This is a genomic window from Acinetobacter sp. BIGb0102, assembly GCF_003815055.1.
GTDB classification, from domain to species: domain Bacteria; phylum Pseudomonadota; class Gammaproteobacteria; order Pseudomonadales; family Moraxellaceae; genus Acinetobacter; species Acinetobacter vivianii.
The window spans coordinates 1-57,671 of record NZ_RKQE01000002.1 but is presented as its reverse complement, the minus strand read 5'-3'; the positions used below and the strand labels follow the sequence as shown (position 1 = coordinate 57,671).

General features: G+C 42.1%; 54 protein-coding genes (1 of these 54 running past the window's edge). 33 read left to right on the top strand and 21 right to left on the bottom strand.

All coding sequences use genetic code 11. The features are described 5' to 3' along the window. A protein-coding gene (locus EC846_RS01030; RefSeq protein ID WP_123773816.1) for a crotonase/enoyl-CoA hydratase family protein crosses the window boundary here: on the bottom strand, positions 1-477 show its 5' portion. 312 nt of this gene lie to the left of the window's left edge; only the first 477 of its 789 coding nucleotides appear in the window; its start codon is at positions 475-477; its stop codon lies beyond the left edge, outside the window. A 75-nt stretch (positions 478-552) separates the two neighbouring features. Continuing rightward, positions 553-3,363 (bottom strand): ATP-binding protein, encoded by a 2,811-nt coding sequence (locus EC846_RS01025; RefSeq protein WP_123773815.1) that lies wholly within the window; start codon positions 3,361-3,363, stop codon positions 553-555. A gap of 149 nt (positions 3,364-3,512) precedes the next feature. On the opposite strand from EC846_RS01025, the gene cysM reads away from it, so the two are divergent. The 4 genes from cysM (at position 3,513) to EC846_RS01005 (ending at position 9,096) form a co-directional block, all read left to right on the top strand. Continuing rightward, positions 3,513-4,442 (top strand): cysteine synthase CysM, encoded by a 930-nt coding sequence (gene cysM / locus EC846_RS01020; protein WP_004774672.1) that lies wholly within the window; start codon positions 3,513-3,515, stop codon positions 4,440-4,442. Positions 4,443-4,520: 78 nt separating this feature from the next. After that, positions 4,521-5,342 carry a 3'-5' exonuclease gene (locus EC846_RS01015; protein ID WP_123773814.1) on the top strand — a complete coding sequence of 274 codons (822 nt, stop codon included), beginning with the start codon at positions 4,521-4,523 and terminating at the stop codon, positions 5,340-5,342. Positions 5,343-5,351: 9 nt separating this feature from the next. Then, a complete protein-coding gene (rlmD, locus tag EC846_RS01010) occupies positions 5,352-6,761 on the top strand; it encodes a 23S rRNA (uracil(1939)-C(5))-methyltransferase RlmD (RefSeq protein WP_123773813.1) in 1,410 nt (469 codons plus the stop codon). Positions 6,762-6,792: 31 nt separating this feature from the next. Continuing rightward, complete coding sequence (locus EC846_RS01005) at positions 6,793-9,096, top strand: RelA/SpoT family protein (RefSeq protein WP_004774676.1); 2,304 nt, start codon at positions 6,793-6,795, stop codon at positions 9,094-9,096. Positions 9,097-9,194: 98 nt separating this feature from the next. Here EC846_RS01005 and EC846_RS01000 read toward each other — a convergent pair whose 3' ends face one another. Both EC846_RS01000 and EC846_RS00995 read right to left on the bottom strand, forming a co-directional pair. After that, on the bottom strand, positions 9,195-9,629 hold the full coding sequence (locus EC846_RS01000; RefSeq protein WP_123773812.1) for a hypothetical protein: 435 nt from the start codon (positions 9,627-9,629) through the stop codon (positions 9,195-9,197). 247 nt (positions 9,630-9,876) lie between these two features. Next, complete coding sequence (locus tag EC846_RS00995) at positions 9,877-10,653, bottom strand: SDR family oxidoreductase (RefSeq protein ID WP_123773811.1); 777 nt, start codon at positions 10,651-10,653, stop codon at positions 9,877-9,879. 100 nt (positions 10,654-10,753) lie between these two features. Between EC846_RS00995 and mazG the strand changes: the two genes are divergently transcribed. From mazG to yjgA, 9 genes are all read left to right on the top strand, one after another. Beyond that, on the top strand, positions 10,754-11,554 hold the full coding sequence (gene mazG, locus EC846_RS00990) for a nucleoside triphosphate pyrophosphohydrolase (RefSeq protein WP_123773810.1): 801 nt from the start codon (positions 10,754-10,756) through the stop codon (positions 11,552-11,554). Then, positions 11,529-11,957, top strand: coding sequence for a helix-hairpin-helix domain-containing protein (locus tag EC846_RS00985; protein WP_123773809.1), 429 nt, complete (start codon positions 11,529-11,531; stop codon positions 11,955-11,957). Before mazG ends, EC846_RS00985 begins: the two co-directional genes overlap by 26 nt. 140 nt (positions 11,958-12,097) lie before the next feature. Next, positions 12,098-13,552 carry a polynucleotide adenylyltransferase PcnB gene (gene pcnB, locus EC846_RS00980; protein ID WP_123773808.1) on the top strand — a complete coding sequence of 485 codons (1,455 nt, stop codon included), beginning with the start codon at positions 12,098-12,100 and terminating at the stop codon, positions 13,550-13,552. After that, positions 13,549-14,037 (top strand): 2-amino-4-hydroxy-6-hydroxymethyldihydropteridine diphosphokinase, encoded by a 489-nt coding sequence (gene folK / locus EC846_RS00975; protein WP_123773807.1) that lies wholly within the window; start codon positions 13,549-13,551, stop codon positions 14,035-14,037. Before pcnB ends, folK begins: the two co-directional genes overlap by 4 nt. A 39-nt stretch (positions 14,038-14,076) precedes the next feature. Continuing rightward, positions 14,077-14,886: a 3-methyl-2-oxobutanoate hydroxymethyltransferase gene (panB, locus tag EC846_RS00970; RefSeq protein ID WP_004774685.1), complete on the top strand. Its 810-nt coding sequence runs from the start codon at positions 14,077-14,079 to the stop codon at positions 14,884-14,886. Positions 14,887-14,889: 3 nt separating this feature from the next. After that, positions 14,890-15,735: a pantoate--beta-alanine ligase gene (panC, locus tag EC846_RS00965; RefSeq protein WP_123773806.1), complete on the top strand. Its 846-nt coding sequence runs from the start codon at positions 14,890-14,892 to the stop codon at positions 15,733-15,735. Between the two features lie 20 nt (positions 15,736-15,755). Further along, positions 15,756-16,607 carry an RNase adapter RapZ gene (rapZ, locus tag EC846_RS00960; RefSeq protein ID WP_004774690.1) on the top strand — a complete coding sequence of 284 codons (852 nt, stop codon included), beginning with the start codon at positions 15,756-15,758 and terminating at the stop codon, positions 16,605-16,607. Beyond that, positions 16,604-16,873, top strand: coding sequence for an HPr family phosphocarrier protein (locus tag EC846_RS00955; protein WP_004774692.1), 270 nt, complete (start codon positions 16,604-16,606; stop codon positions 16,871-16,873). The genes rapZ and EC846_RS00955 overlap by 4 nt, the downstream gene beginning before the upstream one ends. Before the next feature lie 2 nt (positions 16,874-16,875). Further along, positions 16,876-17,409 carry a ribosome biogenesis factor YjgA gene (gene yjgA, locus EC846_RS00950; protein ID WP_004774694.1) on the top strand — a complete coding sequence of 178 codons (534 nt, stop codon included), beginning with the start codon at positions 16,876-16,878 and terminating at the stop codon, positions 17,407-17,409. 55 nt (positions 17,410-17,464) lie between these two features. Here yjgA and EC846_RS00945 read toward each other — a convergent pair whose 3' ends face one another. Then, positions 17,465-19,108, bottom strand: a complete 1,644-nt coding sequence (locus EC846_RS00945) for an acyl-CoA synthetase (protein WP_123773805.1) — start codon at positions 19,106-19,108, stop codon at positions 17,465-17,467. A 264-nt stretch (positions 19,109-19,372) separates the two neighbouring features. On the opposite strand from EC846_RS00945, the gene thrS reads away from it, so the two are divergent. The 6 genes from thrS (at position 19,373) to EC846_RS00915 (ending at position 24,569) form a co-directional block, all read left to right on the top strand. Then, entirely contained in the window at positions 19,373-21,295 is a 1,923-nt protein-coding gene (gene thrS, locus EC846_RS00940; RefSeq protein ID WP_004774698.1) for a threonine--tRNA ligase, read from the top strand. A gap of 5 nt (positions 21,296-21,300) precedes the next feature. Next, positions 21,301-21,852 carry a translation initiation factor IF-3 gene (infC, locus tag EC846_RS00935; RefSeq protein WP_079281829.1) on the top strand — a complete coding sequence of 184 codons (552 nt, stop codon included), beginning with the start codon at positions 21,301-21,303 and terminating at the stop codon, positions 21,850-21,852. 158 nt (positions 21,853-22,010) lie between these two features. Then, on the top strand, positions 22,011-22,331 hold the full coding sequence (locus tag EC846_RS00930) for a hypothetical protein (RefSeq protein ID WP_047431736.1): 321 nt from the start codon (positions 22,011-22,013) through the stop codon (positions 22,329-22,331). A 126-nt stretch (positions 22,332-22,457) separates the two neighbouring features. After that, positions 22,458-23,078, top strand: coding sequence for a glutathione S-transferase N-terminal domain-containing protein (locus EC846_RS00925; protein ID WP_123773804.1), 621 nt, complete (start codon positions 22,458-22,460; stop codon positions 23,076-23,078). A gap of 150 nt (positions 23,079-23,228) precedes the next feature. Next, the gene (locus EC846_RS00920) at positions 23,229-24,080 is read left to right on the top strand and encodes an arylamine N-acetyltransferase family protein (protein WP_123773857.1); all 852 of its coding nucleotides are present in this window, start codon (positions 23,229-23,231) and stop codon (positions 24,078-24,080) included. Positions 24,081-24,143: 63 nt separating this feature from the next. After that, positions 24,144-24,569 carry a YqaA family protein gene (locus tag EC846_RS00915; protein ID WP_004774708.1) on the top strand — a complete coding sequence of 142 codons (426 nt, stop codon included), beginning with the start codon at positions 24,144-24,146 and terminating at the stop codon, positions 24,567-24,569. A 34-nt stretch (positions 24,570-24,603) separates the two neighbouring features. On the opposite strand, the gene EC846_RS00910 is transcribed toward EC846_RS00915, so the two are convergent. Beyond that, positions 24,604-25,857 (bottom strand): MFS transporter, encoded by a 1,254-nt coding sequence (locus EC846_RS00910; protein WP_123773803.1) that lies wholly within the window; start codon positions 25,855-25,857, stop codon positions 24,604-24,606. 236 nt (positions 25,858-26,093) lie between these two features. Between EC846_RS00910 and rpmI the strand changes: the two genes are divergently transcribed. Beyond that, positions 26,094-26,288 carry a 50S ribosomal protein L35 gene (gene rpmI / locus EC846_RS00905; RefSeq protein WP_004637967.1) on the top strand — a complete coding sequence of 65 codons (195 nt, stop codon included), beginning with the start codon at positions 26,094-26,096 and terminating at the stop codon, positions 26,286-26,288. 11 nt (positions 26,289-26,299) lie between these two features. Further along, positions 26,300-26,659, top strand: a complete 360-nt coding sequence (rplT, locus tag EC846_RS00900) for a 50S ribosomal protein L20 (protein ID WP_004655655.1) — start codon at positions 26,300-26,302, stop codon at positions 26,657-26,659. Positions 26,660-26,720: 61 nt separating this feature from the next. Here the strand turns inward: rplT and EC846_RS00895 are convergent, their stop codons facing one another. Then, a complete protein-coding gene (locus EC846_RS00895; RefSeq protein WP_123773802.1) occupies positions 26,721-27,848 on the bottom strand; it encodes a hypothetical protein in 1,128 nt (375 codons plus the stop codon). A 71-nt stretch (positions 27,849-27,919) separates the two neighbouring features. On the opposite strand from EC846_RS00895, the gene EC846_RS00890 reads away from it, so the two are divergent. Next, positions 27,920-28,297 carry a hypothetical protein gene (locus EC846_RS00890; RefSeq protein ID WP_123773801.1) on the top strand — a complete coding sequence of 126 codons (378 nt, stop codon included), beginning with the start codon at positions 27,920-27,922 and terminating at the stop codon, positions 28,295-28,297. Positions 28,298-28,402: 105 nt separating this feature from the next. Next, complete coding sequence (locus EC846_RS00885) at positions 28,403-28,600, top strand: hypothetical protein (protein ID WP_004774718.1); 198 nt, start codon at positions 28,403-28,405, stop codon at positions 28,598-28,600. 53 nt (positions 28,601-28,653) lie between these two features. On the opposite strand, the gene EC846_RS00880 is transcribed toward EC846_RS00885, so the two are convergent. Continuing rightward, positions 28,654-29,658 (bottom strand): hypothetical protein, encoded by a 1,005-nt coding sequence (locus tag EC846_RS00880; protein ID WP_123773800.1) that lies wholly within the window; start codon positions 29,656-29,658, stop codon positions 28,654-28,656. Positions 29,659-30,155: 497 nt separating this feature from the next. On the opposite strand from EC846_RS00880, the gene pheS reads away from it, so the two are divergent. From pheS to EC846_RS00865, 3 genes are all read left to right on the top strand, one after another. Then, the gene (gene pheS, locus EC846_RS00875) at positions 30,156-31,136 is read left to right on the top strand and encodes a phenylalanine--tRNA ligase subunit alpha (protein ID WP_005255074.1); all 981 of its coding nucleotides are present in this window, start codon (positions 30,156-30,158) and stop codon (positions 31,134-31,136) included. A 74-nt stretch (positions 31,137-31,210) separates the two neighbouring features. Then, positions 31,211-33,592 (top strand): phenylalanine--tRNA ligase subunit beta, encoded by a 2,382-nt coding sequence (gene pheT, locus EC846_RS00870; RefSeq protein ID WP_123773799.1) that lies wholly within the window; start codon positions 31,211-31,213, stop codon positions 33,590-33,592. Continuing rightward, positions 33,589-33,885: an integration host factor subunit alpha gene (locus EC846_RS00865; protein WP_123773798.1), complete on the top strand. Its 297-nt coding sequence runs from the start codon at positions 33,589-33,591 to the stop codon at positions 33,883-33,885. The genes pheT and EC846_RS00865 overlap by 4 nt, the downstream gene beginning before the upstream one ends. Positions 33,886-33,985: 100 nt before the next feature. Here the strand turns inward: EC846_RS00865 and EC846_RS00860 are convergent, their stop codons facing one another. The 3 genes from EC846_RS00860 to trxA form a co-directional block, all read right to left on the bottom strand. Then, the gene (locus EC846_RS00860) at positions 33,986-34,225 is read right to left on the bottom strand and encodes a hypothetical protein (protein ID WP_123773797.1); all 240 of its coding nucleotides are present in this window, start codon (positions 34,223-34,225) and stop codon (positions 33,986-33,988) included. Positions 34,226-34,613: 388 nt separating this feature from the next. Continuing rightward, positions 34,614-35,882, bottom strand: a complete 1,269-nt coding sequence (gene rho / locus EC846_RS00855; RefSeq protein ID WP_004664227.1) for a transcription termination factor Rho — start codon at positions 35,880-35,882, stop codon at positions 34,614-34,616. A gap of 329 nt (positions 35,883-36,211) precedes the next feature. Then, complete coding sequence (gene trxA, locus EC846_RS00850) at positions 36,212-36,538, bottom strand: thioredoxin (protein ID WP_004774726.1); 327 nt, start codon at positions 36,536-36,538, stop codon at positions 36,212-36,214. A 273-nt stretch (positions 36,539-36,811) separates the two neighbouring features. On the opposite strand from trxA, the gene ppx reads away from it, so the two are divergent. The 5 genes from ppx to EC846_RS00825 are packed head-to-tail and all read left to right on the top strand — an operon-like array spanning position 36,812 to position 41,936. Then, positions 36,812-38,332, top strand: coding sequence for an exopolyphosphatase (ppx, locus tag EC846_RS00845; protein WP_004774727.1), 1,521 nt, complete (start codon positions 36,812-36,814; stop codon positions 38,330-38,332). A gap of 28 nt (positions 38,333-38,360) precedes the next feature. Next, a complete protein-coding gene (locus tag EC846_RS00840) occupies positions 38,361-39,185 on the top strand; it encodes an acetyl-CoA carboxylase carboxyltransferase subunit alpha (RefSeq protein WP_004774730.1) in 825 nt (274 codons plus the stop codon). Positions 39,186-39,241: 56 nt separating this feature from the next. After that, positions 39,242-40,495: a tRNA lysidine(34) synthetase TilS gene (gene tilS / locus EC846_RS00835; protein ID WP_416332305.1), complete on the top strand. Its 1,254-nt coding sequence runs from the start codon at positions 39,242-39,244 to the stop codon at positions 40,493-40,495. A 15-nt stretch (positions 40,496-40,510) separates the two neighbouring features. Continuing rightward, positions 40,511-41,350: a pyrroline-5-carboxylate reductase gene (gene proC, locus EC846_RS00830; protein ID WP_047431766.1), complete on the top strand. Its 840-nt coding sequence runs from the start codon at positions 40,511-40,513 to the stop codon at positions 41,348-41,350. Between the two features lie 16 nt (positions 41,351-41,366). Beyond that, entirely contained in the window at positions 41,367-41,936 is a 570-nt protein-coding gene (locus tag EC846_RS00825) for a YggT family protein (protein WP_004774736.1), read from the top strand. 41 nt (positions 41,937-41,977) lie between these two features. Here EC846_RS00825 and EC846_RS00820 read toward each other — a convergent pair whose 3' ends face one another. Next, on the bottom strand, positions 41,978-43,108 hold the full coding sequence (locus EC846_RS00820; RefSeq protein WP_123773795.1) for an acyltransferase family protein: 1,131 nt from the start codon (positions 43,106-43,108) through the stop codon (positions 41,978-41,980). A 128-nt stretch (positions 43,109-43,236) separates the two neighbouring features. Beyond that, a complete protein-coding gene (gene polA, locus EC846_RS00815) occupies positions 43,237-46,002 on the bottom strand; it encodes a DNA polymerase I (RefSeq protein WP_123773794.1) in 2,766 nt (921 codons plus the stop codon). A gap of 188 nt (positions 46,003-46,190) precedes the next feature. Between polA and EC846_RS00810 the strand changes: the two genes are divergently transcribed. Beyond that, the gene (locus tag EC846_RS00810) at positions 46,191-49,061 is read left to right on the top strand and encodes a DUF2339 domain-containing protein (protein WP_123773793.1); all 2,871 of its coding nucleotides are present in this window, start codon (positions 46,191-46,193) and stop codon (positions 49,059-49,061) included. On the opposite strand, the gene EC846_RS00805 is transcribed toward EC846_RS00810, so the two are convergent. Next, positions 49,062-49,979 carry a mechanosensitive ion channel family protein gene (locus EC846_RS00805; RefSeq protein ID WP_004774742.1) on the bottom strand — a complete coding sequence of 306 codons (918 nt, stop codon included), beginning with the start codon at positions 49,977-49,979 and terminating at the stop codon, positions 49,062-49,064. Positions 49,980-49,988: 9 nt separating this feature from the next. Then, complete coding sequence (locus EC846_RS00800; RefSeq protein WP_004774743.1) at positions 49,989-50,810, bottom strand: hypothetical protein; 822 nt, start codon at positions 50,808-50,810, stop codon at positions 49,989-49,991. 93 nt (positions 50,811-50,903) lie between these two features. Here EC846_RS00800 and gspE point away from each other — a divergent pair, with 93 nt between their 5' ends. Next, positions 50,904-52,394: a type II secretion system ATPase GspE gene (gene gspE / locus EC846_RS00795; protein ID WP_004774744.1), complete on the top strand. Its 1,491-nt coding sequence runs from the start codon at positions 50,904-50,906 to the stop codon at positions 52,392-52,394. A gap of 63 nt (positions 52,395-52,457) precedes the next feature. Here the strand turns inward: gspE and EC846_RS00790 are convergent, their stop codons facing one another. The 6 genes from EC846_RS00790 to EC846_RS00765 all read right to left on the bottom strand — a co-directional run bounded on the left by EC846_RS00790 (position 52,458) and on the right by EC846_RS00765 (position 57,266). Continuing rightward, on the bottom strand, positions 52,458-52,892 hold the full coding sequence (locus EC846_RS00790) for an organic hydroperoxide resistance protein (RefSeq protein WP_069578883.1): 435 nt from the start codon (positions 52,890-52,892) through the stop codon (positions 52,458-52,460). Positions 52,893-53,230: 338 nt separating this feature from the next. Then, positions 53,231-53,593, bottom strand: coding sequence for a DUF4951 domain-containing protein (locus tag EC846_RS00785; RefSeq protein WP_123773792.1), 363 nt, complete (start codon positions 53,591-53,593; stop codon positions 53,231-53,233). A 209-nt stretch (positions 53,594-53,802) separates the two neighbouring features. Continuing rightward, positions 53,803-54,627 carry a carbon-nitrogen hydrolase family protein gene (locus tag EC846_RS00780; protein ID WP_123773791.1) on the bottom strand — a complete coding sequence of 275 codons (825 nt, stop codon included), beginning with the start codon at positions 54,625-54,627 and terminating at the stop codon, positions 53,803-53,805. Between the two features lie 28 nt (positions 54,628-54,655). Beyond that, positions 54,656-55,177, bottom strand: a complete 522-nt coding sequence (gene gigB / locus EC846_RS00775; protein ID WP_004774748.1) for an anti-anti-sigma factor GigB — start codon at positions 55,175-55,177, stop codon at positions 54,656-54,658. A gap of 102 nt (positions 55,178-55,279) precedes the next feature. Continuing rightward, on the bottom strand, positions 55,280-56,248 hold the full coding sequence (gene gigA / locus EC846_RS00770) for an RsbU family protein phosphatase GigA (protein ID WP_005255048.1): 969 nt from the start codon (positions 56,246-56,248) through the stop codon (positions 55,280-55,282). Between the two features lie 130 nt (positions 56,249-56,378). Next, positions 56,379-57,266: a VacJ family lipoprotein gene (locus EC846_RS00765; RefSeq protein WP_123773790.1), complete on the bottom strand. Its 888-nt coding sequence runs from the start codon at positions 57,264-57,266 to the stop codon at positions 56,379-56,381. Positions 57,267-57,671: the final 405 nt, after the last annotated feature.

Genomic DNA, 57,671 nt, shown 5'->3' with positions numbered 1-57,671 from the left:
ATCAACGCCAATCAGACCTTTGAGCGAACGGGTCAGTCCCATATCTGGGACGAGACCCCAACGACTTTCCATAATTGACATTTTAGTAGTTGGTGTTGCAATGCGAATGTCCGCTGCAAGTGCCAGTTGCATGCCTGCGCCAAAGCAATAGCCTTCAATGGCTGCAATTACAGGGATCGGCAGGTTCTGCCAGATCAAAAATGCTTTTTGAAACAGGCTTTGTCCTGGCTTGATCAATTCCCATGCTGCAAATGCCGTATTCTTCGGATTATTTAGATCAGATAGGTCGATGCCAGCACTAAATACATTGGCTTCACCCGTTAAGATGACACAACGGATTGAACGGTCTTTTTCAATTTTTTTTGCGGTTGCAACCAGTTCTTTTAGCAAAGCAAAGCTCATTGCATTGCGTTTGTCTGGTCGGTTTAAAGAAACGGTTGCAATTCCATTGTTCTTTTCAACGCGTAAAAGTGCCATCTGTCTTACTCTTATTGTGTTCGATGAGGCAGCATAGCATGAGTGTCAGAGTTGAAACATGACACCCCAGTCACGTTAACTGTCGTGCGCATGCAAGATTAAATTTGCTGCCTGTCTGACTTGTTCAATTGCAGTATTTAGCTCACTGAAACGATGATTGGTTTCACGGATAAATTGATCATCTGCTTTACGACGCTCTTTACGTAAGGTTGAGACAAACTGTTCAAATTCACCTGAAACCTGTTGCAGGTTTGGCGTGCCGACATAACGTGTTGCGCCATATAGACGGTGCAGCACATGCTCGAGTTGTGGAAAGTCTTCCATTTCAATCAACTGCTGCATTTCAGCAAGTTCAGTATCAAAACTATCGACCAGCATGCCTAACAGGTCTTGCGCCAGATCTTCTTTATTGGCAGCCAGCTGAATACTTTGTTGCCAGTTGAGGATGTTTGGATCAATCGATTCGATTGGGCGTTTTTGTTCAATATTGACTGGTTGGACACTAAAGTTATTTTTGGTCCAATGTGTCAGGATTTGAATGATCTGCTCCATCTGAATCGGTTTGGTTACGTAATCGTTCATACCGACTTTGAGTAACTTCTGCTTCTCATCTGCCAGTGCATGTGCGGTGAGGGCAATGATTGGCAGTTGCATGCCATTATCCAGTGTTGATTCTAAAGAGCGAATCGCACGGGTCGTATCAATACCTGACATCACAGGCATTTGAATATCCATAAACACCAGATCGAATGGTGGTGATTTTTGTTCAATACGTTCCTGAATAATGTCGATGGCTTTCTGTCCGCTTAAAGCCTTGGTGGTGGTGACATTGAGTTCACCCAGTAAAGCTTCAAGCACAATCAGGTTGGGTAGATGATCATCAACCGCTAGTACGTGTAGACCTTGACCATTAAAGTCTTCAGGTTCCTGTTCAAAAATAGGCTGGTTGCCGAGCAACTGAACCAATTCGCGACGACTGAGCGGTTGATAGAGCGGACGTGCGCGATATTCATTAAGCATATTCGGATCAAGGCTCATCTGGTAGCCATAAACCGCAAGATTGCCATGATAACGCTGACGAATTTCTTTTAGTAATGCTTCGGTATCGCCGCTGTGATCCACAATCAGCCAAGTGCTTTCTTGCTGGTTGAGATGATTTAAACGACTGAACAAGTCCAGAATAGATTGGGTTTCAATATGTGAAACACGATAATTTTCTAGATATGAACGCAGGACGCTGGCTGTTGCAGGATGAGCCAGATAAGACACTACTTGTAAATGGTCAAAATGAGGATGTTCCACAAACTCATCTTGTTCTTCCACTTTAAAGGAGGCGGTAAACCAGAAGGTCGAGCCTTTTTCTGTTGGCGCGCGTTCCTGATTATCCTCAAAGCCAATCTGACCATGCATCAAATGTACGAGCTGCTTGGAGATTGCCAGACCAAGTCCAGTACCACCAAATTGACGGGTAACCGAGGCATCCCCTTGAGAAAAGGATTCAAATAGTTTTTTACGGTCAGTACCGCTTAAGCCAATACCGCTGTCCTGTACGCTGAAATGTAATAGACATTGTCCAATCTCATCATCTTCCATACGCACCCGCACGATAATCTCGCCGTCAGGGGTAAATTTGATCGCATTGGAAATCAGGTTGGTCAGAATCTGTTTAAAGCGTAGCGCATCACCGACCACATGCTGAGGAATGTTTTCAGCATAATAGAAGGCCATATTGATATGCTTTTGTGCCGCCAGTGGCGAGAGCATATCCATCACATCGAAGATGGCTTCTTCAAGGTCAAACGGGGCGGTTTCGAGTTCTAATTTGCCCGCATCAATTTTAGAAAAGTCCAGTACATCATTAATCAGTGCCAATAGGTGGGCAGAGGATTTTCGAATCGTTTGCAGATAGAGATTTTGTTCATTGCTCAGGTTTTGCTGACGCAGTAACAAATGAATAAAGCCATCAATACTGTTCAGTGGCGTTCTGAGCTCATGACTGATATTGGCCAAGAAAACAGACTTGGACTGATTTGATGAAATCGCTTGGTCTCGCGCCTGACGATAGGTAATGTTCTGAACTTCTAAGGTATCTAAGGTTCTGCGTAAATCTTCTTCGGTTTGTTCGGTATGTTCTTTTAATTCGAGAAAGCTAAAGTGTAGACGTTTCACCACGTTGGCAATGTCGCGCTGGAGTAAACGCAGTTCACCAGTACTGTTTACGACAATGTGCTGATCGAGTGTATCCGCGTTGAGACGTTGCATCTGCATACGAATCTCATAGATCGGTGCGAGCCAGCGGCGGGAGAATACATTCAGGCAGAACAGTAAAATCAGAATGGTCAATAAGCCTGTGACCACCAATGAAAGTAAAACTTTATAGCGAGCCAGTTCCAGTGGTTGATTATCCAGCTCAATCATCAGCCAGACAGAGTCAGGATTACCGCTGTCGAGTTTTGCACCATAAATATTGTTGTGATTATGCGAAATGGGGCCAAAAAAATTACTGTTATTGGGGAAGTTAGGCCAGAAGCGGTTGTTTTGATAACCGACACTTAAATAGGTCTGTCCTTTGTTATCAATCAGCACCGCACGTTGTAAATTCTTTTCATCAAACATTTTTTGCATGATATTTTGCGCGCGATCATATTGATCGGGTTGCTCTTGAACCAGCTTTAATAAATCATTCGCCGTTTGATGATAGCGTGCCAGAATGGCAGAGGCATCTGAGCGCTGTTGTTGCTTGGCTGAGTTGGTCGTTTCGGCTAAAACCCAAAGAATTCCTACACTTGTCAAAATCGCAATTGGCACAAGAATAAGTGCAATCAACTGCCCATAAGCATGATTGAGGCGTAAACGTTTCGATATGGTCTTATTGAAATTTGACATAGTTCGGTCAGATTTATCATTCTGCGCAATATCTTAGCATGCTTTCTGATAAGCGCAGACATCTGCTTGCCAATAAAAAGCAGAGTGAAATGGTGCAGTATTTCTGTTTTTTTCATACAATAGTCGCCACCTTAATATCGGTGTCGATCATGACGAATACGCAAACTGATTTTTTAGCAGATGAATTTTTACTTGATTATTATGTCGGTAAAACCCCTTTAGTACGTTTGCAGCGTTTAGCGTGTCATACCCAGGCCACGGTATTAGCCAAATTAGAAGGTAACAATCCAGCAGGTTCAGTCAAGGATCGTCCTGCTTATAACATGATTGTACAGGCAGAAAAACGCGGGCAGATTCAGCCAGGCGATACCTTGATTGAAGCCACCAGTGGCAATACAGGTATTGCTTTGGCAATGGTTGCAGCAATGCGCGGTTATAAAATGAAGCTGATCATGCCAAACAACATGAGTCAGGAACGTAAAGATGCCATGCTGGCCTATGGTGCAGAGTTGATTGAAGTGACTCAGCAGCAAGGGATGGAAGGCGCACGTGACCTCGCTATGCAAATGCAGGCAGAAGGTAAGGGCTTTGTTCTGAACCAGTTTGGTAACCCTGATAATGTTGAAGCGCATTACCTGACTACAGGGCCTGAAATCTGGAAGCAAACAGGTGGCAAAATTACCCATTTTGTCAGCTCGATGGGCACTACAGGCACCATCATGGGTGTTTCTAAATATTTGAAAGAACAAAACCCTGATATTCAAATTGTTGGTTTACAACCTTCAGATGGTTCAAGCATCGCGGGGATTCGCCGCTGGCCTGAAGAATATCTGCCAACTATTTTTGACCGTCGTCGTGTTGACCGTATTATTGATATTCCCCAGATTGAAGCTGAAAAAACCATGCGTAAGCTGGCACGTACCGAAGGTATCAGTGCTGGTACATCGTCAGGTGGTGCAGTTTGGGCATCTATTAAAATTGCCGAAGAAACACCTGACGCCGTGATCGTCTGCATTATCTGTGACCGCGGTGACCGTTATTTATCAACAGGTTTATTTTCAGTTCAAGATGAAGACTAATCTCCCGTCGGGCGCTGTTATAATGACAGCTCACCCTTGGTTCAAGGGAGCTGTTTCGCTCCGTAAGGGAATTCTGAAATGAATTTACGCTTTCCGATTTTAGTTTTTGATATTGAAACCCTGACCGATATAAAGGCAGGGGCTCATCTTTATGATCTGGACTTGCCAGAAGCGGATGTGGAACAGGCACTGACCAAGATTCGCCGTCAAGAATCGGGTGTCGATTTTCAGCGTTTACCGTTGCATGAGATTGTCTGTATTTCTGGTTTATGGATTGATGAAAAAGGTTTCCGCCTGTTTTCATTCAGTCAGGAACAGAATAGCGAAGCAGAAATGCTGGCTAAGTTCTTGTCTATTTTTGATAAGAAACAGCCGACACTGGTGAGCTGGAATGGTTCGCAATTTGACTTGCCAGTGATTTTGTTCCGCGCCATGTATCATGGGCTTTCTGCACCAAGCTTATTTGATCAGGGTGAAATTGATCAGCAGAAGCGTTACAACAATTATCAGAACCGTTATCACCATCGTCATGTTGACCTGATGGATGTGATGGCCATGTTTAATGGTCGTAATTTCCAGAAGCTCGATGATATTGCCTGTTTGCTGGGTTTTCCAGGTAAACGTGGTGAGACGGGCTATCATGTGCCAGACTATGTACGCACTGACCAATGGTTAAAATTGACCAGTTATTGTGAAGGCGATGTGCTGAATACATGGCTGGTCTATATCCGTTGGTTGCTGCTAAAAGGTCAGTTGAATCAAAAAGATCATCAACAGTTGATTCAAGCGACGATTGATTATTTACAAACTCAAACGCAACAAACAGAATTTTTACAGGTATGGCAACAAACATCGCAATATACTGTATTTACCGCACCCACTTTTGCGCCAAAAAATTAGGTTCATCTTTTGAAACACAAAGCGAAACATCGCCCAGCCCAATATCCAACATATACCTTTCAAATCGAAGCGTTTTCTCATGAAGGGCGCGGCATCGCGCATTATGGAACGCATCCTGACCATCCTAAAGAAAAGCATGGCAAGAAGGTATTTATTCGCTATGGCCTCGTTGGTGAAACGGTGCAGGCAAAGATAACCAACCAGACTTCTCGTCTTGAAGAAGCTGACATGATCAAGCTGGAAGGCGAGGCAGCTGAAGGTCGTGTTGATCCGATCTGCCCTCATTTTGGGGTATGTGGTGGCTGTAGCCTGCAACATATTCATCCTGACGAACAGATTTTGTTGAAACAGAATGTGTTGAAGTCACATTTACAACATTTTGCGGGTTTAGAGCCTGAGCAATGGCTGGCGCCGATCCGTTCGGTCAAAACAGATTATCGTCGTCGTGCCCGTATCGGTGTGCGCTACATTGCCAAGCAGAACCGTTTGGTGATGGGTTTCCGTGAGCATCATAGTAATCATCTCACCGCTATTCAGCAGTGCAATGTATTAGATCAAACTTTATCCGCAACCTTGCCTGAACTTAAGAAGTTACTCGAAAGTCTTACAGGCAAAGCTCATATTGGTCATATAGAATTGGCCATGGGCGATACTGAGGTGGCATTGCTGATTCGTCATCTGGATGAATTAAATGCGTCGGATGTCAACCAATTACGTCAGTTTACGTTACTCAAAGGATGGCAGTTGTATTTGCAGCCCAAAGGGGGCGATAGTTTACATCGCGTAGATGATTCACAGGCACCGATGCGTTTGCATTACAGTCTGGATGATTTTGCAGTCAAATTTGCATTTTCACCATTAGACTTTACCCAAGTGAATAGTGGTGTAAATGCACAGATGATTCACTTGGCATGTGAATTGCTTCAATTACAGGAAGGGGAAAGAGTGCTTGACCTATTCTGTGGATTAGGCAATTTCTCGCTCCCGATTGCACGTCGTGTGGGTGAAACAGGTCAGGTGGTCGGCGTTGAAGCGAGTGATGAGATGGTGCAACGGGCAACTGAAAATGCGAAAGCAAATCAATTGTCACAAGCGCTATTCTTTTCACAAGATTTAACAAAAGACTTTTCGCATCATTCTTGGGCGAAACAGGGATTTGATGCATTATTAATTGATCCTCCACGATCAGGTGCGTTTGAGGTTATGCAATATGTACCTAATTTTGGAGCGAAAAGAATCGTTTATGTATCATGTAACCCATCAACACTGGCAAGGGATGCAGGTGTACTGGCACAATATGGCTATCAGTTGAAAAAAGCTGCGGTGATGGACATGTTTACGCATACTGAACATGTTGAATCGATTGCCCTGTTTGAAAAGATTGAGAAGCTTGAAAAAATCGAAGAGATAAACGATTAAAAAATGAGTTACATATCCAGAGGAGAAAGGTATGGTCACAGTACGTGAACAGTTACCTGGACGACTTCAAGAGTTGTCTGAGGAAGCGACTGTAGAACATGCCGCTGAAGCGCAAAGTAGTCTAGTCTCTTGGCTAGATCGAGTGCGTGGTATTTTGGATGGGGCTGAGCTAAAACAACTTCAAAAAGTTGCCGAGCTTACCTTAGCAAAAGAGTTACAAGCGACGGATCATCGTATCAATACCTTTAGTACAGGGATTGGTATGGCAGATATTTTGGCCCATTTGCATGTCGACGAAGACACGCTTTCAGCGGCAGTGTTATATCGTAGTGTACGTGAAGGTCTCATTACTTTAGAGGACATTCAACAACAGTTTGGCGAACAGGTTCTAGCTTTGGTTCAAGGCACCCTTGCAATGGGTAAACTGTCGGAGTTGATTGAAAAGAATAAGCGTTTAGAAGACCATTTTAATAATAATCAACGCGAACATCTAAATGGCATTTATAAAATGCTGATCTCAGTAACGGAAGATGTTCGGGTTGTACTCATTAAGCTGGCAGAGCGTACTTATGCTTTGCGTGAACTGGCAACAGCAAGTAAAGAACGTCAGGAACGTGTAGCACGCGAAATTCTCACCATTTACTCGCCGCTGGCGCATCGTCTCGGTATTGCACAGCTAAAGTGGGAACTGGAAGATCTTGCCTTTCGTTATTTGGCACCAGAACGTTATAAAGAAATTGCGTCTTTATTAAATGAAAAGCGTTTGGAGCGTGAGCAGTATATTCAGTTTGTGATTGATAAACTGAAAACTGAATTGGCTGCATATGATATCCATGCGGAAATTACTGGGCGTGTGAAGCACATTTATTCGATTTATCGAAAAATGAAAAGCAAGAACCTCAGCTTTGATCAGCTTTATGACATCCGTGCAGTGCGTGTGTTAGTGAAAAATGTGCCTGATTGCTACCATGCCTTGGGCATTGTTCATCAAATCTGGCGTCATATTCCGAACCAGTTCGATGACTATGTCACCAATCCAAAAGCCAATGGCTATCGTTCATTGCATACAGCGGTGATTGCTGAGAACAAATCACTGGAAGTACAAATTCGTACTTTTGAAATGCATAACGAAGCTGAGCTTGGGGTGTGTTCGCACTTTAACTACAAAGAAGGCGCCAAGAATACCGATCATTCCTTTAATGATCGCTTGCATTCTTTACGTGCGGTACTTGAACACTATCAGGAACGTACCGAAACCACGCCACATGGCGAAGATGAAGAATCGAACGGCATTGATCAGATTCAGGATTTTGAAAATTTTGAAAAGATCTATGTATTTAGTCGTGATGGTGACATCAAAGAGTTGCCTCGCGGTTCAACCGTTCTGGATTTTGCTTACCATGTGCATACCGAGGTCGGGAACAAGTGCTATGCCGCACGTGTAAACCAGCGTTATGTGCCTTTAACCTATATGTTAAAGACGGGTGAGCAGGTTGAGATTTTAACCAAAAAAGATCGTGAACCGAACCGTGACTGGTTGGTGAATTCGCTTGGTTATATCAAGACTGCACGTGCGCGTGACAAGTTACGCCACTGGTTTAGACAGCAAGATCGTAGTAAGAATGTCGAAGTTGGACGCGAGTTACTCAATAAGGAGCTGGCGCGTTTAGCGATCCATCCAAAGAGTATCGACCTTAAAGATTATTCATCGCATTTCAATCTGAAGGCAGGCGATGATATCTTGGTTGCATTGGTGAGCGGCGATATCAGTCTGCATGCCTTGATGAATCAGGTGAATCGTCAAATGCATCTGGATCAGGATGAGCCTGAACTGGTGTTAAAACCTGCATTGAATCCGCGTGCTAGTCATACTTTATCTGCACACGGTATCTTGATTGATGGTCTGGACAACGTTGAACTGCATATTGCACAGTGTTGTCAGCCTGTACATGGTGAATCGATTGGTGGTTATATCACGTTGAATCGTGGTGTGAGTATTCATAAAGTTGCATGTCCAGACTATATCCGCATGACGACACAAGAACCTGAACGTGCTGTTGAAGCCGATTGGGAAATGCAGCCAACGCGTGGTCAGAGTGTTCAGATCGTGGTGGAAGCCTATGATCGCCGTGGTCTGCTTAAAGATCTGACACAGGTTATTTTCTCGGATCAAATTAATATTCGTCAGGTCAATACAATTTCTGAGGCAGATGGTATTGCCAATATGAAGTTGTTGATTGAAGTAAAAGGATTGGCTCAATTATCTCGTTTGCTGGCACGTTTAGAGCAGCAGCCCGGAATTATTAGCGCAAGACGTTTAGTTCAAGGAAGTTAATTGATCTAAGTTGAGAAATAAAACCTGCAATATTGCAGGTTTTATTTTTTATTATTAAAACGTATGTTGGGTTTTAATAATAATGTCTAATTTAGAAATTACATTTTGCACTTCTTACTTTTTTGATAAACAGTCATGTTATCAATATTGGTTTGTGCCTTTGTTTTAATCGCTTGTTGTAAGGTTAAATTAGTCGCATCAGAAGTATCTTCTTCACCCGCAAGATTATTGGCAATTTGACCTACTTTAGCAGCTTTCTCCGAATTTCCAGCAAAAGCACTAATAGCACCACTTGCAAGACCAGCCCATTTACTCACTGCTTTACCTGGTGCTTGTGCATTTGCATTGATGTTTGCAATGTTCTTGTCTGCTTCAGCAAGTTCGCGTTTGGCATTTGCTTGTTCAACAGAAAGATCAGCACAGTTCATGGCTTTTAATTCAGTAGTTGAAAATGGTTTATCTGTATTTTCGCTTGCAGCAAAAGCTGAAAATGAAAATGTTGCCGCTAAAGTTAAAACTAGTAATTTTTTCATTATTAAATCCCTCGAAAAGAAGGGTCGCATAATAATAAAAAAATACGATTAAGTTTTACCATTAAAAACCTTAATAATTGACAGTCTGAATTTTTTTTAAATTTTTTGGCATTTTGTTGTGATTTTTAGGTGTTTTCTTGTTTTAAATGTGTATTTAAATTTGGATTTTAATATTGGCCTATTTGTTTTTATTTTAGTGTTTTTAAAAATGCCTTTGATGTTTTTTATAATATCAAAGGCGCTAAAATCATTTTTTTCTTGATAATAATATATTGGTTATTCGATTTAAAAACTGTGGACTCAAATGAGAGAGCTGATACATGAGTTTAGTTTTCATCCCCATAGGGGTATGGGTTGCAAGTAGGGCATGATCTTTTTGTTGTGCCAGTTGTAAAACCTGTTGAGCAACATCTGAAGCTGTGAGGTTTACGCCCATATGTTGAATACTACCTGCATCCATGTCTTTCACCATATTGGTTTGCACAAAGAGTGGCATGACATCCAGAACGCGAATCTTGTATTTTTGCCACTCCACATCTAAGGCTTCAGTTAAACCTCGTACCGCAAACTTGCTAGCAGAGTAGCAAGCCAAATCAGCTTGTCCATAAATCGCAGAGGCTGACGATAAGTTAATGACACGGGCAAAACGGGCCTGTTGTAGATGTGCTAAAGCGGCATGGCAGCCATTGAGTACACCTTTGACATTAATATCCATGATGCGATGGTGTGATTGGATCTCGGTGTTTTCGAATGCGCCCGAGTAAAGAATGCCTGCATTGTTAACCAGAATATTCAGTTGGCCAGCCCAAAGCGTAAATTCCTGTAGCGCAGTTTGCCATTGCTGATAGTCGCTGACATCTAGATAACCCGCTTTGGCATTCACACCCAGTTGTTGTGCCAGATGTTGAGCCTGTTCGGTATTGATGTCGTAGATTCCAACTTTGAAACCATGTTGGTAGAAGAGACGAGCGATTTCAGCACCAATCCCTTGTGCAGCCCCGCTAATAAAAACACTATTTTGCATTGCTTTCCCTTGCTTTATATTGATATTTTGCGTGCCTGTATATTACGCATAAGCGTGTTTAAGCTGCAACAATTTGGCTGCATCTGGTTTGGAGATCATCATGGAAAAATTATTGGCAATCATGCAAGAGTTAAGAGAAAAATGTCCGTGGGATCAACAACAAACACCTGAGAGTTTAACCCGTTATGCCATTGAAGAAGCGTATGAAGTTGAGGATGCAATTCGTTCGGGTGATATCGATGAGATTCGTAATGAACTCGGTGATTTATTGCTGCAAGTGGTTTTTCAATCACAAATGTTTGATGAAAAAGGATTATTTAATTTTCAGGATGTTGTGAATGCGATCAGTGAAAAGTTAGTTCGCCGTCATCCGCATGTTTTTGAGGCAGAAAAATATCAAAATTTAACGCCTGAGCAAGTGAGTGAGTTATGGAAACAAATCAAACTGCAAGAAAAACAAGGTAAAGTACAATCGCGTCTTGATGAGGTGAAGCATGCACCTGCTTTAGTACAAGCGCATGAAATTCAAAAAAAAGCGGCACAACTGGGTTTCGATTTTGAAACGCTAGACGATGCTTATGCGAAGCTGGACGAAGAATTAGGGGAGTTGCAGCACGCAATCAAGCATGAAAGCGCGGATGAGATCGAGGAAGAGTTTGGGGATTGTCTATTTTCATTAATTAATGTGGGACGAAAGCTGGGGGTATCGAGTGAAGCATCGCTATTGGCGACCATTCATAAGTTTAGAAGCCGCTTTGCTTATATAGAACAACAGGCGCAACAACAACACAAAGACTTGCAAAAAATGAGTTTGGCAGAAATGGATGAACTCTGGGAGCAAGCCAAAATTCAATTAAAATCTGGGGAGGGGAACCATGATTTTTCGACAAGCGAGCAGTAAATATAGACTTTTTTTATTGATGATCTTGTGCGTGGGATGTATTTCACATCTCAACGCCCAACAGTTTGATCAGTCCTATCAACAATGGAAAGCTCAGCAGCAAGCACGTGACCAGCAGTTGGCGAATCAGGCCAACAATAATTATTATTTATCCCGACCCGCTTCCCAACAAAATATAAAACAGGTTTCATCTTCTCTTAATATTCAAGGCGATAAAATCAGTTTAAATCAGGCAAATTTACAGCAATTGCAGACGCTGAATGGTGTTGGCGAGAAAAAAGCCCAGACGATTATGGAATATCGTCAAAAGAATGGTGGCTTTAAAAGTGTAGATGAGCTGATGAATATCAAGGGAATCGGGCCAAAATTGTTTGAAAAAAACAAAGCAAGGCTGATGTTATAGGCTCAGAATTGTAATAATGTGATGGAATAGGCAGACTGATCTGTTGAAACTTCCAACAGAATAAATTGCCCTTTGTGTGTGTTAGAGCTATGATTAGCGACAAATTGTTATTTACGTCCTGACGTAGGAGACAGTGTCTTTTGCAAACTTTGCGTGCGTCAAAATGTGGTTTGTCCACAACTCAACTTCCTTCCTCAATTCTAGATGTGATTGATAGTCTGACTAAAGCAGGCTACGAGGCATATATTGTGGGCGGTGGTGTTCGAGATATGATGTTAGGTCTTAATCCAAAGGATTTTGACGCGGTTACTAATGCTACACCAGCTCAGGTGAAAGAAGTTTTTGGTCGACGTTGCCGAATTATCGGACGACGTTTTGAGTTAGCACATGTGTATTCTGGTCGTGAACTGATTGAAGTCGCGACATTCCGTGCCCCGCCGAAAAAAGCAGTCACCAGTGCCTCTGGTATGATTCTTCGTGATAATAACTGGGGAACGATTGAGCAAGACTTTGCTCGTCGAGATTTTTCCATCAATACCTTGTATTACCAGCCACGGAAAGGCATCGTACTTGATTTCTGCCATGCGGTAGATGACATCAAGACTCGTACTTTACGTTTTCTTGGTGAACCTGCACAGCGTTTTGAAGAAGATCCTGTACGTATGTTACGTGCATTGCGTTTTGCTGCGAAATTAAACTTCCAGATTGATCAATCCATTCTCGATGTTTTTAGTGCTGAAATGACGCAATTATTGCGTGATGTTTCGCCACATCGCTTATATGATGAATCACAAAAATTGTTCACCATGGGGCATTTGACGCGTGTCTTGCCAATGTTGATCGAGTTTGGTGTGTGGAAACAGCTTTTCGCCGAAATCCCGCCGAATATTACCGCTTTTATTGAGCGTGCTGCACGAAATACCGATCAGCGCATTCAAGTGGGTAAAACCATCAATCCAGCATTTTTCTATGCGGTATTGTTATGGAAACCCTTTTTAGAACGTTGTGACTACTATTTGAATAAAGGTGTCGTGCCTGCGGAAGCGCGTGCACAAGCTGGACTTGATGTGTTGAAACGTCAGGCCACTCGTACCATTATTCCTCGTTTTGCTGAAACCTTTATTCGTGAAGTTTGGGAAATGCAGACGCGTTTGCTGAATCCAAAATCACAACAGATTGAGGCTTTGGCAGGGCATGCCCGTTTCCGTGCAGGCTTTGACTTCTTGCTGTTACGTGAAAAATCAGGCGACAGTAGTACAGAAGGCATGGGCACTTGGTGGGAAACCTATCAGGAAATGACCACTGACCAAAAAGAAGCGGCAATTCGTCAATACAATCGTCAACGCAGCAAGACACGTCGTAAGGCGATTGAAGCAGATGAGCCGAAAACGACTGAAATTGAGCCTTTGGTCAATGTACCTGAGCCAAGAAGTCGTCGCGGTAAAAAAGAACGTGTCAGAGCTGATGAGTCAGCGAGTCGTTTTATTGAAAAAGCGGCTGGCAATTCAGGACAGGTTCATGCGGATCATCCGATTCTTAAGCGTAAACGTGTACAACGTGACTTAAGCCAAGTGGTTTTTGGGCCAACGCAATGACGATTAGAACCTATATCGGTCTTGGCAGTAATTTAGGCGATTCGCAGCAGATTCTGAGCGAAGCTGTTGCGAAGCTGGCAACGCTCGGCGCTGTACAGGTTTCTCGACTTTATCAAAGTCCACCGATGGGGCCACAAGATCAGCCCAATTATCTCAATGCAGTTGTTCAACTGGATACCGACCTTGCAGCGCTTGCTCTGTTAGATCAATTACAACAATTTGAGCAAGAAGCAGGACGTGTCCGTTTACGACGCTGGGGTGAGCGAACGCTTGATCTGGATTTGCTGATCTATGGTCAGGAACAGATCCAGAATGAACGTTTAACGGTGCCACACATTGGTATTTTAGAGCGTGATTTCGTCGTTATTCCTTTATTAGATTTAGATGCTCATTTACAATTAAATGGTCATTCTTTAAAAGATTTAGAACTGGTACAGCAAGCAAACTTGACTGTAATAGCAGACCAGTCTTGGGCAACCGCCTAAGACTGTTTCGTTCTGGAAACGCCTGTAGAGGACATCATCATGATTAGTCTAAGTGACTTAAGAAAGTTTAAAGCCGAAGGACGCAAGTTCTCATGTCTTACTTGTTACGATGCAAGTATGGCTAAAGGGATGGAGTTGGCTGAAATTGATACGATTTTAATCGGTGACTCTCTTGGAATGGCGATTCAAGGCAGAGATTCTACACTTCCTGTCACTGTGGAAGACATGGCTTACCATACTGCTGCTGTACGTCGTGGTAATGCACATGCCCTGATTATGACGGATCTGCCATTTATGAGCTATGCAACGCTTGAAGATGGTTTGAAAAATGCAAAAACTGTCATGCAAGCTGGCGCACAAATGGTCAAGATCGAAGGTGGTGCTTGGCTTAGCGAACTGGTTACTGTATTGACTCGTAATGGTATTCCTGTGTGTGTACATTTAGGCTTAACGCCACAATCTGTACATGTGTTAGGTGGCTATAAGTTGCAAGCAAAAACACGCGAAGCAGCGGATCAGTTGATTGCAGATTGTCAGGCCGTGGTTGATGCTGGTGCAGCGGTGTTATTACTTGAATGTGTTCCTGCACAATTGGGTAAAGAAATTGCAGAATTGTTCCCGAATACACCAGTGATCGGGATTGGTGCGGGTAATGAAACGGATGGTCAGGTGCTGGTCGTTCAGGACATGCTTGGCCTGACCTTTGGTCGTGTTGCGCGTTTCGTACGTAACTTCATGAAAGAGCAAGCGGGTGAAACTGCAATCGTAGATGCATTTAAATCGTATCATGCTGCCGTTCAGGATCAGTCTTTCCCAGCCAAAGAACATACTTTTCAGGTTGAGCTTTAATTCATGAAAACTGAAACAACGATACAAGGCTTAACTGCGTCACTTTCTCCTGCACGTAGTTCAAAAAAATTGATTGGTTTTGTACCGACCATGGGCAATCTGCATGAAGGTCATTTGACTTTGGTGCGTGCTGCCAAAAAAATCTGTGATGTGGTGGTGGTGAGTATTTTCGTTAATCCGATCCAATTTGGTGCTGGTGAAGATTTCGAAAGTTATCCGCGTACGCTGGAACAAGATAGTCGTTTATTGGCAGATGCGGATTGCGACATTATTTTTGCGCCTACAGTAGAGCAAATGTATGGCACTCATCCACGTCTGACCAATATCAGTGTGGGCGAGATTACCGATGATCTATGTGGAAAATCACGTCCGGGTCATTTCGACGGTGTCGCAGTTGTGGTGACCAAGCTGTTCAATATTGTACAGCCTGATTTCGCATTCTTTGGTCAAAAGGACTACCAGCAATTGGCGGTGATTCGCCAGTTAGTCCAAGACTTGAATATGCCACTTGAAGTGATTGGCGTGCCGATTGTACGGGCCGAAGATGGTTTGGCTTTAAGTTCTCGTAATGGTTATTTAACCGAAGAGCAACGGGCAATTGCACCAACCATTTATCAATCGCTCAAACAGGCTGAACAGCAGTTGCATGAAGGGCAGGCGCTTAACCAAGTGTTAGCAAATATCTCTGCTCAATTGACACAAGCTGGTTTTGTTGTGGATTATGTGGAAGCTCGTCAGACCAACCTGCAACCGATTGCGCAATTTGATCAGAATCTTGTTCTTTTTGTTGCTGCAAAACTGGGTGCAACCCGTTTGATTGATAACCTACAAGTTGATTTTAAAACATAAAAAATGAAGGGCAAAATGCCATGAAGCGTATTCTTATCGTGACAGGACAATCAGGCTCAGGCAAATCATCTGCATTACAAGTGCTTGAAGACTTGGGCTATTATTGTATAGATAACTTACCTTTGGCATTATTGCCTGAAATTGTGGCAAAACTGGATCATGAGAATAATCTTGAACAGTTGGCATTGGGCGTAGACATCCGTAGTACCCGTGCTGATATGCAAGAGTTCGATCATGTGTTTGAGCAATTACAACGCCATGGTTCGGTTGATATTATTTATCTGACCACGCAGGATCAGGATTTGATTGCACGTTTTAGTGCATCACGTCGTCCACATCCGTTGGCCAGTCGCTTCAATAGCCTGTTGCAATGTATTCAGGAAGAGAAACAATTGCTCATCCCGATCCAGTTCCGTTCCACAGTGCATATTGATACCACGGATAAAAGTGTCCATGATTTAAAACATATCCTATTGTCTAAACTGGGACAGTCGGATAACTTAATTGTAATTTTACAGTCTTTTGGCTATAAGCACGGTATTCCACTCGATGCGGATTATGTATTTGACGTACGGCATTTACCAAATCCACATTGGGACTTAGAATTACGCCGTTTTTCAGGTTTAGATGAACCTGTGCGCCGCTTTTTAGAAGGCAGTCAACAAACCAATGAAATGTTTGAAGATATTTATGGCTTTCTAAATAAGTGGTTACCTGCTTTTGCCGAAGGACATCGCCATTACATGACCATTTCTGTGGGATGTACGGGCGGGCAGCATCGTTCGGTTTATATCGTGGATAGACTCAAACAGGCCCTTGAGGCAAAATGGGCTGTCCAAATCTTACATAGAGAAATGAAGCACTGGTCATGATAGACACAACAATTGATGTAATTAATAAACTCGGCTTACACGCTCGCGCATCTGGTAAACTGATTGAAGTGACGACAAAATTTCGTTCTTCTATCCAGATTGGTAAGGGCGATAAGTTAGTTGATGCAAAAAATATTATGTCATTGTTGATGTTGGGTGCAGGTAAAGGCACTACATTAAGACTGGTGATTGATGGTGCTGATGAAGAAAAGGCACTGGAAGAAATTCAAACGCTGTTCGCAGCAAAATTTTACGAGGCAGAGTAATAGTGGCACGTGGTCCCCAACGTTATACAGATGAAGATTTTGAGTCATTAGAAGGGCGTGCGAGTCGAACTGAGCAAAAAAAAGCAGTCCAGCGCATGGCCGCTTTGGGTGAGCAGTTGGCTCAACTCAATCCAAAGCAGATTCAAAAACTTCCTGTCGATGAGCGTTTAATTGATGCTTTGCTTGAAGTGCAGAGAATTAGCTCATTTGAAGCGCGTCGTCGTCAGTTCCAACGCGTTGGTAAGTTATTGCGTAATGAAGATGAGAGCACGATTTTATCTTATCTCACGCCGCAACAAGGCGCTAAAAAACAAATGCAGTTGATGCGTTGGGTTGATCGTATGATTGATCAAGGTGACCCAATCATCAATGAGTTTAGTAAAGTATTTAACGCTTCTGAACGCCATACTTTGCGTCAGCATGTATTACGTATTCATCGTGATATGAAGCAGCAAGTGAGTGAGGAAGAGCTGGAAGCTTCGAAACGTAAGTTCGTCAATTATGTTCAGCAGGTCGCACTGTTATCTGAGCAATAAGGCTTAAAAATAAAAAAAGAAGTTTCCTCAGAAACTTCTTTTTTTATCTCTTGTATTAATTTCCGAACTCGCCATTGGCTCTTTGTTTTGCCCATTCTCTTAAAATAAATTTCTGTAATTTTCCTGTCGAGGTTTTTGGAATCTCTGCGATCACCACATCTTTCGGAACTTTAAAACGCGCCAGTTCTTGCTGACAATGCGCAATGATGTCTTCTGGTGAGGCAGTTGCTCCTTGTTTAAGTTCAATAAATGCACAAGGAACTTCTTGCCAGCGTTGATCTGGTTTCGCCACAACCGCGGCAGTCAGTACAGCAGGATGACGATACAGCACATCTTCAACTTCTAGGGATGAAATATTTTCGCCCCCTGAAATAATAATATCCTTTGAACGATCTGTAATCTTGGCATAACCGTCGGGATGGCTCACGGCCAAATCGCCTGTATGGAACCAGCCACCTTTAAATGCTTCCTGAGTTGCTTCGGGATTTTTTAAATAACCTTTCATGACAATGTTGCCACGGAACATGATCTCGCCCATGGTTTGTCCATCATTGGGTACAGGTTGCATGGTTTCTGGATCAAGTACCCGCATACTGTCCTGTAAGGGATACGGCACACCTTGGCGTGAATGCAATTGTGCTTGTTCCTGAATGGAGAGATCACTCCAGCCTGCTTGTGAAGCACATAGGGCAGAGGGGCCATAGGTTTCAGTCAGGCCATAAACATGATTTACATTGATGCCGATATGATGCATACCTTCAATAATCGCAACCGGTGGGGCAGCACCCGCAACCATCACTTCGACATGATGATCAAATGAAGTTCGCTGTTCCGTTGGGGCATTGATCAGCATGGACAGCACAATCGGTGCGCCACAGAAGTAATCAACCTTATATTCTGCAATATATTTAAAAACCAGTTTAGGGTCGACGCGACGCAAGCAAATATTGGTGCCACCACTGGCCGCAATAGACCATGCAAAACACCAGCCATTGCAATGGAATAGAGGAAGTGTCCAGAGATAAACCGCGCGTGGTTTCATTCCGCATGCCAGAATATTGCTGGCTGCATTGAGATAAGCACCACGGTGGTGGTAGACCACGCCTTTAGGATTACCAGTCGTACCAGAAGTATAGTTGAGACTAATCGCATCCCATTCATCTTGTGGAAGTAACCATTCAAATTCGGGATGACCTTGAGCAATCCATGACTCATATTCATATTGTCCAATGGCAATCTGTTCACCTTCAAACTCGGAATCAAATACATCAATAACCACGATCTCTTGAGGTACTAGTTTGAGTGCTTCTACTGCGACCTCACGAAACTCCGGATCAACCAGTAGTACTTTGGATTCAGCATGTTCCAGCATAAAAGCGATGGTTTTGGCATCAAGACGCGTATTTAAGGTGTTGAGTACCGCACCTGCCATTGGTACAGCAAAATGTGCTTCGATCATGGCTGGAATATTGGGAAGTAACACTGAAACGGTATCGTTTTTTTGAATACCCAGATTTGCCAGTTGATGAGCGAACTGACGGCAGCGTTGATAGGTTTGTTGCCATGTGATTTGACGTTCGCCATGAATAATTGCAGCTTGATTGGGGTAAATATAAGCGGCACGCTCTAAATAACGTAGTGGGGATAAGGCAACAAAATTTGCGGGTGTTCTTGGTAATTCGTCGTATGCACTCACCATGTGTATTGCTCCATTTCTGTTCTTTTCATTCATTACTAAACTATTCTGTCGTCGAGTCTAAATCATTTAGGCTTTAGTCGGAGGTGAATCGTAAGAGATATCGGGTTTTTCTGGTTCAGAGGTTTCATCCACAGCTAAACCCGTGTAAAATCTTGGATACTTTTTTATCCGCCGTTTTTTATCTTTTGAGGCCTCGCCTCAATACATAATCTCGCGGTGATATGCTCCTTCGTATAGGGCATCACTCCTTAAGGATTTTTTTATATGCCAATCATTACTTTACCAAATGGTGATCAGAAACAGTTTGATCAGCCAATTTCCGTGATGGAACTTGCTCAAAGCATTGGTCCGGGTCTTGCAAAAAATACAGTTGCCGGCCGTATCAATGATCGCTTGGTGGATGCTTGTGATTTAATCACAGAAGATGCGACAGTTCAGATTATTACCCCGAAAGATGAAGAAGGTTTAGAAATCATTCGTCACTCATGTGCGCACTTGGTAGGGCATGCGGTTAAGCAATTGTTCCCAGAGGCGAAAATGGTGATCGGTCCTGTGATCGAAGAAGGTTTCTACTACGACATCTGGATGCCACGTCCGTTTACGCTGGATGATATGGCTGCGATCGAAGAGCGCATGAAAAAGCTCATCGATCAGGATTATGATGTCATCAAAAAGATGACACCTCGTGAAGATGTGATTGCAGAATTCACAGCACGTGGCGAAGAATACAAGTTACGCTTGATTGCAGACATGCCGAATGAAACACAAATGGGCTTGTACTACCATCAAGATTATTTAGATATGTGTCGTGGTCCACACGTACCTAATACTAAATTCTTAAAATCATTCAAGCTCACTAAAATCTCTGGTGCATACTGGCGTGGTGATGCGAAAAATGAACAATTACAACGTATTTATGGTACAGCTTGGGCTGACAAAAAACAGTTAGCGGCTTATATCAAACGTATTGAAGAAGCTGAAAAGCGTGATCACCGTAAAATTGGTAAAGCGCTAGACTTGTTCCATATGCAAGAAGAAGCACCAGGTATGGTGTTCTGGCATCCGAACGGCTGGACGATTTATCAAGTGCTTGAACAATACATGCGTAAAGTTCAGCAAGAGAATGGTTATCAGGAAATCAAGACACCGCAAATCGTAGACTTTACGCTTTGGGAAAAGTCTGGTCATGCGGCAAACTACGCTGAAAACATGTTTACGACTCATTCTGAAAGTCGTAACTATGCAGTGAAGCCGATGAACTGCCCATGTCACGTACAGGTCTTTAACCAAGGTTTGAAATCTTACCGTGATTTACCAATCCGTTTAGCTGAGTTTGGTTCTTGTCACCGTAACGAGCCATCAGGTTCTTTACACGGTATTATGCGTGTTCGTGGCTTTACTCAAGATGATGCACATATTTTCTGTACCAAAGAACAGATTGGTAAAGAAGTTGCAGATTTCATTAAGCTGACTTTAGACGTTTATAAAGACTTTGGTTTTGAAGACGTACAAATGAAGCTCTCTACACGTCCAGAAAAACGTGTGGGTGATGATGCACTTTGGGATCTGGCTGAAAAATCTTTGGCAGATGCGCTTGATGATGCTGGCTTGGCATGGGACTTGCAACCTGGTGAAGGTGCCTTCTATGGTCCGAAAATTGAATTTTCATTGAAAGACTGTTTAGGCCGTATCTGGCAGTGTGGTACGATTCAATGTGACTTCAACTTGCCAATCCGTTTAGATGCTTCTTATGTTACAGAAGACAATGAACGTGACCAACCTGTTATGCTTCATCGTGCAATTCTTGGCAGTTTTGAGCGTTTTATTGGTATACTAATTGAACACTATGCGGGTTTCATGCCACCGTGGCTTACACCAATTCAAGCGTGTGTCATGAACATTACTGATTCACAAGCAGAAGCAAGTGAACAAGTGGTCGCAAAACTCAAAGAAAATGGCCTTCGTGCTATTTCTGACTTGAGAAATGAAAAAATCGGATTTAAGATTCGTGAGCGTACCCTAGAGCGTATTCCTTACCTTCTAGTTCTCGGTGATCGAGAAGTTGAAGAAGGTACAGTTAATGTGCGTACTCGCTCAGGAAAAAATTTAGGTACTATGTCAGTAGATGCATTTATTGACTTAGTGAAATCTGCCGTTGCCGAACGTGGCCGGTACATTGTGGAGTAATAAAGATTAAACAGCCTGACCGTAACCAACAACAAGGTGCTAAAAGTAACCGTCCTGCAATCAACGATGAGATCCGTGCGAAAGAAGTACGCCTCGTCGCTGCAGATGGGGAGCAAAAAGGTGTTGTTTCATTAAATGAAGCATTACGTGCTGCAGAAGAAGCCAATCTTGACCTTGTTGAGATTGTTGCTAATGCAGAACCGCCTGTTTGTAAAATCATGGACTACAACAAGCACTTATTTGACTTGAAACAAAAGCAAAAAGATGCGAAGAAAAAACAGCATCAAGTGCAAGTGAAAGAAATCAAGTTACGTCCTGCGACGGATGTAGGTGATTATCAGGTAAAATTGCGTGCAATTTTACGTTTCCTTGAAGAAGGGAACAAAGTGAAAATTACCTTGCGTTTCCGTGGTCGTGAGATGGCACATCAACAGCTTGGTCTTGCTCAATTACAAAAAATTGAAGCTGACGTTGCTGAGTTTGGTGTTGTTGAACAAGCTCCGAAGATGGAAGGCCGTCAGATGGGCATGTTACTTGGTCCGAAAAAGAAAAAGTAATTTTTTCTTGATAAAAAAGCACCGCAACAGGCGGTGCTTTTTTATGTCTAAATCAGGCAATGGTTTGTTAAAAATGTGCTAAATCTAATGTCTAAGAATAAAAACAGGCTATGATAAGATTGCTTGATAATTACACGATTTAAAAACTGGAAAAATTCATGTCTACAATTAAAGGTACTCAAGAACTCTCTGAAATTAATCAAAAAGTTGTGCAAGAAGGAGAGGTTCTACCACAAGTTAAACTGAAGGATGGCAGTCGTGTACAAACAGGTACCGTTGCGACCATGCTTCACAATATTAATCTTTATAATGCTGGAGTGCGTGGGGCTGTTGAAGAAGAATTAGCCTTAGCTGTCCCAACGTTATTTAAGGTGGGCATGTTTGATTTATTCTCTGTAGAAGAGTGGATTAATGGCACAAATGCTGGGCGTAAATTTGTCGGTGAAAAAGCTAGAGAATTTCAGGAAAAGCACAAATAATTTTCCCGATATTTAGTTTAAAAACATGGTGTTATTGTATCTTTTCGTGCCTATTTGCTGATCAATATAGGTGAAGTGTGCTATAACGCAACAACAGTCAAGATAACGATCAATAGGACAACATAAATGATTGACTTATACTACTGGGGCACACCCAATGGACATAAAATAACAATTGCTTTAGAAGAAATGCAACTTGAGTATCAAATTTTTCCCATCAATATTCTTGAAAATGACCAGTTCCAGCCTGACTTTTTGAGAATCTCTCCTAATAATAAAATTCCTGCGATTGTTGATCAGAATGGGCCAAGAGGTGAACCGATTTCAGTGTTTGAGTCGGGTGCGATCTTGCAATATTTAGGTAGAAAAACGGGTTTGTTTTACCCAACTGATGAACAGGAACGGGTTGAGGTTGAGCAGTGGCTGATGTGGCAAATGGGTGGTTTCGGGCCAATGCTGGGACAAAATCATCATTTTAATAAATTTGCTGCCGAACGGATTCCTTATGCCATTGAGCGTTATCTCAATGAAACCAAACGTCTCTATGGTGTCTTAAACAAACAGTTGATTGGCCAGAAGTTTGTGGCAGGCGAATATTCAATTGCAGATATGGCAATCTTGCCATGGGCATTGCGTTATGAATGGCAGGGCATCCAGCTTGAAGATTACCCATACGTAAAAGATTATATTGAACGTCTCACGGCCCGTCCTGCGATACAGAAAGCCTTGTCGATCAAGGTGGGATAAGGCCTAAATAACTTTTTACTCCCAAGAACTTTCTATTTTGAGAATTCTTGGGAAGCTGCATTTTTACGTCATATAAGAATTGTTGTATCTGTTTTATTCTTGAATTAGAGTAATCCTTATCCCAAGTAAATTTAAAATATATAACAGATGATGACTCCTGCAATCTCGGCACAGTATTTAGAAAAAATCGGTTTTAATGAGGCTTTTTCACCTACTTTGGCTCATCTAAAAACCTTATTAAGCCTTCATGTTCAGGCGATTCCTTTTGGCAATTTTTCTTCTTTCTTGGGAAGGGAGGTCTCATTAGCATCGGATCAACTTGCTCAAAAGTTATTAAGAAACGATCAAGGGGGGTATTGTTTAGAACATAGTACCTTAACCAGACTCGCGTTAAATGAACTAGGATATGATGCTTATAATGTGCTGGGACGAGTGTATTATCAGGGTACACCTGTAACCACCCCTGTAATGAGTCATTTAGTGACACTGGTTCGTATTGATCAGCAACTCTTTTTATATGATCCTGGTTTTGGCGGGATGACACCGACGATTATCTTGTCGATGAATCGCATTGGTGAGGCTCAAACAACCCCATTAGAATCCTTTAGGTTTGTGGAAGTGGCTCAAAGTGGTTTAAGTGGTGAGGTGCTTACAGGAATGAAATATATGTTGCAGGTCTGTATCCATAATGAATGGATAAATGTCTATGCCATTGATCCAGAGCAACAGATTGCACATGCCGATGCACAGGTCGCAAACTGGTTTATTTCGACTTCTTCGGAATCTTTATTTACCCAGCACTTAATGTTATCTACTGCCAATACCGAAATGCGGATTACATTAAAAGACAGGATCTTAAGAACGCATGGCAAAGGTGGATCTAATAAAAAAGAGTTAACCAATTTTGATGAGTTTGAACGCACCATTAAGACCGTTTTTCAAATGAATATCCGTGATGAGCAATTACAGGCTGCTTGGGAAAAACTGGCACGGACTCAATAATTTCAAGTTATATTGCTGTAGGTTGATATACTTTGATCGATATTGAGTGATCCCTTTAAATTGATGTCTTATTTTTTATTATTTCTCTCGGCTTTTGGTGCAGCGACGTTATTACCTTTACAGTCAGAAGCGGTATTAATGACTTTGCTGGTACAAGGTTTATCCAATCCTTTTTATCTAATTTTGGTTGCGACCATTGGTAATGTCTTGGGTTCCTGTGTGAACTGGTGGCTTGGCCTGAAAATTGAACATTTTAAAGATAAAAAATGGTTTCCTGTTTCTGAGCAACGCTTACAACAAGCCCAGCAGATTTATCATAAATATGGCTTTTATTCACTGCTATTGAGTTGGACACCCGTGATTGGTGATCCGATTACCCTGATTGCAGGCTTGATGAAAGAGAACTTTTGGCGATTTTTAGTGATTGTCACAATCGCCAAAGGTGGGCGTTATTTAACCTTATATGCTTTATATCTCGGCATCTTTTAAAAATAAAGAGGAGGGGCAAACCTTCCTCTCAGGTCTATTGATCTGAACCTTTGGTAATATCGACCTTGAATAAGTCACTGGTTTTAAACCAGCAATAACTCACCACGGCAAGAGTCATACAACCTCCGAAAATGGTGGCTGTGATAGTTCCGAGATATTTGGCTGCCAGACCTGATTCAAATGCGCCCAATTCATTACTTGAAGACACAAACATTCCATTTACCGCAGCCACTCGGCCACGCATATTTTCAGGCGGGAAAATTTGCAGCACGGTTTGACGGACTACAACCGAAACACTGTCACAGGCACCTGTCATTGCGAGGGCAAACAGGGAAAGCCACATATGGTTTGAGAAGGCGAACAGAATAGTAAAAATACCAAAACCTGCCACAGCCAACAGCATATTACGCCAAGCATGATGCATGGGTGGGAACTTGGTCAGGACAATCATGGTGATCAGTGCACCGATTGAAGGAGCAGCACGTAGATAACCTAAGCCTTCGGGGCCGACTTTTAAGATTTCCTCGGCAAAAATCGGCAATAGTGCAATTACACCACCAAACAGTACAGAAACTAGATCGAGTGAAATCGCCCATAACACAATCTTGGTTTTCCAGATAAAGCGGAATCCATCGGTCAGGCTTTGCAGCACATTTTCGGTTTCCATTTTAGGAAAAGTTCGCTTCTCTAGACAATTAATTAAAATGAAGCAAACGGCCAGTAATGCAGATACTGCAAAGAGACTGGTTTCACGCCCCAAAAACGCCAGCATAAATCCACCGAGCATGGGGCCAATGATGACACCACTTTGCCAGCCAATCGTGGTCCATGTTGCGCCATTGGCATATAGTTCTCGTGGAATCAAAAAAGGCTTGAGCGATGTTGCGGAAGGATTGTAAAAGCCTCGAATCGTACCTAAGGCAAAAATGACCGCATAAATGCCCCAAGAGAGGGTTGTTGTGCCAATTTTTTCTAAGCCATGTAAATGGAATAAACCCCAAAGCACTAAGGGTAATGGAATAGAAAAGAATAAACAGACTTTCATGATGCTTTGTTTATTCAGCTTATCTGCAAAATAGCCGCCCCACAAAGACAAGGTAATAAAAGGTATCGCCTCTGCCAGCCCGATAAAGCCGAGTGTGAGTGGATCACGGGTAATTTGATACAGTGAATAGGCAACGATAATTTCCTGAATCAGGATAGCCAGTGTTAAGCAGAACTGATTAACAGTCACGATAGAGAAATCCCGATACCGCAAGGCAGCAAAAGCATCATTCTGTATATTCATATGGATGGGTATTTAAGAATTTGACTCTATTATAGGCGCTGATTTTGTGTATGTTTCTCATAATTTGAGAATTAATTATGGAAAATAACGTTTGGGGAAAACACGTCTATTTCTATCAAAAAATGAGCATTTTACTTTTGTTTTAGCGATAGATGCTATATCATACTGCCTTCCTTACCTGCAGGTCGATTTGCAATAGTGCGAACGTGCCGAACAGGTGCCCAAAAGAGGTTACTATGGCTAAGTTAAAAACTCGCCGTGGTGCAGCTAAACGCTTTAAAGCGACTGCAAACGGTTTCAAGCGCAAACAAGCATTCAAGCGCCACATTTTGACCAAAAAATCTGCTAAGCGTATCCGTCAATTGCGCGGTTGTGTAATGGTTCACGTAAGTGACGTTGCATCAGTTCGTGCTATGTGCCCATACATCTAAGGAGATTATAAATGGCTCGTGTAAAACGTGGTGTAGTGGCTCATCGTCGTCACAAAAAAATTCTTGCTCGCGCTAAAGGTTACTATGGTGCTCGTTCACGCGTTTATCGCGTAGCGTTCCAAGCGGTAATCAAAGCTGGTCAATACGCATACCGTGACCGCCGTCAAAAGAAACGTCAATTCCGTGCTTTATGGATTGCGCGTATCAATGCTGGTGCTCGTCAAAACGGTTTATCATACAGCCGTATGATCGATGGCTTGAAAAAAGCTCAAGTGATCATCGACCGTCGCGTATTAGCTGACATCGCTATGCATGATGCAATTGCATTTGCTGCTTTAGCTGAAAAAGCTAAAGGCGCATTAGCTGCATAAGCTTAGAGATTCAAAGAAGGCCGCTTTTTAGCGGTCTTTTTTATTTTTAGAACATTCACTTTTACTTTTTAGACCACATCATCAAGAAAATAATAACGCCAGCGGTGATCACCATAAATTTGGCAAATTCATAATGGTTAACCAACCAGAACACCCCGTAGAGTAGCCCAATGACAACCGCTAAAAAGAAGATAAGATAAAGTGTCGAGGCCGTAACAGATGTTGGTTTTTCTTCTGTAGAGCTATCACTGTTTAGTTCATTATTCGTTTCACTATTAATTTGGGATGCATGTTGTAGTGCGTGTGGTGGAATATAGGAAAAATCTTCATTCACATATGCTTTCTCATAGCTATTTGCACTATGTGAAACTAGGCTGATGAATGCATTGTTTAAATCCTCTTGGAAAAGATCTATTTTTATAGAATTTTGATCAATAATATCAGCATGAAATGATCTTGACGCTAGTGCCATTGCCACTTCAGTTCCAATTTGGTCTTGTAAGTCACCGAGTTTATTTATCCAAGAAAATGCCAGATTGAATTCAGGACTCGGCTCATCAAGAAGAGGATAATCGGTTATTTCATTTTTTAAAAATAAGTTATTGGTTAATAGTAGACTTTTATCTTGTTTAAAATTAAATGGGCTATCTAAAAATCTACTTTGAAAATCCTCATGTAAGTTTTTCCAATTCGGACTTTTCTTAAACTCATTAACAATTTTTAATTGTTTTTGATCTAATCTGATGAGAGTAAATAATAGATATTTATTATAGTTTTGAGAGGATGTAAAACCACTAAATTCACGAGGATCTGTAGAAGTCGAGAACTTCTTTACTTTTTCTGCATGTACTTTAACTAAAGCAAAATTTTGATCTCTTCCCAAGAAGACGGCTACAGGATAATTGCTTGTATCAAAAACAAATTGTTTAAAATGCTGGGTAAACTCAGGAAAGAGTAGGTCTGAGGGAATGAGCTGGCAACGCTGAATTTGTTGATCTCTGAGATCGGCAATTAAGTGTGAAATGGAATCATAGAGTAATTCATTGGTTTCTAAATCACGTACCAGAAATAGGTCATGAGTTATATCGCACCATTTATGTTCGATCTTATATTCAGCAATTTTATGGTCAAAAAAGCGCTGAGCATTATGTTGTAAACCTAATATAAACTTCCAGTAATTCTCGGTCATGGTTTTATAAATACTATTATTGATGAGAAGTTAAGTTGATAATCATAGCTGAAATTATCTATGGATTAAACGTGCGCAGACAATATCACTTTAGACAAGTGGGTCAAGATACTCATATCTGGGATGTACATCATCTGGTTGAGCTAACCAAAACTTTTGTGATTAAGAAAGTGGAACTTGCTGATATTCGAGAACTCAACGAAGCTTATTGGTTCCCAAATCAATCTCCGACGACACAGCAAATCATTGAACATTTTCAATTGGTTGAAGCTGCTGATCTGAGTTATCCCATTATTTTGTGTGCGGAAGGTCGGGTGATGGACGGTATGCATCGTGTTGCCAAAGCAAGTTTATTGGGACATGGCGATATTCTTGCTGTGCAATTCGCACAAACGCCTGAACCAGATTTTATCAATGTGGATGAAGATGAACTGGATTATCATGAATAAACCAACCTTTTGATTTAATTAGAGATTACATAACCCAAACATGTTGCAATAGACTTTTCTTCCTGAATCTTTTTACAGTAAAGAAAACAAGATTGGGATAAAAATATGCGAGTGAGTGTAGAAGGTTTAGAACAAGGCGCGATTGAAACAGAATTAAGTATCTTGCCAAGAAAGGGCGAAACCATTCGGATCTTTTATGGCCCCGATGCGGAAGTGGAGGGTGAAATTGAAAATATCCATCACATTGTCAATCAGCATGATGGTGGTCATAAAATCATTATCAAAATCAGGCCGACTTTTTAGATTAAACAGAAAACCTAGATGAAGTGATCTAGGTTTTTTTATTTAGCCCGTTGTTATAAACCAAAATAATATGCACAAACACAGATGATAATGGTGAGGAGAATTAATTTAATCACACCTGAAGCGCCAACTTTGTGGTGCTGTTGGGTTGGGTTACGTTGTTGTGGAATTTCCATGGTTCGATCAATGATTTCTGGTTCCTCTGCCGTTAGTTGCGCCGTTTGGTAATGATTGGCGGTTTTCACGATCAGCTTGGCAAATAGGTCATCCGCTTTTTGCAAAAAGTTACGTAGGTTAATCTGCTCCTCAGGACTAAGTAATTCGCCGGTCGCAGTGTAAGGGTGCTTCTTTTGCTGTTCTAAATGATTCACTAATGCTTGGGTGCGGTGTAATAAGCGGTGTGCACAGTCAGCTAGATAGTCGGTTGGGATCAGGGCCAGTTGCTGACTGGAGAGGCCGTCTGGATCGACTTCATAACCATAGAAAGGAAAATCCTGCTGTTCAGGTTCTATAAAGTTGTCCGCATATTTGCTGTCAAACAGTTCTCTTTCTAGAAAAATAGCAACTTCATTCCAATTCACTTTTTTTAGATCGGCATCGATTTTCTTGGCGAATTTATCATTTAACTCGTAACGCCAAAGATCTTCTTGACGTAGAACCGATTGTTGAGAAACGGGCGCTTGAAATTCACTATCGCTATTGTCCCATTCGGCAAGCTCGTGTCCACAGATCCAAGCTGTTTTTTTGTTGGCTTGATGGCTTACGATAAAATGTGCAAAGGGAAGCAGTTCAACATTGGCATTCGGATTCTGCTCATCATTGAGTACGCTGGACAAATGTAGACTCAGTTTTTTTACGCCTTGTTTTTTTAAGCCTTCAAGCCAGATCTGGAAATGTTGAGCCAGTAGATGCTGCGAAAGTAAATCTCTGAAGATTAGACGATTCTGATCAAAAACTGGATGTTCGATCCAGCGACTAAAATTAAGATTTCCCGCAAGGTATTCATTGCCATAGGTGACAAGGGTAAGCTGCTGTTTCCAGATTTGATCAAGCGCCATCGTTGTTATTTCTCATTGACGAATTAGGGTTTATTGATATTTCACAGATGCTTGCGACAGCGGACATTTTTTTGATGCTACAAGGCCTGTCTTATGTAATTTAGTCATTCTAAATAAATAAGACATAACGCAGTAGCTGCAAAAAATGTCCCTGTCCCATAGGGTTATGGCTAAAACTTCCCTAAACTGTGTTATGAAACTTGGCAAGGGGTTTGCCATTGTCTGCGTTTCATGCCTTGTTTATGTCGTTTTAGCCGATAACGCAATGCATGGTTGAAATGTCAATAGACCCTAGTATCTTATCCATTTTATTCAATTATTGATCATTTTTTTCAAAAAAATAATGGATCTCTTTCATTCTGCTATTGTTTTATTCCTAAGTTTATGCAGAAAAACTAGATGATTTAAAGCTGGGTTTTGCTTCATAAAATGGGTAAAAAGCTGATAAACTATAGCGTTTTCTTATATTTCTATATTTTGTTGCTTTGAGAGTTACTATGTCACTGGAAGCCCTGACCACTGAAGCGCTTGCTGCCATTGCAGCGGCTCAAGACCTTGCTGCACTCGATCAAGTACGTGTGCAATTTACAGGGAAAAAAAGCCAGCTTGCAGAGCAGTCGAAAGCACTTGGAAAAATGGATCCTGAAGAACGAAAAGTACAAGGTGCTGCCATCCATGCTGTTCGTGAAGCAATCAATGCAGCTTTGACCGAGCGTCAACAGTCATTACAACAAGCTGAACTTGCGAAGAAACTGGCAAGTGAAACCATTGATATTACTCTGCCAGGTCGCGGTCAGCGCATGGGAAGTATTCATCCTGTTACTCAAGTACAAGAACGTATTTGCCAATTTTTTACCAAGGCGGGATTTCAGGTTGCGCATGGTCCTGAAGTTGAAGATGACTATCACAACTTCGAAGCCTTAAATATTCCGGGACATCACCCGGCGCGTGCCATGCACGATACCTTCTATTTTGATGCGACACATTTATTGCGTACGCATACTTCGGGTGTCCAAATCCGTACTATGGAAACCAGCCAGCCACCGATTCGTATTGTGTGCCCAGGCCGTGTTTATCGTTGTGACTCGGATCAAACACACTCACCGATGTTCCATCAGATCGAAGGTTTATATGTTGCAGAGAACACCAGCTTTGCCGAGTTAAAAGGGTTATTGATTAACTTGCTCAATGAATTCTTTGAAAAAGATTTGAAAGTACGTTTCCGTCCGTCTTACTTCCCATTCACAGAGCCAAGTGCCGAAGTGGATATCATGGATGAACGCGGTCGTTGGTTAGAGGTTTTAGGTTGTGGCATGGTGCATCCAAATGTACTTCGTGCTGCAGGTATTGATCCTGATAAATACAAAGGCTTTGCTTTTGGTTTAGGGGTAGAGCGTTTTGCCATGTTGCGTTATGGCATCAATGATTTGCGTATGTTCTATCAAAATGATGTGCGTTTCTTACGCCAGTTTGCCTAAACAGATTTGGACCTCTCCCTAACCTCTCCTAAAAGGAGAGGGGATCAAAAGTAGATTTATAGGTTTTTAATAAAATGAAAATTAGTGAAAATTGGTTACGCACGTGGGTGAACCCAGCCATTGATAGCGATACGTTGTCTGATCAATTAACCATGCTCGGTTTGGAAGTTGATGATTTGGCGCCTGTGGCGAAACCATTTACAGGTGTGGTTGTGGGTGAAGTACTCACCGTTGAACAGCACCCAGATGCGGATCGTTTACGTGTGACCACGGTGAATATTGGTTCGGGTGAGCCATTACAAATCGTTTGTGGTGCACCAAATGTACGTGTTGGTATGAAAGCGCCTGTTGCAACCGTGGGTGCGGTATTGCCAGGTGATTTTAAAATTAAAAAAGGCAAACTGCGTGGTGTTGAATCACATGGCATGTTGTGCGGCGCTTCTGAAATTGATTTAGAAGACAAGATTGACGGTTTATTGGAATTACCCGCTGATGCACCTGTTGGGATCAATATCCGTGAATATTTAAAACTTGATGACAACGTGATTGATATCAGTATTACGCCAAACCGCGGTGACTGTTTCAGTATCCGTGGTATTGCACGTGAAATTGCAGTGATCAATCAGTTAATGATGAATGAGCCTGAGATTCAGTCTGTTCCTGCAACTATTACTGATGAAAAAGCAGTGACCATCACGACTGAAGGTACACCACGTTACTTGGGTCGTATTGTTAAAAATGTAAATGTCAAAGCAGCGACACCAGACTGGATGGAGCAAGCGTTAGCACGTTCAGGTATCCGTACGCATAGCATTCTGGTTGATATTACTAACTACGTATTGCTTGAGTTAGGTCAACCTATGCATGCTTTTGATTTGGCGAAAATCGAAGGTTCAATTCACGTTCGTCAAGCACAGTCTAAAGAAAAATTAGTGTTGCTTAATGATCAGGAAGTTGAGTTGCAAGATGACATGATGGTGATTGCTGATGATCAAAAAGCATTAGCCATCGCAGGTATCATGGGCGGTTTGGCATCATCAGTCACCGATGATACGCAAGATATTTTCCTTGAAAGTGCATTCTTTGCGCCTTTAGCCATTGCTGGCCGTGCGCGCCGTTTTGGTTTACATACGGATTCATCTCAACGTTATGAACGTGGCGTCGATTTTGAATTGCCAATGATTGCAATGCATCGTGCTTCTGAATTGATCCAAGCATTTGCTGGTGGTGAGTTTGGCCCAATCACAGTGGCTGAGCAAACGACTTTATTGCCAAAACGTGAAGCGATTGTATTGAAACAGGCGCAAGTTGATCAGTTACTTGGATACCAAGTAGCGGGTGATTTTATTGCTGATGCATTAACACGCCTAGGTTGTGTGGTTACCGCAATCGCTGAAGGCGAGTGGAGTGTTGTTCCTCCTTCGCATCGTTATGATATGGCGATTTATCAAGATTTGATTGAAGAAGTTGTACGTATCGACGGGTATGACAATATTCAAATCAGTTTGCCAAAAATTGATGTGAAATTAGAAAAATATCAAGACCGCTTTGAGGTTGCACAATTACGTCAAACGATTGCAACATTAGGTTATCAAGAAGCCATCAGCTTTAGCTTTGCTGATGCAAAACTTGAAAAGCAGTTGAATCCAGCAGTACAGCCATTGATGTTGGCGAATCCAATTTCAAGTGACTTGGCTGCGATGCGTAGTACCTTGTTATCAAGCTTGATTCCTTGTGTACAGTACAACTTAAACCGTCAACAGCAACGTGTACGTTTCTTTGAACTCGGTTTACGTTTTGATTATCAGAATGCACAAAGTATTCATGACCTTAAACAGATCCCAACGCTGGCATTGATTGCTGTCGGTTCACGTACACCTGAATCTTGGCATGCAAAACCTCAGGCTATGGATTTCTTTGACTTTAAAGGTGAGGTTGAAGAGATTCTGGCAGCAGGTCGTATTGCTGTTGAGTTTGTTCGTACTGAACGTGCATGGTTACATCCAGGTCAATCTGCGGAAATTTTGGTAGATGGACAGTCGATTGGTTATCTCGGTCGTTTACATCCATCTTTGGAAAATGAACTAGATTTGGGCACAACTTGGGTCGCAGAGCTGGATCAGCAGGCTGTTTTGCAATCTTATGTATCTAATTTTACAGAATTATCACGTTTTCCATCAGTTAGACGTGATATTGCGCTTTTAATCTCTGATAATATTGAGGTAAGAGATATTCAGCGGTTAATTGAGCAAACTGGTGGAGAGTTACTCGACTCGACATGGTTGTTCGATGTGTATACGGGGCAAGGAGTTGAACAAGGCAAACGCTCTCTCGCTTTTGCAGTGTTATGGCAACATCCAACTCGTACGCTTGAAGATGCTGAAATTAAATCTGGTATGGATAACATTATTCAAGTGTTGGAAGACACTTACCAAGCGACATTGAGGGCCTCATGACAGCATTAACAAAAGCAGATATGGCGGACCATTTAAGTGAGCTTACTAGCTTAAATCGCCGCGAAGCAAAACAAATGGTCGAGTTGTTTTTTGACGAAATCAGCCAAGCACTGGTTGCGGGTGAGCAAGTCAAACTTTCTGGGTTCGGTAATTTTGAGTTGCGTGACAAACGTGAACGTCCAGGACGTAATCCTAAGACAGGTGAAGAGATTCCAATCTCTGCCCGTCGCGTGGTAACGTTCCGAGCGGGTCAGAAATTTAGACAGCGTGTTGGAAATGAGCAGATCGATTGATCTGCTTTTTTTATATTTTATTTTGATTGAATTCTAAATATTTAAGGCATAAAAAAAGAGAACCGAAAGGTTCTCTTTTTTCGATAATCTAAAAACTAGATTATTTAGCAGCAGAAGCTGGTGCAGCAACTTCAGAAGCAGCAGCAACTGGAGCAGAAGCAGCAGCAGCGGCAGCAACAGTAGCTTCAGAAGCAGCAGTAGTAGCTTCAGATGCAGCAGCTACAGCTTCAGAAGCAGCAGCGTTAGCGTCAGCAGCTGGCGCTTCTTCTTTCTTAGAGCAACCAACGAAAGCTAAAGTAGTAGCAATAGCAGCAACAACAGCGAATTTTTTGAATAACATGGCATCACTCTCATAAAATTGTGAGATTAAAAAAAACCTTAAGTTAGTCTGTTTGTGCTTTTATTATTCCTAAACGCTTTAGGTAACAACGCAGGGAGCAGCCTAACTGGTCTGACGCTATCGTATCAAAGCAATTCGTGAATTACTACTGTTCTGCCCAACAAAACGACAAAAATGGGCAAAATTCGGCTGTTTTTTGATAGAAAATAACTATAGATTATAAAATCTAAATCGGTAAGTTGCGGAAATTAAATAAGTTATTTTATAAATATATAAATAAATCAACGAAATAGTGTTTTTGGTAACTTTTTTAAAAAAATGTAAATATTATGTAAGTATGTCAACCAAATAAAAAAAGCTACCATTAAGGTAGCTTTTTTATCCGACTTTAGGTCGATGCCTTTCTTTTCATTTGATCAAAGAAATCATCATTGGTTTTGGTTTCTTTCATGCGATCCAATAAGAACTCCATTGCCGCAAGCTCATCCATTGGATGAAGAAGCTTACGAAGAATCCAGACTTTACGTAGATTTTCTTCGCTCATGAGGCGTTCTTCGCGGCGAGTACCCGATTTCTTGATATTCATTGCCGGGAATACACGTTTCTCGGCGATACGACGATCAAGAGTAATCTCTTGGTTACCTGTACCTTTGAATTCTTCGTAGATCACGTCATCCATCTTACTGCCTGTTTCAATCAAAGCAGTTGAGATAATGGTGAGTGAACCACCTTCTTCAATATTACGTGCTGCACCGAAGAAACGTTTTGGACGTTCTAAAGCATGCGCATCCACACCACCTGTCAATACTTTACCTGATGAAGGAATGACAGTGTTGTAAGCACGTGCAAGACGGGTAATCGAATCCAGCAGAATCACGACATCTTTTTTGTGCTCAACAAGACGCTTCGCCTTTTCAATGACCATTTCAGCCACTTGAACATGACGGGCAGGTGCTTCATCAAATGTTGATGCAACAACTTCACCACGAACAGTACGTTCCATCTCGGTTACTTCTTCCGGACGTTCGTCAATAAGAAGGACGATCAGGAACACTTCAGGGTTATTGCGGACAATGGATTGCGCGATATTTTGCAATAACATTGTTTTACCCGCTTTCGGCGGTGCAACAATGATTGAACGTTGACCTTTACCAATCGGTGCAACAAGATCAACAACACGTGCTGTTAAATCTTCAGTTGTACCATTCCCGAGTTCCATAATCAGCTGTTCTGTCGGGAAGAGTGGGGTTAAGTTTTCAAATAAAATTTTATTACGTGAGTTTTCTGGGGTGTCGTAGTTAATTTGGTTAACTTTTAATAGGGCAAAATAACGCTCACCTTCTTTAGGTGGACGAATTGTACCTGTAATGGTGTCACCCGTACGTAAGTTAAAACGGCGAATCTGTGATGGACTGACATAGATATCATCTGGTCCAGCTAAATATGAACCAGCCGCAGAGCGTAGGAAGCCAAAACCATCAGAAAGAATTTCGAGAACACCATCACCAAAAATTTCTTCGCCATTCATGGCATGGCGCTTTAAAATGGCAAAAATAATATCTTGTTTACGGTTACGTGCCATGCCTTCAAGGCCCATAAACTCCGCAATTTTAATGAGTTCGCCAATGGGTTTTTTCTTGAGTTCAGTTAAGTTCATAAGTGGTCAGACAGAATGGAATAAGTGGAGGACTACGTTAGGGAAAGAATAAAAATCGACCGCATACATACATGCTGATGTAATTGTATTTACACAACCACAATTCAGTAGTCTGGTTCATTGTTTCAGAGAGAAATGTGAAAACAATTGTTTATTGCCGAGCGGCGATCTTATGTTTTGTGTCTTGTAAGAAGCGCAATGAAGTAGATTCCATTCAAAGCTTCTTGATCCAGAAATATAGATGAAATCAGGGGATTTGTCAATTTTTAACTAGAAATACACTATTCATTTAATAGCGTATTTCTAGCACTGACAATTCAACAGTCGTATTAGATGTTTTGGTCAATAAATGCTGCAAGTTTTGAACGTGGCGCTGCACCAACTTGTTGAGCAACAACTTCACCATCTTTAAACATCAATAATGCTGGAATATTACGGATGTTGTATTTCACAGCAGTGTCTTCGCATGAAGTAACGTCAACTTTAACGATTTTAACTTTACCTGCGTATTCGTTTGAAAGTTCTTCAAGTACAGGTGCAATTGCTTTACATGGCGCACACCAGCCAGCCCAGAAGTCAACAAGTACAGGCGTTTCAGCATCTAAAACATCTGCTTGGAAGTTTTCATCAGTTGTATTAACAATAGTCGCAGACATAAGGTTGCTCCAAATTTAAGAAATAAAGTGCGAATTAGTTCATCATCACGATGAATATTACATTGCTACTTTACTCAATGTAAGGGTTTGTTCCGATTATTCAAGTTTGAAAATGAAAAGTCTAATGGATGCTCACGATGTTGATCATCGACTTCTACAATGATTTATGCATTAAAAGCAGAAATAGGTAACTTTTATTGATTAAAATGACTTTAAAATTGTAAGCATGTGAATTACTCTAATGCGTGAATTGAGCATGGGTTTATATGAATAATGTCTGATTTTCTGATTGATGAAGAGTTACTTGCTGCGATTGATATGGGATCGAACAGTTTCCATCTTGCAATTGCACGTGTTGATCACGGTGAGGTTAAGAAAGTCGCTTCAATGTCAGAAAAAGTACAGTTAGCAGCTGGGCTTGATGAAAATAAGAATTTAACAGAAGCAGCACAACAGCGCGGACTGGCTTGTTTAGCCCGTTTTGTGGGACGTTTAAGTTCGGTACAACCGAATCGTTTAAGAATTGTGGCGACCAACGCATTAAGACAAGCGAAAAATGGTCACGAATTTATTCAGAAAGCTGCAGAAATTTTACCAAAACCGATTGAAATTATTGCAGGTCGTGAAGAAGCACGCCTGATTTACTTGGGTGTTTCCCATACCATGGCCAATGGCGGTCGTCGTCTAGTCGTTGATATTGGTGGTGGATCAACAGAATTTATTATTGGTGAAGAGTTTGAGCCGTTGCATACCGAATCTTTACAGATGGGTTGTGTGGCTTATAGCAAAACTTTTTTCTCTGATGGTGAGATTACCAGCAAAGCATTTGATAAAGCTGTAGTAGCAGCCCGTAAAGAAATGTCAGGTATTGCCAATACCTATAAATCAGTGGGTTGGGATACCGTTGTCGGTTCAAGTGGAACCATCAAAGCCTGTCGTCAGATTGCGGTCAATCTTGGCTTAAGTGATGAACAGGAAAATCTGACCCGTGATGGCTTATATAAGTTAAAAGATCGTTTACTTAAATTTAAACATATCTCTGAAATTGATTTTGAAGGTCTACGTGAAGACCGTCGAGCAGTTTTGCCAGCTGGCGTTGCGATTTTATTTGCCATTTTTGAAGTTTTAGATATCGATAAATTGGCATATTCTGATGGTGCGTTACGTGAAGGCGTGATGTATGACTTGCTTGGTCGTTTTAAGCATGAAGATATTCGTGACCGTAGTGTGCAAGCCTTAATGGGGCGCTACAATGCGGATCCGAAACAGGCAGAACGTGTGGTCAGCACTGCTCAGCAATTGTTTGACGGAGTGGCTGAAAGTCTGAATTTAACCACTGAAGACAGTGACTTACTGCGTCGTGCAGCTTATTTACATGAAATTGGTCTGGCGATTAGTCATGCTGGTTATCATCGTCATGGTGCGTATTTATTGCAGCATTCGGATATTCCTGGTTTCTCACAAATTGATCAAAACCATTTGTCTCATCTGGTTTCACATCACCGTCGCAAGTTGCGTGCAGATGCAAAAAATGACGTTTTAAAGGTCGGTGGTAGCCATTTACTTTATCTTTGTTTATTGCTTCGTCTGGCTGTTTTGCTGAACCATAGTCGTAGTGATCAGATGCTTCCTGCCATTGAACTCAGTGTTGTAAATGATCAACAATGGCAACTAAGCGTATCTGGCGATGCTAAACAATGGCCTTTATTAGTTGCTGACCTGCATGATGAACAATTGCAGTTTAAGCATTGGGACATTGAGTTAAATATTCAGTCAGACAAATTTGTTGATTAACCATATTATTATGGATCATTCTTGACTTATGAAAAATAAAGCGACTCAGTCCAAGGCTTGGGCTACGGTTCAAATTGCACGACATCCTGAACGTCCGCAATTTCTAGATTATGTCAGTGAAATCTTTACTGAATTTGATGCACTTCATGGTGACCGTTTATTTGGTGATGACGGTGCCATGATTGGTGGTCTGGCACGTTTTGATGGGCAACCTGTGATGGTTGTCGGTCAGCACCGTGGCCGCAGTACCCGTGAAAAGTTACAGCATAACTTTGGGATGTGTAACCCAGAAGGTTATCGTAAATCACAGCGCTTACTGGATATGGCTGAGCGCTTCAATTTACCAGTATTTACGTTTGTTGATACTATGGGGGCTTACCCAGGTGTAGGTGCAGAAGAGCGTGGTCAGGCTGAAGCGATTGCAACCAGCTTGGCGCAACTTTCAAGTTTGAAGGTTCCTGTGATTGCGACTGTACTTGGTGAAGGTGGTTCTGGTGGTGCTTTAGGTATTGGTGTAGCAGATCGTGTGATTATGCTCTCGCATAGTATCTATTCAGTGATTTCACCTGAAGGCTGTGCTTCTATTTTATGGAAAACCGCAGAAAAAGCAGCACAAGCAAGTGAAGCGCTGGCATTAACTGCCGATAAACTCCAAGCTTTAGGCATCGTTGAATATGTCGTGGATGAAGGTGAAGGTGCGCATTTGCAACCTGAAAAAGTCATGCATGATTTAAAAGATGTGTTAAAGCAAGCTTTAGATGAATTGCAACCGATGGATGCCCAAGAACGATGCGACGCACGTTATCAACGTTTAATGAAGTTTGGCAGCAGCAATTTAGGCATCGCGTCTTAGGACAAACACAGCATTTTTCTGAACAAACTCAATTCTTGATTGGGTGTAGCGGCGGCATGGATTCCATGCTGTTGCTGTATCTGATGTCTGAACTTTTCCCAAATCGAATTCGTACCATTTATGTCGATCACCAACTGCAAACGCTGAGTGCTGGCTGGGGATTGTTCGTCCAACAGCAAGCTGAAGCACTCAATATTCCTGTTATTCTGCAAAAAGTCACTGTTGAAACTGGCAATCTGGAGCAGCAAGCGCGACAAGCCCGTTATCATGCTTATCAGCAACACTTACAATCCAATGAAATTCTTGTCTTAGCACATCATCAGCAAGATCAGGCTGAAACGTTCTTATTGCGTCTATTTTCTGGGGCGGGAGTCAATGGACTCGCTGCCATGCAACAGCTTGATATCCGAGAGGATATGACCATCTGGCGACCATTTTTAGATTTGAGTCGGGAACAGATTGAACAGTGGTCACAACAACTGGCTTTGAACTATGTCACCGATCTGACCAATCACGATACACATTATGATCGGGCATGGTGCCGTGAACAATTATGGCCGCTGCTAGAAAACCGTTTCCCTAAAATGCAGTCGGCTGTGGCACGAAGCAGTTATTTGATGCAAGATGCAGCGGAAATCTTAAATGATGTGTTGAAACAGGACTGGCAGCATTGTGCAACGGATCGCGAGCTGGATTTAACGAAATTGGCTGGGCTTTCAACTGCACGGCAACGACAACTGTTATCCGCCTGGATTAAAGGTAAAGACCAATATCGGCCAAGTTACGATATGGTGCAGCGCCTACAGAATGAAGTCATTTGGTCAAAACCTGATGCGCAGGCAAGTTTGCATATTTATCAGTATTACTATGCGCGTTATCAGAAAAAAATATACCGTTTAAGCCATGATGAATTGTATGCGGAACAGCAAACAAGCTTTCCGAATATTATTTCTCAACAGTACGAAATAGGACAGGTCGTTCAGGTTGCAGCTGGGCAATTTAAGATTGAATCGCAAGCCATGGGCCTTTCTGCACAGCTATTAGGGCGTGAGTTGAAGTTACTCAAACGTCAGGGTGGAGAAAAAATTCATCTTTATGGTCGTGTTGGACATTGGCCTCTCAAAAAAGCCATTCAAGAAGCACAGATTTTGCCTTGGTTACGTCATACAATTCAAATATTAGTCGTGGATAATGTTATGCTTGGGGTTTTTAGCCCAAAAGGTTTTTGGTTGGCGCAATCTGAGTATTTAGAGCAGGGTGGTTGGCAACCAAGTTTAATTTCTGACTGTACTTTTCAGCAGTCTTTTTGATATGACGAGTAGGACATGGCGACAGCATTGAATAAAAATATTTGTTTTATTGGCGGCGGTAATATGGCGCAAGCCTTGATTGGCGGTTTATTGTCTCGTGGATTACCTACGACACGTATTACTGTTTCTGATCCGGTAGAGCAAATTCGTCACGTATTAGAAGAAAAAGGGATTCAGACCACCACAGATAATGTGGAAGCAATCAAAAATGCAGATGTCGTCGTATTGGCAGTAAAACCACAAGTATTGGCAACGGTATTACAACCATTAAATGGTTTGTTGTCAGATAAACTTGTGATCTCGATTATTGCGGGCGCTGAGATTCAGACCATTTCAGATTTGATTGGTGGCAGTCAGCGTATTGTTCGTGTTATGCCAAATACGCCAGCCTTGGTTCAAACAGGTGCGCATGGTATTTATGCCTCTGAAGCTGTTGATGCACAAGACCGTGAATTAACCAGTCAGATTCTTGCAGCGACAGGTTTAACCATCTGGGTAGAAAATGAAGCACAAATTGATGCAGTAACTGCAGTATCGGGCTCTGGTCCTGCATATTTCTTCTATTTGATGGAAAGTATGATTCGTGCAGGTAAAAACTTGGGGTTGGATGAAAAAGTTGCAACTGCATTGACCTTGCAAACTGCATTAGGTGCGGCGCAAATGGCAATTACCAGCTCAAATTCTCCAGCAGAATTACGTAAAAATGTGACCTCTCCAAATGGCACCACACAAGCAGCTTTAGAGGTGTTTGATCGTGCGCAGATTTCACAAAATATTCAAGCAGCGCTTGCAGCAGCTCAGAAGCGTAGCCAAGAGCTTGCGCAAGAGCTGAGTGACAAGACTAAATCGGTTTAAGTAGGATAAGACAATTATGGGTGCAAGTTCTGCGCTAATTTTTGGTGTTTTGATCAATGTTGCAATTTTATTGGTCTTTTTCCGTTTTTTAATGCAATTGGCGGCAGTGAGTCCATACAATCCAGTGGTACTTTCGACAGTGAAAGCAACCAAGATTGTAGATATTTTTAGCCGTATTTTCCCAACAGTAGGTAAGGGTCGTGTCAATCTAGCGGCAGTAGCTTTGTTGGTGGTGCTGTATTTACTGAAAATGTTCGGTTTGATGTATTTATCTGGACAGATGCCGCACAGCGCAGTGTATCTGGTGATCACAACATTTGTGACCATGATTCAGGACTTGATCCGTTTCTGTCGTTATTTGATTTTTGCCACCATCATTTTAAGCTGGGTGGTGATGTTTACACAGACACGTTCACCGTATATTGAAGTGATTCAGGAGCTGGCTGAACCATTGCTTGCACCTTTCCGTCGTATCATGCCAAATATGGGAATGATTGATCTTTCTCCAATTTTGGCGTTCTTGGCTTTATATGTTGCTGAGATCTTGATGAATGAAGCAGCTAAAGTACTGTTAACAGGTCTTTAAGCAAATTTGATTCAATAAAAAATGGGCCTAATGCCCATTTTTTATTTCTTGATCAGGCGTTGTCTTATGCTTTGGTTGAGTGGATTGGAAAAGTAGCGTGCAATCCAACTCCCTAGGACAATTGCCAGAATAAAGTAAATCAATAATAACAAGAGCTTAATATTACCTTCAGTCAAGGCGGGTGTATAAAACAATTTAAAGAAACCCAGAATGATGAGATGAAATAAATAAATCTCATAACTATTCTTACCGATATTTCTGACCCAATCAAAATGTGAAGATACTGAATCTGCCCGTTCATTGGTGACATTTGCCAGAATCACGATCACGGTGGAAAATGCAAATAAGCTGATTCCCCAGATGCAATTTTCTTTAATCGATCCTGAAAAGTAGATGAGCAGCATAACTGCAATTGCAATCGTTTTCAGTGCCGACCAGACTTTAGGCTGAATGATCAGCTTTGGGGCAAGCAGAGCAGCGAGACAGCCAAAAGCAATGCCATCAAAGCTGGAAAAGTAATGGTATAAATAAGCCCCACTTTCTTCACCGTAATGTAAGAATCTAAAATATGGCGCGAATAGAATCAGACCGATACAGACTAAGACAAATAAACTTTGTTTTCTGAAGAACAATGCAGCCAGTGGGAAGCTTAAATAAAAGACTTCTTCAACCGATAACGACCATAAGACACCCAAGACATAGTTGACCCAGCCATTTTCAATAATCAGGATATTCATCCAAAAGGTGAGGGCTGCTAGATTGACAGTGGATTGCGCAACGATGATCTCATTAGGCGCTTGGGTCATAAAGGGTTTTAGCTCAAACGCACCGAGAAGATTCACCAGACAGATGAGTAAAATCATGGTGGGCATAATGCGAGAGAATCTTGAAATATAGAAATCCCGAATATTGATCTGGGCTAGAGATCCCCAACGTTTAAGGCTATGTGAGGTGATCAGGTAGCCTGAGATGACAAAGAACATGGTGACGCCATAATTTCCATTCCGGGCCAAAAGCGTGGTGATATTCTCTCCAAAAATTTGAAAATTGATGGAAGTATCAAACAATTTATAAGGAATATTAAAGTGATGGAGTAATACCAGAAAGATGGAGATAAAGCGTAATGAATCAATGGAATGGTAACGGTTAAATTGAACTTGATTAAAGGACATATTGCATTCCTTTCTCCTATGCGGATTAGTTTTTATCGGGTATTCTTTATTATTCGTGTTCTTGTAGCGCAGGGGAGTTAATCCCCTGTCTGCAAGAAACATTATGTTTTTATGAGCTGAGGGCTGGCTTAGTGCGCAGCGTCCCAGTTTAGTCCTTGACCGACTTCAACTACAAATGGCACAGAAATTTGCAATACAGATTGCATCACTTCCGCAATTTGTTTTGAAAGTTCATCTGCAATCGCAGCATCCGCTTCAAACACAAGTTCATCGTGTACCTGTAATAACAGCTTGGCTTGATCTTTCGGCAACATTTTATCGACTGCAATCATGGCAAGCTTGATAATGTCTGCTGCACTACCTTGTAACGGCGCATTAATTGCTGCACGTTCGGCTGCCTGCTTAATCATTTTATTGGTTGCCATAATGTCTGGCGTATACAAACGACGGCCGAGAATCGTTTCGACAAAGCCTTGTTCGCGCGCGATCTGGCGGGTACGTTCCATATAATCCAGTACGCCCGGATAACGCTGGAAGTAACGTGCGATATAGCTACGAGATTCTTCACGGGTAAAGCCAAGCTGACGGGTTAAACCAAATTCAGACATCCCGTACAGCAGACCAAAGTTGACCGCTTTGGCTTGGCGACGTTGGTCATTGGTGACATCTTCAATATCAATACCCAATACTTCGGAAGCAGTACGACGGTGCACGTCCTGACCTTGCTGGAAGGCATGAACTAAAGCATCATCTTGAGAGAAATGTGCCATTAAACGCAATTCGATTTGCGAGTAATCGGCAGCCAATAACACACGACCTTCAGGTGCAATAAAGGCTTTGCGAATCTGACGACCAATCGGGGTACGGATTGGAATGTTTTGCAGGTTTGGATCAGTTGAAGACAAACGACCTGTCGCGGTTAAAGCTTGATGATAGCTGGTATGCACACGATGGGTAGTATCATTCGATTGTACAATCAGGCGATCCGTATAGGTATTTTTGAGTTTTGCCAAACCGCGATGTTCCAAAATCACTTCTGCTAAAGGATGCTCAATTTTCTCAAGGATACTTTCGCTGGTGCTGTATTGACCTGTGGCTGTTTTCTTACCACCTTTGAGTCCAAGCTTTTCAAACAGGACTTCACCCACCTGTTTAGGTGACGCCACATTAAAAGCTTCGCCCGCCAGTTCTGCTGCTTGAGCTTCAAGCGTTTGAATCGTTTCTGAAAACTCAACACTGAGTTGATCGAGGAATTGATGATCCAGCTTAATACCATCTTCTTCCATGCCTGTGAGCACGCGAGCAACTGGCATCTCAATGTTATGCAGGATATTTACCAGTTCAGGATGGGCTTTCAGTTTTGCTGCGAGCACTTCATATAAACGATAGGTAACATGCGCATCTTCAGCAGCATAATGGGCTGCCACTTCAAGTTCGATCTGGTTAAAGGTTTTTTGCTTAGCACCTTTACCTGCGATTTGCTCAAATGTCGTGGTCAAATGGCTGAGATAAAGACGCGCAACATCATCCATGCCATGTCGTGTTGCAGCAGCATTCAACACATATGAAGCAAGCATGGTATCGAAATACCAGCCTTGAATAGTGATACCGTGATTGGCAAAGATATGAGCATCATATTTTAAATGATGACCAATTTTCTTCACTCGTTCATTTTCAAGGATTGGTTTGATCTGAGCCAGAACCTGTTCACGATTCAGTTGTTCTGGTGCACCTTCATAGTCATGTGCGACAGGAACATAGTAAGCATCATTGGCATCAAATGCGACCGAGAAACCGACCAGCTCAGCAAAGCGGTAATCCAGATTGGTGGTTTCTGTATCAATCGCAAAATGATCTGCTTGTTGCATGCGCTGCAATAATGCATCCCAATCTTGTTGGCTCAGCACTGTATGGTAAGTTGCTGTACCGAGTTGATCATCCTGACTAGAAAGGCTGGCATGATCTTCAACCACCACTTGCTCGGTTTTTTGCTCAGCTTTGGCAATACTTTGTGATGTCTGTTGATAAGCTGAACTGTTTGGATTATTTGGATGATCCAGCGATTGTAACTGGTTACGGAATTCGAGCTCAGTATAGAGATTACGTAACTGATCTACATTTGGATTAGTGAGTTTAAGGTCATGCCAATCTAAAGCCAGATCAAGATCACAAACAATACTTGCCAATTGATGGTCAATCTTGATGTTCTCTACGTTATCTTTAATGTTCTGGCTGATTTTGCCTTTCAACTGATCGGCATTGGCAATGATATTGCTCAATGTACCGTATTCATTTAACAGTTTCGCCGCTGTTTTCGCGCCGACTCCTGGAACGCCCATAATTCCGTCAGAAGCATCGCCCATCAGGGTCAGGTAATCGATGATCTGATTTGGATGTACCCCGAACTTCTCAAAAACACCGGCTTCATCTAAAACACGTTCTTTAAAACTATCTTCCAGTTTGACGTGCTCATTAACCAGCTGTGCCATGTCTTTGTCACCGGTCGAAATCAGGACATGATGACCTTCTGCCAAAGCGCGTTTGGTTAATGTTCCAATAATGTCATCTGCTTCCGCACCGGGAAGACTATACAACGGAATACCTTGAGCTCTGATCAAAGCATGTAAATAAGGAATTTGCTGAGACAGCTCCTCAGGCATACTTGGACGATCACCTTTATAGATCGGTGATAACTTATGACGGAAAGTTGGTTCTGGTGTATCGAAAATGACAGCCATGTGAGTCGGTTGGGTACGACGCATCAATTTCTGGATTGCTGAAATTGCACCACGTATTGCATTGGTATGTAAGCCAGTAGACGTCGTTAATGGCGGTAAAGCGTGAAAAGCACGAAATAAGAAATAAGACCCGTCAACCAAGACAAAAGGTGGCATTGCGCAAATCCTAATTATAAATTAGTCGGTATTTTACGTGAAAAAGCCGTGGCTGTCTTATCTGAACGCGGATGAGTACGGCTGGATTTGTCGTTTAAGATTTGCAGTATTTTGTATGTGAAAATACCTGCTTATGCAGTGATCAAGTAAGATACCTGCAATGAAGCTGTCATAATTGATATAAGTCTATGTATAAAAAAGACAAACAGGGAATGGTTTTTGTCCTGATTGCTTTGACGGTGCTGCTTGCTTGTGCGGTTGCATTTAAATGGCATGCGACTGTTATCGCAGCGACGATCGGGCTGACCGTTGTTATTGTGCACATTCTGTCTGAGATTCATCAGCGCTTGCTGCAACTTGAACAGGCAATGCCGAATCATTTTGCACAGACAGCGGGTATTGGCGTACAAAAAGTTGTGATATATGGTGCGGCGCTCGTCGCGCTATTTGCCTATGCCAATACTTGGATGTGGCTGGCTGGCGGCGCTTTATTGGTATTGCTGTTGTGCCTGATTCAAACGATCAGTGCCTTTCAAACCCGTTTGTTACATTTGGAGCATGACGCGATTCAGCGACATCAGGTTGGGATGGAGAGCTTCGATCACTCACAGCAGAGCCATCCTGATCAGAAGATTGAAACGATTCCCACAGCTACAGTTTCCTCACATTCTATTCAACCCGAGCAGCATCCTGAATGGATGCATCAAGAGACTTCATTAGCTCAAGCAACATTGGGACAGACTTCGACTCCAGTTACTCAAGCCGTTGAGCCTAAAACACCGAGTTGGTGGCAGCCTGCACTGGACTGGATGATGCACGGTAATCCAATCCTTCGTGTTGCTGTCGCCGTACTCATGGTCGGTGTGGTTTTATTATTACGTTTTGCCAGTGAACATTGGCAGCTCAGTCTTGGCGTGAAGCTGGGTTTTATTGCCAGTGCAGGGGCAGTGACGACGGTTGCAGGTTATTTACTGCAAAAGAAAAATCAATTATTTGCAGTTGCGTTACAAGGCGTTGGGTTAGCCGTCATTTTCTTGACGCTGATTTTCTCTCATCATTTTGCCGTAATTGCCAGCTTAACGACTGCCAGTATTTTATTTGTGATTTTATTATTAGTCACAGTTTATCTGAGTTTAAAGCAGCAAGCCCTGTATTTAGCCATGTTGGCATTGACCATGGCTTATCTTGCACCTTTGGTGATTCCACAAAATCATCCTGATGTGATTTTCCTGTTTGGCTATTACTTTGTGATTAACTTGGCAGTGGCAGCGTTGAACTTTATTCAACCTTGGAAAATCCTGCATCAAATTGCATTCTTTGCCACCATGTTTATTGGTGGTTCGACCATCGGAATTTATGCAAATTCAGCGCAGTTTAATACCTTGGATATGATCCTGTGGTTGCATATGGTTTTATTCATCTGGCTCAGTATTCGTTATAGCCAGTTGATGCTGCGTGCTCAAAACCAGCAGCAACAAACAGATCCGACATCTGAGCGCTTACAGCCGATTTTAGATGTTGGTCTGATCTTTAGTGTGCCTGTCTTGGGCTTTTCCTTACATGCTTATTTAATGCATAACTCAACCTCAGCCCTCACTTGGGGGGCTGTTGCACTTGCCGCGACTTATATTATTTTAAATCTCTGGATTAAACGTCAGCATCCACAATTATCAATCTTGGCCAAAAGTTTCTTTATCCTTGCGGTGGTGTTTGTTGCATTGATTTTCCCATTGGCTAAAGGAGCACATTGGACTTCAACTGGCTGGGTGATTCAGGGCACGGCATTAATCGTTTGGGGTGTCACTGAGCGATACCGTTTAAGTCGTTATATTGGCGTCGCTTTGGTCTTGCTCAGTTCGGTAGCACTACTGTTTCAGGTCTGGTCAAATGATCATTTCCCGATTTTAAGCACCGCAATTTTTGCTTTAGCGCAATTTATTTCGGCCTTTTACTTGTTGCATTATCAGGAAGTCGAAAAGTACTTTAGTGCACGGATGCTGAGCGGCGTGTTTTTAGCGCTTGGTTTATATTCTGGAGCAATTGCGGCTGTTGAATTGATGCATTGGCAACAGCATGGGCTAAGTCCTTATCTTGCGATTGCGGTAATATTACTGGCACTGTTTAGTCTGGTGGTGCATGTTAAATCACGATTGCAGTGGGGCAATGTACAACTGATCTTATTGGCTGGCTTATTAGCTTTGCTCTATGCGGAAAGTTTTGCTCAAAATGTGTATGCCGTTTGGCACTGGTCGAGTGGTTTAAATCAGATCAGCTTTGCTGTGGCTTCGATTACGATGACGTTAATACTGACCAGCTTGAGTGCTTACACATCTAAAGCGTCGCTCATGTTGTGGTCAGCTTTGCTTTGGCTCAGTCTTGCCAGTATTGGATTGGCTATTTTCCCCATCATGCCACTTGTTGCGCTTGCGATTGTCCCAGCCATTTATAGTATATGGCGATTTATATCGAATAAAACCCAGTTGCTCCATCAGGTTCCGATCTGGTGTCTAACCTTAGTCTGGCTGGTATTGGTCAGTCTAGATCTATATTCTGCACAGCAATATTATGTGCTACCGTTGCTTAATCTGACGGATATCCTGTCTTTATTGATGTTCTTCGGTCTGATCTGGGTAATTTATCATCATGACTTTAGTGCAGAGCGTTCGATAGAATGGGGCTTTAAAGTGACCACGATTTTGATTGGTCTATTGGTACTGAGTAGTGTGGTGGTACGTGCCATGCATCATTATCTAGGAACACCATTCTGGGGGACAGCAATCTGGTCAAATGGCGATGTGCAACTCAGTTTGACATTGCTATGGGTTATTTTAGCCTTCGTTCTCATGACTTTTTCCAGTCGCCGCCACATCCGCCAAATCTGGTTTGTCGGTGCGGCTTTATTGGGAATCGTGGTCATGAAGTTGTTGTTATTGGACTTATCGCAAAGTGGCACTTTAACCCGCGTGATTTCGTTTATCGGTTCGGGAGCGGTGATGCTGGTGATTGCTTATTTGGCACCGTTGCCACCTGCGCTAAGTGAGACCAAGAAAGAAAGCTAATTATCTTTCTTTCTCGTCTTTTTTCAGTTCTTTCTGATTGGCATATTGATCGATTTCATCATTTTCCAAAGGTAGAGGTCGATCAATCAGACCCATCTTCGGTACTGGAATTTCGATCTCATTTTCCAGAAAGCCATTACGAATCCGTTCCTGCATTTCATCGCGGACTTTAAGTGAATTTTCCTGACGGCACCACACCGCAAATAACAACTCAATTGAAGATTCCCTAAATGCAGTAACAGTGACCGTGGCTTTCGGGTCATCCATCACCAGTGGATATTTCGCTGCCACATCTAACAAGACTTGGCGCACTTTGATGATATCTTCATGGAAATTAATCGCGAGCGTAATCGGGATACGCCGTATCGGATATTTGGATAAGTTCATCACGGGCGTTCGAATCAGTTGTTCGTTCGGCAAGCGAATATAAACATTATCCAGCGTCAAAAGTTTGACTGAGAGTAAGTCAATCGAAATGACTTCACCTTCAATGGTTTGACCCCGAATCAAGGTAATTTGAATGGTATCACCGACTTCAAAGGAACCTTCACCAATCAGGAACAAGCCACTGATCAAGTTGGTTGCAGAAGTCTGAGAGGCGAAACCCAAAGCGACCGTCAAGATCCCCGCTGCACCGAGAAAGACACTCAGTTTAAAACCCGCTTCCCTTAAACTGGTCATGATGAACAGCAAGAAAATAAAGTAAAAAATGCCTCGACGCCATAATAAGCGTTGATGTGCATTAAAACGGCTACCAATGGTGCGGATAAAGGCATTGGAGACCAGTCGAGCAATCAGGAAGCCGATAAAACATAAAATAATGGCGACCACGATTTCGCTGAGGCGCTCAAAATTAATGTTGGTAAAAACACTGGTCAGGCTGCCAGCAACATCTTTTGGAATATTTGAATTCGGCATGGCAACCCCTTAGAAGAATGAATCAAACATATTGAATAAGGTGCTACCGGGAGCTCGAGGGGGATGTACATAAGTGACTTCACCTGCCTGAGTCGGGGTTTTGTTTTCAATGCGAATTCGTGCCGGATGATCTGTGCCTTCGTAATAGACTTTGATTTGCGAGGTCCATAAGCGCCCTGTACTTTCACTATAAAATAATGGCAGGGCAGGCACAGGCACATTCATACGGTCAAAGCGCAATTGATGATGACTGGTATTGTGAAACTCAATTGGCGTGACCGCTCGGAAAGCGCGTGGTTTAAGGAGATTCAAATCGATACGACCATCGACTGAAGTGGCGTAGCAAATCTCACCATTTTGTGGGTCTTTACCAAACCAGGTGTCTTTCGGTTGAATGACTGGGATATCAAAAAGCGGTTCAGAAAGCCCATCCACCAGACCTGCGATCCACAACGGTGTGCTGATATATAAAGTTCCGCGCTGACCCGCTGGAATATAAATCGGATCCACAGGACGAATCACCACTGAACGATCAGCCAGACGCGGCATTAAATGAAACGTACTATTGGTTTTATGAAACATGTAGCGTTCAATTTTTGCTGGAGGCGGCATGGCAAATTCAATATCGTTCAATATTCGCCACTGTTGTTCGTAGTCATGCTGAAACTGAGGACGATGATATTCAAGACGCCATTCTTTAATGCCGCGAGTCAAACGAAAGAGCAATGAACCGAATTGCCAAGCTTTGGCCTGTTGAAGTTCGAATTGTTGTTCACCCCACCATTTCAAAGTATTGGAAGGTGGTACTTCAAATTGATTATTTTGAGACAAGATGCAAAATTCCTTTGTGAGTATGCTAAACAGACTTCACGCTGTAATCTGCTTAGAGTACACTCAATACTTTCTCTTATCATTATTTGTGTGATGCAAATACTTAAACAAATACAAATTCCTTATAGTTTTGCGAAGCGACATGGCGTTTTATTGCGCTATGAAGGTGATCAAATTTTTATTGTACGACGCAAGGACACTGCGCGTATTGCGTTGCAGGAAGCGCGTCGAATTCTGGGGAAATCTGCTCACGATCAATTGTGTAGTGATCAGGAGTTTCATGCCTTATTAAGTTCCAGTTATGCGGGCGATACAGGCGAGTCGCAGCAAGTTGCAGCAGGACTGGAAGATCATCCCGATTTACTGAGTCTGGCCGATCAGGTACCTGAAGCCGAAGACTTGATGGATCAGGAAGATGATGCACCGATTGTTCGTTTAATCAATGCCTTATTATCGGAAGCGATTCGCGTCAGTGCCTCAGATATTCATATTGAGGCCTTTGAGAAAAAACTGTCAGTACGTTTGCGTGTTGATGGTCAATTGCGTGAGATCGTGCAGCCACGTCGTGAGCTGGCACCGCTCTTGGTATCTCGTATCAAGGTCATGGCGAAACTGGATATTGCCGAAAAGCGAATTCCACAAGATGGTCGTATTTCATTACGCCTTGCTGGACGCGAAGTGGATGTACGTGTTTCGACTTTGCCTTCTTCGCATGGTGAGCGTGTGGTCATGCGTTTGTTGGACAAGCAGGCAGGGCGTTTAAACATGACCCATTTGGGCTTGATGAAAAATGACTACGAGCGCTTAACCCAACTGGTCCATCGCCCACATGGCATTATTCTGGTGACTGGCCCAACAGGTTCGGGTAAAACCACCACCTTGTATGCCGCATTGTCTGATCTGAATGACAATACCCGTAATATTCTGACAGCCGAAGATCCAATTGAATATCAACTGGAAGGGATTGGACAAACTCAGGTCAATACCAAAGTAGATATGACCTTTGCGCGTGCGTTGAAGGCGATGTTGCGTCAAGATCCAGATGTGGTCATGGTCGGTGAGATTCGTGACTTGGAAACTGCTGAAATTGCGGTTCAAGCTTCGTTAACGGGTCACTTGGTACTTTCCACACTGCATACCAATACTGCAATTGGTGCGGTAACACGTTTAAAAGATATGGGGATCGAACCTTTCCTCTTGGCAAGCTCTTTAATCGGCGTGATTGCCCAACGTCTGGTTCGTACTCTATGTCCGCATTGTGTGACATGGCGTCAGGCGGATGATTTTGAGCGTCAGGTTTTCCAGCATCTTAAAGTTGATGAATATATGCAATTGCCTGAACCACAGGGTTGTGAAAAATGTTCACATGTAGGCTTTAGCGGTCGAACTGCAATTTATGAAATCGTGCCAGTCGATGAGTCGATGCGCCGTTTGATTCATGGCAATGCGGCTGAGTATGAATTGGAAAATCATGCGCGTCGTCATGCGGCTTCAATTCGAGATGATGGTTTATTGAAAGTTTTGGCTGGCAAAACCACATTGGAAGAAGTACTTCGTGTCACCAATGAAGCTGCGGAAGAATAAATTTAAGCCTTGAAATAAAAAACAGCATGCAGATCGCATGCTGTTTTTTTATGGTTGCTAAAATTATTCAGCAGTCACAATATTAAAATTCACATCAATATTGTTGCGGGTCGCATTTGAATAAGGGCAAACAATATGTGCAGCAGCAACCAATTGTTCTGCTTCAGCTTGTTCCATTCCGATCAGATAAACATTTAAAGTGACTTCAATACCAAAACCCGTTGGAATCGGACCAATTCCGACTTCACCTTCTACATAGGCATCTTTGCTGATATTGAATTTATCGCGGTTCGCAACAAACTTCATTGCACCCAAGAAGCATGCAGAATAGCCAGCAGCAAAGAGTTGTTCTGGGTTGGTCACTTCACCGCCAGCACCGCCCATTTCTTTAGGTACACCGAGTTTTACATCTAAAACACCGTCAGAAGAAGTTGCACGGCCATCTCGACCGCCTGTTGCTTTTGCTTTTGCACGATAAACCACTTTTTCTAATGACATGATTATTCTTCCTGAAGATTATTGAATGCAATTTGATCGTACTGGATCTAAATTAAAATACAAGTCAGCAAACGTTATAGATCCTGCCATCTTTGGTCGTGATATGTGTAGGGGAGTTTCTATGTTTTGTAGGTGTTTTATTGATGAGTAGAGGTCATGATTAGTTGTGCCAATTCACATTGATAAAGGACATAAGTGCGAATCGCTTGAATCATAAAGATTGGCTATTGGGGAGGCAATAAATTGATTTGGAGAATCATTTTTATTATTCGCCCAAAACAAAAAAGCATAAGTGATAAGACTTATGCCAGTGCTAGATAATAAATTTGATGTGTCCGTTACCAGAGATCGGCAATTTTTTTCATGAGACGGGCACGATAACGCGCTGTCGGGTTGCCAAGGTTATTTTCTGCTTCAAGTTCAAAATGCTTCTGCCAAGCCTGAATCATGTCTAGGGTGGTGCCTTTTTGCTTAATCACGGCAACATCTTCGCGTCGAATATTATCGAGACGTTGTCTGGCACCTTCTGGGCCTGTTCCCCAGCCAATAATCCATTGGCCAAAAGCATTCAGGGATAAATTTTGTGGTGTAGATAACACTGTTGTTGAAGTGGCCGAGTCATCCGTATTTGCATCAACGGTTGTGGCGTGAAGTGGTACGGTGGCCCCAAAAAAAAACAAAGCAGCGATAAATCTAAACATGAACAAAGCTTAATAAGAATGAGTTGATGATGTTACATCATGCATATCCCAAAATCATTCGACTTTGCTCTATGATGATCAATAAATTGTATTAAATCATGAATCTAGAAATGGTACATTGGTAAAAATTGACCAAGACGGTCAGAATATATTCTATTGTTGGTATTTTGTGCAAAATTGCGATTAAAAAAGCTGATCGCGTTTCATTTTTAATAATTGATGAGCTTGCGATGTTGCATCAGTGGCATAGAGGCACGAATTGCATTTTGTTCTTCAAGATCAAATGCACTGGTGATTAGACCATGACCTTCAGTTTCGATCATTTGAAGCAGCTGTCCACGACTATCCGTGATTCCTGCATGTCCCCAAGTTTGACGTTTTTCACCATGCCAGCCTTGCTGGGCAGCACCTAAAACATAACATTGGCTGTCCATGGCACGTGCTTGTAGCAGCAACTGCCAATGAAGCTGTCCTGTTGTATAGGTAAATGCAGCAGGGGCCGTTAAGATATTGGCACCTTGCTGACGTAAGGTTAAAGCCAGTTCTGGAAAGCGTAAGTCATAGCAAACCATCAGACCAATGTTACCAAAAGGTGTTTTGGCAACGACGACCTGATCACCAGGTTCAAAGAATTTAGACTCCTGATAACCGCCGACTGCATCACTGACTTGCACATCAAATAAATGAATTTTGTCGTAGCGAGCTTCTGTACCTTCAGGACTAATACATAAACTGACGGTTCGAACCCGACCATCCTGAATGATTGAACCATCTGGACGGAAAGGGCATGGGAGCGTGCCCGCAATTATCCAGATTTGATAGCGATGCGCCAGTTGCTCTAATCGTTTTTGAATACTCTCGAATTGAGCTGCGGTTTCACGTTGTTTACCCGCAGCAAAGCAGACAAAGTTTTCAGGTAAGACGATGAGCTCAGCAGCCTGAGCTTTACTCTGTTGAATTAATGATTCAATGACATCGAAATTTGTTTCGATATCATTTTGGGAGTTCATTTGTGCAACAGAAAGTAAAGTCATATAGGCGCCGCGATATCAGGTTGAGTGATCAAGCGTTTTGTTTATGTGCATCGAGATTGAGGCAATCTTGTTCTTTTTGCAATTGTTTAACCAGAGGTTCAAACATATTCTGGTTATTTTCGTTTAAACGCATCAACGTTTTATGTGCATCGAGCACAGTATTGAGCATGGCACTATGAGTGACATGTTCATCGGTAAGCTCCAAAGTACATACACTCGGATCACCACAGTAATTTAAAATCACAAATACCTGTCCTAGCCCCATACTGTTGGCTAAGGTTGTAATATCTGGATTTGTTGACAGCATGACTGCTTGGATCTGATGAACTTGCTTTAGCTTTAAACCCAGTTTTGCCAGAATGCCTAAAACGGTACTGTCAATAAACGTGGTTTCAGTTAAGTCAACGATTGCACCAACAACATTTTGCTGTTGTTCAATTCGGTTGAGCAGTTTGTCTAGACTTATACAAGAGTGAGCACGCACTTCGCCAATAAGCTTGAAAATATGCGTTCCGTTCAAACTTGCATATTCAACATGACCTGTTGACATATAAATGCCATTTTCAGAGAAAGGATATAAAATTATCCCATAGTGATATTCCAGACACAAGTGGTCGGAGGTCTAGATTTAATTAAGTTTTTGATATTTAAGTTAATTCATTCGGCGGAGGCTTAGAATAGCAATGTCATCAGCCACGTGATCTGGGGCTTTAAAGGAATCATTTTGCAAGTGTTCCACCAGTTGATTGAATTGATCATTCAGGCCACCATCGAAGGGTTCAAGCGCCCCATCTGAACAAACAATAAACCGCGCATGGCGACTTAATACACAACGATGTTCTTCAACTTCCAGTTCTTCTGTGAGTCCTAAAGGAAAGCTGCTTGTAGTTAAAATCTGTGGAGGCTGGTTCGGTTCAAAAATGATTGGAGGCGGGTAATGTCCTGCACTAGACCAACGTACTTCATGTGTCGCCAGATTTAAAATACCAGCCACCATGGTGATGTGCTTTTCAATATTCTCTTGCACCAACATTGCATTCAGTTTTTGAATTAATTGACTAGGTGTTTTTGAGCGACCATGAAAAGCTGCCATCCAAGATGTGAGTAGGCTACTGGTGACACCATGTCCTGACACATCCGCAAGATAGAATAAAACCTCTTCATCATTTAAACGCCAATAGTCATACCAGTCGCCCGACAAATAAGCCGAGGGTTGAAAGAACGATTCAAACTGATAGTTGGGGAGCTCAATCGGATTCGGCAACAAACGCTTTTGTAATTCGGCCGCAGAAGGCAAATCGCGACTATCTTGATTACGTTTATATTGAGCATCGATTTTGAATAAAGAATGAATTGGATTTTTTGGCAAGCTATCCCAAATCCAGCCCGCTAAAGCGCCTAATTCCCATGCCTGAGCCAAAGCTGCGCCTTCGTGCTCAAATGCAAGCACAACAGTCGGCAGTTTCCATTGATATTTTAAGAAATCTTGTACATCGGCAATTGCAATAATTGTTTGATCATACAAATCCAGATCATCAACTTGAATGATCTGCAAACTTGGCAACTCAGTTAAAGCTTGATCTAAACAGGGTATGGAGCGTGTGGGTTGAATGAAATACATAGATGAATAGTCAATCCTTTGTATGATCATTTTTGATTCATCGTAGATGAAAGATGATCTATAACATAGTATTGCCAGAGTTTAAATTCTCTGACAATACATAAGTTTGTAAAACATTATTTTAATGTGATCACTTTTCATCAGAAGATGAGTCGTCAACATCATCTTCATCACCAACAAAAGAAACATCATCAGAGTCGCCACGCTTCTCTGCGATCTGAAAAGCCTTACGTTGTAAATAGAAGTCACGGATCATTGAATATTTATCGCCTTTTAGGCTTTCTTCAATATCCAGAATTTGTGAACGTGCATCAACTGCTTGCAAGACATTGGTTGACCAGTAAATACCTTCCTGATCATCCAGTAAATATTTCTGTGGACGCCCAAAACTATCTGCTGCTAAACCAAAACCATCACGGAACGTACTTGGACCAAAGAATGGCAACATTACATAAGGGCCAGAAGGTACACCGTAATAACCCAGTGTCACACCAAAGCTTTCTTCTTCAGTTGACAATCCTAAACGACGTGCAGGATCTGCAAAACCTAAAGTTGTAAGGGTATTTAAAGTGAAACGTCCTAAAGTTTGAGCAGCACGTGCTGGACGACCTTGAATCAGTTGGTTAACTGCATTCCATGGCTCACCGAGGTTTTTGCGGAACTGACGGTAGGGGCTACGCACAGGTTCAGGAACTTTTGCGACATATTGAATTGCAACTGGCTTTAATAAGTTACGATCTAACATGTCATTAAATGCATAAATCTGGCGATTCAATGGCTGTAAAGGATCTTTAACTGCATCCGGTTGTGCAGCATTAGCATTTACTTTTAAATCATTCTTGGTGAGATGCTTTAAATCTTTTATTGCTTGAATCGTTGAAACCTTTTGCTCAGCCATAACCTGTGGTTGCGGCGTAGCAGATTGATTGGCAGACTCATTTGGAGTCTCTTGAGCGAATACTGATGAACAAGCTCCAGCAGTTAACAACCCAAGCAAGATAAAATTCGAGTAATGCATATAAGTCCTTAATCGCTGTGAGAGCGAAATACAGTCATTAAAATGATTGCGTCACTTAACGCAAAACATAGATATCAAGAGTACAGTTTAATTGTTCTTATCGTATTAAAACAAATTCGGTCGAAAAATATAAGAAAAAATGTAATTTTGCTCTAAAAATAAACACTCGATCAAATAATTCCAATAAATTTAAAAAAGGGTGTTGCATTGGGTTGGGAATGCTGTAGAATGCACATCCATCGGCGGTGATGCAGATAAAAACTTGTTGATAAACAAGGATTTGGCTAGATAGGTTGGATTCTTGGGTTGATTGATAAGTTTTAAAAATATCGAAATTACCTGTTGACTTTGAAGAAATTTAGAGTAATATAGCCGACCTAGCTTGATGATGACGAATCATCGAGA

What these genes read in the sequence shown, in the direction of transcription:
- EC846_RS01025 (WP_123773815.1), bottom strand. Translation starts at nt 3,363, where the DNA reads ATGTCAAATTTCAATAAGACCATATCGAAACGTTTACGCCTCAATCAT.
- cysM (WP_004774672.1), top strand. Translation starts at nt 3,513, where the DNA reads ATGACGAATACGCAAACTGATTTTTTAGCAGATGAATTTTTACTTGAT.
- EC846_RS01015 (WP_123773814.1), top strand. Translation starts at nt 4,521, where the DNA reads ATGAATTTACGCTTTCCGATTTTAGTTTTTGATATTGAAACCCTGACC.
- EC846_RS01005 (WP_004774676.1), top strand. Translation starts at nt 6,793, where the DNA reads ATGGTCACAGTACGTGAACAGTTACCTGGACGACTTCAAGAGTTGTCT.
- EC846_RS01000 (WP_123773812.1), bottom strand. Translation starts at nt 9,629, where the DNA reads ATGAAAAAATTACTAGTTTTAACTTTAGCGGCAACATTTTCATTTTCA.
- EC846_RS00995 (WP_123773811.1), bottom strand. Translation starts at nt 10,653, where the DNA reads ATGCAAAATAGTGTTTTTATTAGCGGGGCTGCACAAGGGATTGGTGCT.
- mazG (WP_123773810.1), top strand. Translation starts at nt 10,754, where the DNA reads ATGGAAAAATTATTGGCAATCATGCAAGAGTTAAGAGAAAAATGTCCG.
- EC846_RS00985 (WP_123773809.1), top strand. Translation starts at nt 11,529, where the DNA reads ATGATTTTTCGACAAGCGAGCAGTAAATATAGACTTTTTTTATTGATG.
- folK (WP_123773807.1), top strand. Translation starts at nt 13,549, where the DNA reads ATGACGATTAGAACCTATATCGGTCTTGGCAGTAATTTAGGCGATTCG.
- panB (WP_004774685.1), top strand. Translation starts at nt 14,077, where the DNA reads ATGATTAGTCTAAGTGACTTAAGAAAGTTTAAAGCCGAAGGACGCAAG.
- panC (WP_123773806.1), top strand. Translation starts at nt 14,890, where the DNA reads ATGAAAACTGAAACAACGATACAAGGCTTAACTGCGTCACTTTCTCCT.
- rapZ (WP_004774690.1), top strand. Translation starts at nt 15,756, where the DNA reads ATGAAGCGTATTCTTATCGTGACAGGACAATCAGGCTCAGGCAAATCA.
- EC846_RS00955 (WP_004774692.1), top strand. Translation starts at nt 16,604, where the DNA reads ATGATAGACACAACAATTGATGTAATTAATAAACTCGGCTTACACGCT.
- EC846_RS00945 (WP_123773805.1), bottom strand. Translation starts at nt 19,108, where the DNA reads ATGGTGAGTGCATACGACGAATTACCAAGAACACCCGCAAATTTTGTT.
- thrS (WP_004774698.1), top strand. Translation starts at nt 19,373, where the DNA reads ATGCCAATCATTACTTTACCAAATGGTGATCAGAAACAGTTTGATCAG.
- EC846_RS00930 (WP_047431736.1), top strand. Translation starts at nt 22,011, where the DNA reads ATGTCTACAATTAAAGGTACTCAAGAACTCTCTGAAATTAATCAAAAA.
- EC846_RS00925 (WP_123773804.1), top strand. Translation starts at nt 22,458, where the DNA reads ATGATTGACTTATACTACTGGGGCACACCCAATGGACATAAAATAACA.
- EC846_RS00920 (WP_123773857.1), top strand. Translation starts at nt 23,229, where the DNA reads ATGACTCCTGCAATCTCGGCACAGTATTTAGAAAAAATCGGTTTTAAT.
- EC846_RS00915 (WP_004774708.1), top strand. Translation starts at nt 24,144, where the DNA reads ATGTCTTATTTTTTATTATTTCTCTCGGCTTTTGGTGCAGCGACGTTA.
- EC846_RS00910 (WP_123773803.1), bottom strand. Translation starts at nt 25,857, where the DNA reads ATGAATATACAGAATGATGCTTTTGCTGCCTTGCGGTATCGGGATTTC.
- rpmI (WP_004637967.1), top strand. Translation starts at nt 26,094, where the DNA reads ATGGCTAAGTTAAAAACTCGCCGTGGTGCAGCTAAACGCTTTAAAGCG.
- rplT (WP_004655655.1), top strand. Translation starts at nt 26,300, where the DNA reads ATGGCTCGTGTAAAACGTGGTGTAGTGGCTCATCGTCGTCACAAAAAA.
- EC846_RS00895 (WP_123773802.1), bottom strand. Translation starts at nt 27,848, where the DNA reads ATGACCGAGAATTACTGGAAGTTTATATTAGGTTTACAACATAATGCT.
- EC846_RS00885 (WP_004774718.1), top strand. Translation starts at nt 28,403, where the DNA reads ATGCGAGTGAGTGTAGAAGGTTTAGAACAAGGCGCGATTGAAACAGAA.
- EC846_RS00880 (WP_123773800.1), bottom strand. Translation starts at nt 29,658, where the DNA reads ATGGCGCTTGATCAAATCTGGAAACAGCAGCTTACCCTTGTCACCTAT.
- pheS (WP_005255074.1), top strand. Translation starts at nt 30,156, where the DNA reads ATGTCACTGGAAGCCCTGACCACTGAAGCGCTTGCTGCCATTGCAGCG.
- pheT (WP_123773799.1), top strand. Translation starts at nt 31,211, where the DNA reads ATGAAAATTAGTGAAAATTGGTTACGCACGTGGGTGAACCCAGCCATT.
- EC846_RS00865 (WP_123773798.1), top strand. Translation starts at nt 33,589, where the DNA reads ATGACAGCATTAACAAAAGCAGATATGGCGGACCATTTAAGTGAGCTT.
- EC846_RS00860 (WP_123773797.1), bottom strand. Translation starts at nt 34,225, where the DNA reads ATGTTATTCAAAAAATTCGCTGTTGTTGCTGCTATTGCTACTACTTTA.
- rho (WP_004664227.1), bottom strand. Translation starts at nt 35,882, where the DNA reads ATGAACTTAACTGAACTCAAGAAAAAACCCATTGGCGAACTCATTAAA.
- trxA (WP_004774726.1), bottom strand. Translation starts at nt 36,538, where the DNA reads ATGTCTGCGACTATTGTTAATACAACTGATGAAAACTTCCAAGCAGAT.
- ppx (WP_004774727.1), top strand. Translation starts at nt 36,812, where the DNA reads ATGTCTGATTTTCTGATTGATGAAGAGTTACTTGCTGCGATTGATATG.
- EC846_RS00840 (WP_004774730.1), top strand. Translation starts at nt 38,361, where the DNA reads ATGAAAAATAAAGCGACTCAGTCCAAGGCTTGGGCTACGGTTCAAATT.
- tilS (WP_416332305.1), top strand. Translation starts at nt 39,242, where the DNA reads ATGGATTCCATGCTGTTGCTGTATCTGATGTCTGAACTTTTCCCAAAT.
- proC (WP_047431766.1), top strand. Translation starts at nt 40,511, where the DNA reads ATGGCGACAGCATTGAATAAAAATATTTGTTTTATTGGCGGCGGTAAT.
- EC846_RS00825 (WP_004774736.1), top strand. Translation starts at nt 41,367, where the DNA reads ATGGGTGCAAGTTCTGCGCTAATTTTTGGTGTTTTGATCAATGTTGCA.
- EC846_RS00820 (WP_123773795.1), bottom strand. Translation starts at nt 43,108, where the DNA reads ATGTCCTTTAATCAAGTTCAATTTAACCGTTACCATTCCATTGATTCA.
- polA (WP_123773794.1), bottom strand. Translation starts at nt 46,002, where the DNA reads ATGCCACCTTTTGTCTTGGTTGACGGGTCTTATTTCTTATTTCGTGCT.
- EC846_RS00810 (WP_123773793.1), top strand. Translation starts at nt 46,191, where the DNA reads ATGTATAAAAAAGACAAACAGGGAATGGTTTTTGTCCTGATTGCTTTG.
- EC846_RS00805 (WP_004774742.1), bottom strand. Translation starts at nt 49,979, where the DNA reads ATGCCGAATTCAAATATTCCAAAAGATGTTGCTGGCAGCCTGACCAGT.
- gspE (WP_004774744.1), top strand. Translation starts at nt 50,904, where the DNA reads ATGCAAATACTTAAACAAATACAAATTCCTTATAGTTTTGCGAAGCGA.
- EC846_RS00790 (WP_069578883.1), bottom strand. Translation starts at nt 52,892, where the DNA reads ATGTCATTAGAAAAAGTGGTTTATCGTGCAAAAGCAAAAGCAACAGGC.
- EC846_RS00785 (WP_123773792.1), bottom strand. Translation starts at nt 53,593, where the DNA reads ATGTTTAGATTTATCGCTGCTTTGTTTTTTTTTGGGGCCACCGTACCA.
- EC846_RS00780 (WP_123773791.1), bottom strand. Translation starts at nt 54,627, where the DNA reads ATGACTTTACTTTCTGTTGCACAAATGAACTCCCAAAATGATATCGAA.
- gigB (WP_004774748.1), bottom strand. Translation starts at nt 55,177, where the DNA reads ATGTCAACAGGTCATGTTGAATATGCAAGTTTGAACGGAACGCATATT.
- gigA (WP_005255048.1), bottom strand. Translation starts at nt 56,248, where the DNA reads ATGTATTTCATTCAACCCACACGCTCCATACCCTGTTTAGATCAAGCT.
- EC846_RS00765 (WP_123773790.1), bottom strand. Translation starts at nt 57,266, where the DNA reads ATGCATTACTCGAATTTTATCTTGCTTGGGTTGTTAACTGCTGGAGCT.